The 57,170-nt window shown below is 51.5% G+C and carries 63 protein-coding genes (1 of these 63 running past the window's edge); 61 read left to right on the top strand and 2 right to left on the bottom strand.

What is annotated here, in order from left to right:
* The 24 genes from mobH to traN all read left to right on the top strand — a co-directional run.
* On the top strand, positions 1-2,846 hold the 3' portion of the coding sequence (mobH, locus tag R8O10_RS16365) for a MobH family relaxase (protein ID WP_001326173.1). 127 nt of this gene lie to the left of the window's left edge; only the last 2,846 of its 2,973 coding nucleotides appear in the window; the start codon falls outside the window, past its left edge; it ends in the stop codon at positions 2,844-2,846.
* A complete protein-coding gene (gene traD, locus R8O10_RS16360) occupies positions 2,843-4,708 on the top strand; it encodes a conjugative transfer system coupling protein TraD (RefSeq protein ID WP_000178857.1) in 1,866 nt (621 codons plus the stop codon). The genes mobH and traD overlap by 4 nt, the downstream gene beginning before the upstream one ends.
* A 49-nt stretch (positions 4,709-4,757) precedes the next feature.
* Entirely contained in the window at positions 4,758-5,303 is a 546-nt protein-coding gene (locus R8O10_RS16355) for a hypothetical protein (protein WP_000228720.1), read from the top strand.
* Positions 5,260-5,889 (top strand): DUF4400 domain-containing protein, encoded by a 630-nt coding sequence (locus R8O10_RS16350; RefSeq protein WP_000743449.1) that lies wholly within the window; start codon positions 5,260-5,262, stop codon positions 5,887-5,889. The genes R8O10_RS16355 and R8O10_RS16350 overlap by 44 nt, the downstream gene beginning before the upstream one ends.
* Positions 5,890-5,936: 47 nt before the next feature.
* A complete protein-coding gene (locus R8O10_RS16345; RefSeq protein ID WP_169342285.1) occupies positions 5,937-6,113 on the top strand; it encodes a hypothetical protein in 177 nt (58 codons plus the stop codon).
* Between the two features lie 241 nt (positions 6,114-6,354).
* On the top strand, positions 6,355-6,732 hold the full coding sequence (locus tag R8O10_RS16340) for a hypothetical protein (protein WP_000869297.1): 378 nt from the start codon (positions 6,355-6,357) through the stop codon (positions 6,730-6,732).
* Complete coding sequence (locus R8O10_RS16335; RefSeq protein ID WP_001231464.1) at positions 6,732-7,394, top strand: hypothetical protein; 663 nt, start codon at positions 6,732-6,734, stop codon at positions 7,392-7,394. The genes R8O10_RS16340 and R8O10_RS16335 overlap by 1 nt, the downstream gene beginning before the upstream one ends.
* A gap of 180 nt (positions 7,395-7,574) precedes the next feature.
* Positions 7,575-7,718: a hypothetical protein gene (locus tag R8O10_RS16330; protein WP_001275801.1), complete on the top strand. Its 144-nt coding sequence runs from the start codon at positions 7,575-7,577 to the stop codon at positions 7,716-7,718.
* An 11-nt stretch (positions 7,719-7,729) separates the two neighbouring features.
* Positions 7,730-8,095, top strand: coding sequence for a hypothetical protein (locus R8O10_RS16325; RefSeq protein ID WP_001052530.1), 366 nt, complete (start codon positions 7,730-7,732; stop codon positions 8,093-8,095).
* Between the two features lie 144 nt (positions 8,096-8,239).
* A complete protein-coding gene (traL, locus tag R8O10_RS16320) occupies positions 8,240-8,521 on the top strand; it encodes a type IV conjugative transfer system protein TraL (RefSeq protein ID WP_000805625.1) in 282 nt (93 codons plus the stop codon).
* Complete coding sequence (locus tag R8O10_RS16315; protein WP_001049717.1) at positions 8,518-9,144, top strand: TraE/TraK family type IV conjugative transfer system protein; 627 nt, start codon at positions 8,518-8,520, stop codon at positions 9,142-9,144. The genes traL and R8O10_RS16315 overlap by 4 nt, the downstream gene beginning before the upstream one ends.
* On the top strand, positions 9,128-10,045 hold the full coding sequence (locus R8O10_RS16310; protein WP_000794249.1) for a type-F conjugative transfer system secretin TraK: 918 nt from the start codon (positions 9,128-9,130) through the stop codon (positions 10,043-10,045). Before R8O10_RS16315 ends, R8O10_RS16310 begins: the two co-directional genes overlap by 17 nt.
* Complete coding sequence (locus R8O10_RS16305; RefSeq protein WP_024131605.1) at positions 10,045-11,358, top strand: TraB/VirB10 family protein; 1,314 nt, start codon at positions 10,045-10,047, stop codon at positions 11,356-11,358. Before R8O10_RS16310 ends, R8O10_RS16305 begins: the two co-directional genes overlap by 1 nt.
* Positions 11,355-11,933, top strand: a complete 579-nt coding sequence (gene traV / locus R8O10_RS16300) for a type IV conjugative transfer system lipoprotein TraV (protein ID WP_000793435.1) — start codon at positions 11,355-11,357, stop codon at positions 11,931-11,933. Before R8O10_RS16305 ends, traV begins: the two co-directional genes overlap by 4 nt.
* 78 nt (positions 11,934-12,011) lie before the next feature.
* Positions 12,012-12,329, top strand: a complete 318-nt coding sequence (gene traA, locus R8O10_RS16295) for a TraA family conjugative transfer protein (RefSeq protein ID WP_064754699.1) — start codon at positions 12,012-12,014, stop codon at positions 12,327-12,329.
* Between the two features lie 200 nt (positions 12,330-12,529).
* Positions 12,530-18,016, top strand: a complete 5,487-nt coding sequence (locus R8O10_RS16290; protein ID WP_000606835.1) for an Ig-like domain-containing protein — start codon at positions 12,530-12,532, stop codon at positions 18,014-18,016.
* Between the two features lie 148 nt (positions 18,017-18,164).
* Positions 18,165-18,872, top strand: a complete 708-nt coding sequence (locus R8O10_RS16285; RefSeq protein WP_001259346.1) for a DsbC family protein — start codon at positions 18,165-18,167, stop codon at positions 18,870-18,872.
* A complete protein-coding gene (gene traC, locus R8O10_RS16280) occupies positions 18,869-21,316 on the top strand; it encodes a type IV secretion system protein TraC (protein WP_000637384.1) in 2,448 nt (815 codons plus the stop codon). The genes R8O10_RS16285 and traC overlap by 4 nt, the downstream gene beginning before the upstream one ends.
* Before the next feature lie 14 nt (positions 21,317-21,330).
* Positions 21,331-21,648, top strand: coding sequence for a hypothetical protein (locus R8O10_RS16275; protein WP_000351984.1), 318 nt, complete (start codon positions 21,331-21,333; stop codon positions 21,646-21,648).
* The gene (locus R8O10_RS16270) at positions 21,645-22,175 is read left to right on the top strand and encodes a S26 family signal peptidase (RefSeq protein ID WP_001010740.1); all 531 of its coding nucleotides are present in this window, start codon (positions 21,645-21,647) and stop codon (positions 22,173-22,175) included. The genes R8O10_RS16275 and R8O10_RS16270 overlap by 4 nt, the downstream gene beginning before the upstream one ends.
* Complete coding sequence (locus R8O10_RS16265; RefSeq protein WP_001447719.1) at positions 22,138-23,403, top strand: TrbC family F-type conjugative pilus assembly protein; 1,266 nt, start codon at positions 22,138-22,140, stop codon at positions 23,401-23,403. Before R8O10_RS16270 ends, R8O10_RS16265 begins: the two co-directional genes overlap by 38 nt.
* Positions 23,400-24,071: an EAL domain-containing protein gene (locus R8O10_RS16260; protein WP_000575345.1), complete on the top strand. Its 672-nt coding sequence runs from the start codon at positions 23,400-23,402 to the stop codon at positions 24,069-24,071. Before R8O10_RS16265 ends, R8O10_RS16260 begins: the two co-directional genes overlap by 4 nt.
* Positions 24,068-25,075 (top strand): TraU family protein, encoded by a 1,008-nt coding sequence (locus tag R8O10_RS16255; RefSeq protein ID WP_000983282.1) that lies wholly within the window; start codon positions 24,068-24,070, stop codon positions 25,073-25,075. The genes R8O10_RS16260 and R8O10_RS16255 overlap by 4 nt, the downstream gene beginning before the upstream one ends.
* A gap of 115 nt (positions 25,076-25,190) precedes the next feature.
* Positions 25,191-27,986 (top strand): conjugal transfer mating pair stabilization protein TraN, encoded by a 2,796-nt coding sequence (traN, locus tag R8O10_RS16250; protein ID WP_001256484.1) that lies wholly within the window; start codon positions 25,191-25,193, stop codon positions 27,984-27,986.
* A 38-nt stretch (positions 27,987-28,024) separates the two neighbouring features.
* Here traN and R8O10_RS16245 read toward each other — a convergent pair whose 3' ends face one another.
* Positions 28,025-28,885 carry a hypothetical protein gene (locus R8O10_RS16245; protein ID WP_000709517.1) on the bottom strand — a complete coding sequence of 287 codons (861 nt, stop codon included), beginning with the start codon at positions 28,883-28,885 and terminating at the stop codon, positions 28,025-28,027.
* A gap of 121 nt (positions 28,886-29,006) precedes the next feature.
* Complete coding sequence (locus R8O10_RS16240) at positions 29,007-29,648, bottom strand: hypothetical protein (protein WP_000796664.1); 642 nt, start codon at positions 29,646-29,648, stop codon at positions 29,007-29,009.
* Positions 29,649-29,942: 294 nt separating this feature from the next.
* Here R8O10_RS16240 and R8O10_RS16235 point away from each other — a divergent pair, with 294 nt between their 5' ends.
* The 37 genes from R8O10_RS16235 to R8O10_RS16055 all read left to right on the top strand — a co-directional run.
* A complete protein-coding gene (locus tag R8O10_RS16235; protein ID WP_000547566.1) occupies positions 29,943-30,263 on the top strand; it encodes a hypothetical protein in 321 nt (106 codons plus the stop codon).
* A gap of 303 nt (positions 30,264-30,566) precedes the next feature.
* A complete protein-coding gene (locus R8O10_RS16230) occupies positions 30,567-30,752 on the top strand; it encodes a hypothetical protein (protein ID WP_001186917.1) in 186 nt (61 codons plus the stop codon).
* 219 nt (positions 30,753-30,971) lie between these two features.
* Positions 30,972-31,940 carry an AAA family ATPase gene (locus R8O10_RS16225; protein ID WP_000085160.1) on the top strand — a complete coding sequence of 323 codons (969 nt, stop codon included), beginning with the start codon at positions 30,972-30,974 and terminating at the stop codon, positions 31,938-31,940.
* 10 nt (positions 31,941-31,950) lie between these two features.
* Complete coding sequence (locus R8O10_RS16220; RefSeq protein ID WP_000739139.1) at positions 31,951-32,859, top strand: hypothetical protein; 909 nt, start codon at positions 31,951-31,953, stop codon at positions 32,857-32,859.
* A 60-nt stretch (positions 32,860-32,919) separates the two neighbouring features.
* The gene (gene ssb, locus R8O10_RS16215; protein WP_000987165.1) at positions 32,920-33,450 is read left to right on the top strand and encodes a single-stranded DNA-binding protein; all 531 of its coding nucleotides are present in this window, start codon (positions 32,920-32,922) and stop codon (positions 33,448-33,450) included.
* Positions 33,451-33,544: 94 nt separating this feature from the next.
* Positions 33,545-34,534 carry a phage recombination protein Bet gene (gene bet, locus R8O10_RS16210; RefSeq protein WP_001282585.1) on the top strand — a complete coding sequence of 330 codons (990 nt, stop codon included), beginning with the start codon at positions 33,545-33,547 and terminating at the stop codon, positions 34,532-34,534.
* A 62-nt stretch (positions 34,535-34,596) separates the two neighbouring features.
* Entirely contained in the window at positions 34,597-35,607 is a 1,011-nt protein-coding gene (locus R8O10_RS16205) for a YqaJ viral recombinase family protein (protein ID WP_000706865.1), read from the top strand.
* 199 nt (positions 35,608-35,806) lie between these two features.
* A complete protein-coding gene (locus tag R8O10_RS16200) occupies positions 35,807-37,084 on the top strand; it encodes a DUF3150 domain-containing protein (RefSeq protein ID WP_000170087.1) in 1,278 nt (425 codons plus the stop codon).
* An 84-nt stretch (positions 37,085-37,168) separates the two neighbouring features.
* A complete protein-coding gene (locus R8O10_RS16195; RefSeq protein WP_015063568.1) occupies positions 37,169-38,965 on the top strand; it encodes a VWA domain-containing protein in 1,797 nt (598 codons plus the stop codon).
* 61 nt (positions 38,966-39,026) lie between these two features.
* Entirely contained in the window at positions 39,027-39,362 is a 336-nt protein-coding gene (locus tag R8O10_RS16190) for a hypothetical protein (protein WP_001447572.1), read from the top strand.
* A gap of 264 nt (positions 39,363-39,626) precedes the next feature.
* Positions 39,627-40,166 carry a hypothetical protein gene (locus R8O10_RS16185; RefSeq protein WP_000018872.1) on the top strand — a complete coding sequence of 180 codons (540 nt, stop codon included), beginning with the start codon at positions 39,627-39,629 and terminating at the stop codon, positions 40,164-40,166.
* A 90-nt stretch (positions 40,167-40,256) separates the two neighbouring features.
* Entirely contained in the window at positions 40,257-40,757 is a 501-nt protein-coding gene (locus R8O10_RS16180) for a hypothetical protein (protein WP_000793769.1), read from the top strand.
* Positions 40,758-40,830: 73 nt separating this feature from the next.
* Positions 40,831-41,715, top strand: a complete 885-nt coding sequence (locus tag R8O10_RS16175) for a hypothetical protein (protein WP_000477209.1) — start codon at positions 40,831-40,833, stop codon at positions 41,713-41,715.
* Between the two features lie 65 nt (positions 41,716-41,780).
* Positions 41,781-42,005: a class I ribonucleotide reductase maintenance protein YfaE gene (yfaE, locus tag R8O10_RS16170; RefSeq protein ID WP_001102700.1), complete on the top strand. Its 225-nt coding sequence runs from the start codon at positions 41,781-41,783 to the stop codon at positions 42,003-42,005.
* Between the two features lie 61 nt (positions 42,006-42,066).
* Positions 42,067-42,456 carry a hypothetical protein gene (locus tag R8O10_RS16165; RefSeq protein ID WP_000026577.1) on the top strand — a complete coding sequence of 130 codons (390 nt, stop codon included), beginning with the start codon at positions 42,067-42,069 and terminating at the stop codon, positions 42,454-42,456.
* On the top strand, positions 42,446-42,898 hold the full coding sequence (locus R8O10_RS16160) for a hypothetical protein (protein ID WP_001176699.1): 453 nt from the start codon (positions 42,446-42,448) through the stop codon (positions 42,896-42,898). The genes R8O10_RS16165 and R8O10_RS16160 overlap by 11 nt, the downstream gene beginning before the upstream one ends.
* Positions 42,899-42,902: 4 nt before the next feature.
* Positions 42,903-43,178: a hypothetical protein gene (locus R8O10_RS16155; RefSeq protein ID WP_000340223.1), complete on the top strand. Its 276-nt coding sequence runs from the start codon at positions 42,903-42,905 to the stop codon at positions 43,176-43,178.
* A gap of 57 nt (positions 43,179-43,235) precedes the next feature.
* Positions 43,236-43,427, top strand: coding sequence for a hypothetical protein (locus R8O10_RS16150; RefSeq protein ID WP_000651508.1), 192 nt, complete (start codon positions 43,236-43,238; stop codon positions 43,425-43,427).
* Between the two features lie 68 nt (positions 43,428-43,495).
* Positions 43,496-43,849 carry a hypothetical protein gene (locus R8O10_RS16145; protein WP_000994741.1) on the top strand — a complete coding sequence of 118 codons (354 nt, stop codon included), beginning with the start codon at positions 43,496-43,498 and terminating at the stop codon, positions 43,847-43,849.
* Between the two features lie 191 nt (positions 43,850-44,040).
* Entirely contained in the window at positions 44,041-44,385 is a 345-nt protein-coding gene (locus R8O10_RS16140) for a hypothetical protein (protein ID WP_000209093.1), read from the top strand.
* A gap of 77 nt (positions 44,386-44,462) precedes the next feature.
* Complete coding sequence (locus R8O10_RS16135) at positions 44,463-44,765, top strand: hypothetical protein (protein ID WP_000410925.1); 303 nt, start codon at positions 44,463-44,465, stop codon at positions 44,763-44,765.
* A gap of 77 nt (positions 44,766-44,842) precedes the next feature.
* Positions 44,843-46,468: a DNA cytosine methyltransferase gene (locus R8O10_RS16130; RefSeq protein WP_000201432.1), complete on the top strand. Its 1,626-nt coding sequence runs from the start codon at positions 44,843-44,845 to the stop codon at positions 46,466-46,468.
* Between the two features lie 60 nt (positions 46,469-46,528).
* Positions 46,529-46,960: a hypothetical protein gene (locus R8O10_RS16125; RefSeq protein WP_000687894.1), complete on the top strand. Its 432-nt coding sequence runs from the start codon at positions 46,529-46,531 to the stop codon at positions 46,958-46,960.
* A 73-nt stretch (positions 46,961-47,033) separates the two neighbouring features.
* Positions 47,034-47,588 (top strand): hypothetical protein, encoded by a 555-nt coding sequence (locus R8O10_RS16120; RefSeq protein WP_001093867.1) that lies wholly within the window; start codon positions 47,034-47,036, stop codon positions 47,586-47,588.
* A gap of 232 nt (positions 47,589-47,820) precedes the next feature.
* On the top strand, positions 47,821-48,207 hold the full coding sequence (locus tag R8O10_RS16115) for a hypothetical protein (RefSeq protein ID WP_000042274.1): 387 nt from the start codon (positions 47,821-47,823) through the stop codon (positions 48,205-48,207).
* Between the two features lie 87 nt (positions 48,208-48,294).
* On the top strand, positions 48,295-50,748 hold the full coding sequence (locus tag R8O10_RS16110) for a phosphoadenosine phosphosulfate reductase (protein ID WP_001187969.1): 2,454 nt from the start codon (positions 48,295-48,297) through the stop codon (positions 50,746-50,748).
* A gap of 201 nt (positions 50,749-50,949) precedes the next feature.
* Positions 50,950-51,153, top strand: a complete 204-nt coding sequence (locus R8O10_RS16105; RefSeq protein ID WP_000050847.1) for a hypothetical protein — start codon at positions 50,950-50,952, stop codon at positions 51,151-51,153.
* A 71-nt stretch (positions 51,154-51,224) separates the two neighbouring features.
* Entirely contained in the window at positions 51,225-51,830 is a 606-nt protein-coding gene (gene yfbR, locus R8O10_RS16100) for a 5'-deoxynucleotidase (protein WP_000071870.1), read from the top strand.
* The gene (locus R8O10_RS16095; protein ID WP_000184110.1) at positions 51,823-52,092 is read left to right on the top strand and encodes a hypothetical protein; all 270 of its coding nucleotides are present in this window, start codon (positions 51,823-51,825) and stop codon (positions 52,090-52,092) included. Before yfbR ends, R8O10_RS16095 begins: the two co-directional genes overlap by 8 nt.
* Positions 52,073-52,324 (top strand): hypothetical protein, encoded by a 252-nt coding sequence (locus R8O10_RS16090; protein ID WP_012728221.1) that lies wholly within the window; start codon positions 52,073-52,075, stop codon positions 52,322-52,324. The genes R8O10_RS16095 and R8O10_RS16090 overlap by 20 nt, the downstream gene beginning before the upstream one ends.
* A 73-nt stretch (positions 52,325-52,397) precedes the next feature.
* Complete coding sequence (locus R8O10_RS16085) at positions 52,398-52,955, top strand: hypothetical protein (RefSeq protein ID WP_000064432.1); 558 nt, start codon at positions 52,398-52,400, stop codon at positions 52,953-52,955.
* A gap of 74 nt (positions 52,956-53,029) precedes the next feature.
* On the top strand, positions 53,030-53,881 hold the full coding sequence (locus tag R8O10_RS16080) for a hypothetical protein (protein ID WP_000595210.1): 852 nt from the start codon (positions 53,030-53,032) through the stop codon (positions 53,879-53,881).
* Between the two features lie 205 nt (positions 53,882-54,086).
* Positions 54,087-54,233 (top strand): hypothetical protein, encoded by a 147-nt coding sequence (locus R8O10_RS16075; protein WP_001032043.1) that lies wholly within the window; start codon positions 54,087-54,089, stop codon positions 54,231-54,233.
* Between the two features lie 106 nt (positions 54,234-54,339).
* Positions 54,340-54,726, top strand: coding sequence for a hypothetical protein (locus R8O10_RS16070; protein ID WP_001077336.1), 387 nt, complete (start codon positions 54,340-54,342; stop codon positions 54,724-54,726).
* Positions 54,727-54,903: 177 nt separating this feature from the next.
* On the top strand, positions 54,904-56,631 hold the full coding sequence (locus R8O10_RS16065; RefSeq protein ID WP_000122922.1) for a toprim domain-containing protein: 1,728 nt from the start codon (positions 54,904-54,906) through the stop codon (positions 56,629-56,631).
* Positions 56,573-56,896, top strand: a complete 324-nt coding sequence (locus R8O10_RS16060) for a hypothetical protein (RefSeq protein ID WP_015058952.1) — start codon at positions 56,573-56,575, stop codon at positions 56,894-56,896. The genes R8O10_RS16065 and R8O10_RS16060 overlap by 59 nt, the downstream gene beginning before the upstream one ends.
* 72 nt (positions 56,897-56,968) lie before the next feature.
* On the top strand, positions 56,969-57,170 hold a 202-nt coding region (locus R8O10_RS16055; protein WP_042632561.1), incomplete at its 3' end, for a hypothetical protein.

Genomic DNA, 57,170 nt, shown 5'->3' with positions numbered 1-57,170 from the left:
AGGGCCTGCCAGTGGCCCCACTAGACAAGATACTGGCAACCCAAGCTGAACTGATTGAGAAAGTGCGGAACTCTCTCGGTTTCACTGTGGACGACTTCAACCGGCTTGTTTTGCCGGTGATCCAGCGGTATGCCGCGTTTGTTCACCTGTTGCCAGCTTCCGAATCACACCACCACCGTGGCGCTGGTGGTCTGTTCCGACATGGGCTTGAAGTGGCCTTCTGGGCAGCTCAGGCATCTGAGTCAGTTATCTTTTCCATCGAGGGGACGCCTCGTGAACGCCGTGACAATGAGCCGCGTTGGAGACTGGCGAGCTGTTTCTCCGGGCTGCTGCATGATGTGGGTAAACCGCTCTCGGATGTGTCCATTACGGACAAAGACGGGTCAATCACATGGAACCCGTATTCGGAGTCACTTCATGACTGGGCACACCGTCACGAAATCGACCGTTACTTTATCCGGTGGCGCGACAAGCGACACAAAAGACATGAGCAATTCTCGCTGCTGGCGGTGGATCGAATTATTCCGGCTGAGACTCGGGAGTTTCTGTCCAAGTCTGGCCCGTCCATCATGGAAGCGATGCTGGAAGCTATCTCAGGAACCAGCGTCAATCAGCCTGTGACCAAGCTGATGCTTCGCGCTGACCAAGAGAGCGTCTCACGGGACCTTCGCCAGAGTCGTCTCGATGTGGACGAGTTCTCCTATGGTGTGCCTGTCGAGCGGTACGTGTTCGATGCCATCCGCCGCCTGGTTAAAACCGGAAAATGGAAGGTCAATGAGCCAGGCGCGAAAGTCTGGCACCTCAACCAAGGTGTATTCATTGCCTGGAAACAGCTTGGGGACCTTTATGACTTGATCAGCCACGACAAGATCCCCGGTATTCCACGAGACCCTGACACACTGGCCGACATTCTCATCGAACGTGGTTTTGCTGTACCAAACACGGTGCAGGAGAAGGGTGAACGTGCGTACTACCGCTACTGGGAAGTTTTGCCTGAGATGCTCCAGGAGGCGGCGGGATCGGTGAAGATCTTGATGCTCCGACTCGAATCAAACGACCTGGTGTTTACGACTGAGCCTCCTGCGGCTGTTGCTGCGGAAGTTGTTGGTGATGTTGAGGACGCTGAGATTGAGTTCGTTGATCCTGAGGAAGTCGATGACGACCAAGAGGAAGATGTGTCAGCTCTGAACGATGACATGTTGGCCGCAGAGCAGGAAGCAGAGAAAGCTCTAGCTGGTCTTGGCTTTGGTGATGCGATGGAGATGCTGAAAAGCACCTCAGATGCTGTCGAGGAGAAACCAGAGCAAAAAGATGCTGGATCAACGGAATCATCTAAGCCTGACGCTGGCAAGAAGGGTAAGCCGCAGAGCAAACCGGGCAAAGCAAAACCGAAGAGTGATACAGAGAAACAACCCCACAAACCAGAGGCAAAAGAGGATTTGTCCCCTCAGGACATTGCCAAAAACGCACCACCTTTGGCAAACGACAATCCGTTACAAGCACTCAAGGATGTTGGGGGTGGACTGGGGGACATCGACTTTCCGTTTGACGCATTCAGCGCATCGGCAGAGACAGCCAGCACTGACGCAACAAACTCAGAAATCCCAGATGTGGCAATGCCCGGAAAGCAAGAGAAGCAGCCAAAACAGGACTTCGTTCCACAAGAACAAAACTCCCTGCAGGGCGATGACTTTCCAATGTTCGGTAGTTCTGATGAACCGCCATCATGGGCGATTGAGCCGCTCCCTATGCTGACTGACGCACCAGAACAAACAACACCAGCGCCAGCAATGCCACCTACGGACAAACCTAATCTGCATGAGAAAGACGCAAAGACCTTACTCGTTGAGATGTTAGCCGGGTACGGAGAAGCATCGGCGTTGCTTGAACAAGCGATCATGCCTGTTTTGGAAGGTAAAACGACGCTGGGCGAAGTCCTATGCCTGATGAAGGGTCAAGCCGTCATTTTGTACCCGGATGGCGCTCGGTCGCTGGGTGCGCCGTCAGAGGTTCTCTCGAAGCTGTCCCACGCCAACGCGATTGTTCCAGACCCGATTATGCCAGGTCGCAAAGTTCGTGATTTCAGCGGAGTGAAGGCAATTGTACTGGCGGAGCAGCTTTCAGATGCAGTCGTAGCGGCCATTAAGGATGCCGAGGCGTCAATGGGGGGATACCAGGATGCCTTTGAGCTCGTCTCTCCCCCTGGCTTGGATGCAAGCAAGAATAAGTCTGCACCGAAACAACAAAGCCGAAAAAAGGCGCAGCAGCAGAAGCCTGAGGTTAACGCCGGTAAACCCTCGCCTGAACAAAAGGCGAAAGGTAAGGACTCCCAGCCACAGCAGAAGGAGAAGAAGGTCGATGTTACTTCTCCGGTTGAAGAGCCGCAGCGCCAGCCGGTCCAAGAAAAACAGAACGTGGCTCGCCTTCCTAAGCGGGAGGTTCAACCAGTGGCTCCTGAGCCCAAAGTTGAGCGTGAGAAGGAATTGGGACACGTCGAGGTGCGAGAAAGGGAAGAGCCAGAGGTTAGGGAGTTTGAGCCGCCTAAGGCGAAAACAAACCCGAAAGACATCAACGCGGAAGATTTCTTGCCGTCTGGTGTTACGCCTCAGAAAGCACTCCAGATGCTCAAGGACATGATCCAAAAACGCTCGGGCAGATGGCTCGTGACACCTGTCCTGGAAGAGGATGGCTGCTTAGTAACCAGTGACAAAGCCTTCGACATGATTGCCGGTGAAAACATCGGCATCAGCAAACACATCCTCTGCGGGATGCTGAGCCGGGCACAGAGACGGCCTTTGCTCAAGAAACGTCAGGGAAAACTGTATTTAGAGGTAAATGAAACATGACAATGAGTTATGACCCGCTCGCCTACGAGATGCCGTGGCGGCCCAACTATGAAAAAAATGCTGTAGCAGGCTGGCTTGCCGCCTCCGGCGCGGCTTTGGCCGTAGAGCAAGTCAGCACGATGCCTCCGGAGCCCTTCTATTGGATGACGGGGATCTGTGGCGTGATGGCGATGGCTCGTTTGCCAAAGGCTATCAAACTTCACCTGCTCCAAAAGCATTTGAAGGGGCGTGATCTGGAGTTTATTTCTATTGCGGAGCTCCAAAAGTACATCAAGGACACGCCGGACGATATGTGGCTTGGTAGTGGGTTCCTGTGGGAAAACCGCCATGCCCAGCGCGTGTTTGAGATCCTGAAACGCGACTGGACTTCCATCGTAGGGAGAGAGTCCACGGTCAAAAAGGTTGTCCGGAAGATACAGGGTAAGAAAAAGGAGCTGCCAATCGGCCAGCCCTGGATTCACGGGGTAGAACCCAAAGAAGAGAAGCTGATGCAGCCACTCAAGCACACTGAGGGGCATTCGCTGATCGTTGGGACCACCGGCTCGGGCAAGACCCGTATGTTCGACATCCTGATTTCACAGGCCATTCTGCGTGGGGAAGCCGTGATCATCATAGACCCGAAAGGGGATAAGGAGATGCGGGACAATGCACGACGTGCCTGTGAAGCTATGGGGCAGCCGGAAAGATTCGTCTCATTTCATCCAGCATTCCCGGAAGAGTCGGTGCGTATCGACCCTCTGCGTAACTTCACCCGCGTGACTGAAATTGCAAGTCGTTTGGCAGCGTTGATCCCGTCCGAAGCAGGGGCCGACCCGTTCAAATCATTTGGATGGCAGGCACTGAACAACATCGCTCAGGGCTTGGTCATCACTCATGATCGTCCCAACCTGACAAAGCTCCGCCGATTCCTTGAAGGTGGCGCTGCTGGCTTGGTCATCAAGGCCGTTCAGGCTTACTCAGAGCGAGTTATGCCCGACTGGGAGGCAGAAGCAGCGGCTTATTTGGAGAAAGTCAAAAACGGTTCGCGTGAGAAGATCGCTTTCGCGTTGATGAAGTTCTACTACGACATCATCCAACCTGAGCACCCAAACTCTGATCTGGAAGGCTTGCTGTCGATGTTCCAGCACGACCAAACCCACTTCTCCAAGATGGTGGCGAACCTCCTGCCGATCATGAATATGCTGACGTCCGGGGAGCTAGGCCCTCTGCTGTCTCCAGACTCATCTGATCTGAGCGACGAACGCCAGATCACTGATTCCGCAAAAATCATCAACAACGCTCAAGTTGCTTATCTGGGGCTCGACTCCCTGACCGACAACATGGTTGGTAGTGCTATGGGGTCCATCTTCCTGTCAGACCTGACAGCGGTTGCCGGTGACAGATACAACTACGGCGTCAACAACAGACCCGTAAATATCTTTGTTGATGAGGCTGCTGAGGTGATCAACGACCCGTTCATCCAGCTCCTGAACAAAGGTCGCGGTGCGAAACTTCGTCTTTTCGTTGCAACTCAGACTTTTGCTGACTTCGCAGCTCGACTGGGTAGCAAAGACAAAGCGCTCCAAGTGTTGGGGAACATCAACAACACGTTTGCTCTGCGTATCGTCGATGGTGAAACACAGGAGTATATCGCAGATAACTTGCCGAAGACCCGGCTCAAGTACGTCATGCGGACTCAAGGCCAGAACTCGGATGGCAAGGAGCCCATTATGCACGGAGGCAACCAAGGCGAGCGTTTGATGGAGGAGGAAGCTGATCTGTTCCCAGCCCAGTTATTGGGAATGCTTCCGAACCTGGAATACATAGCCAAAATTTCAGGCGGAACAATCGTAAAAGGCCGTCTGCCCATATTGACCCAGTAAGAGCAGAGCTATGTGTGACAAGAAGTATAGAAATTACGAGGTAGCCATCATGGTCGATGTGAACCCTTTCGACAGGGTTATGAATGAATTGAAAAGTCGTGGCCGCAAGAACGCTCACATCCTGAGCATCCTCCAATTCGACTGGCCTGCATCGGAGGCCATCATCGAGAAGCTGAGCTGCTACATCACAGACGGGATTAAGGCTAATCAGGAGCCTGTGATTTACCCGATCATTGAAGAAGCTCTGCATCGCTACAGCCAGCTCGTGTTTCATGAGCAGAGAGAGAAATATGAAGACCCGGCCAGAATTGGGGCATTTCTGGAAACCCTGATCACCGAAACCTGCCGGGCGTTGGAAGTGCAAATTGTCGATAGTGGCGGTGATTCATGGTCTGTCGATTCAGGAGAGTCGTTCTCACTGTGGCTTTCTTCCCATCCAGGAGAACTATCCATTAACCCGCAGCCCCATGAGGATGAGACCTCTTTGCGTGGCTTGCTGTATGAGCTCATCACCTGTGAGAGCGTGAAAACTGTTTTAAGGAGAACCGACTATGAAGAAGCCGTGGTTGCTGGTCGCATGGCTGCTGGTTATTGAGTTGCTGGCAATATTGCTGCTGATCCCTGGCGACTGGACAGACAGAGCCATCAAAAGGGAATCCGAGCTGGTGGAACAGAGTCTTGGTGTCGAAGCAAGAGACTGGATACAGAACAAAGCATCTACCTGGTTCAGGTCGAGCGTTATTGATTCAGGATTCTATGAGGGGATGTACCAAACGCTGATCCCATCAGAAGAGGAGCGCCAGAAGTCCAAGGGGATGCAGGACATGGGCAAGGGCTGGTTTGTGTGGGTCAAAGGCCGCATGGAAGCCTTTGTCAACGTCATTTACCAGTTCTACACAAGGTTGGCACTGTTAGCCGCGTGGGCTCCCTATATGCTGATCCTGTTCGTACCTGCGGTATATGACGGGATGATGACATGGCGAATTAAGCGGACCAACTTCGATTATGCGAGTCCGGTTCTCCATCGTTACAGCGTTCGCGGAACGATGTACCTGATGGCCGGATTGTTCATCGCGTTCTTCATCCCCATAGCGCTCGATCCGGTTGTCATCCCGATGACAATGATGACGTGCTGTGTCCTGGTTGGCCTGACGTTCGGCAACCTCCAGAAACGGGTATAGGGAGGGAGGATGAGCTACTCCGTTATAAATCAAGATGGGGTGCATCTGTGCGACATCCCATTGAACGTCTACCAGGTGATACGTCGCCAATCCTTGTCTGCGTTGTGGCTTTACTGGGCGCAGAGCTTGAATTTGGTGAAGGTGCTCATTGCTTGCGTCGGAAAGATGATCTTTGTGATGCCGGTAATGTGGTTCTGGGTGCTGGTGGTGTGCCGCTTGGTTGAACCAGAACGTATCTCAGACGTGTCAGGACTTATCTCTCCGGACGTGATCGGGTGGGCCGCTGGTGCGGCCATCACCCTCATTATCTTTTCCGTATTTACACGCCCAGCGTTGTACGGATACCACAACTTTTTCAAGCAGCATATTTGCTCAAGAGTAAAGCAAGTAACGCCGGAACTCAGAACAGTCACTGGGCCACTGTTCTTTTACCGAAACGAAATTGGAACGATATAGAGAGGAACCATGAAAGTAACTAATAGACTCCAACTGCTGGCACTGGGGCTGTGTATAGCCGGTACTGCCATCGCGGCTCCTGATGTGCTCAATGACGACGCAAAGCTCAAGAACCTTGAGAAGGTGTGTCCCGACTGTCAGATGGTGGCAAAAGATGTACTCAATCTGCGGGTTGAAAACTGCCAGCTCAAAGACACTTCCAGTGCAATGATGATTGGCACCATGCAAAATGACCCTATGTTTTCGTTTATGCTGGCTGTACACACAGCGGCAGGCTCGGAGGCATACAAAACGGTAGTTGGTGCCGCTGGCAACCATGTTGACTGTGAAAACCCGTTGAACTGGATCAAGCTGACCCAGCAAGCGATTAAAGGTGGCAAAGTCTAATGCGTAAGAGAGATTTCTTTTTTGGAGAGGTGTATGAGGGGAGTGGAGGAGCCACTCTACGACTGAGTGATATGGAACCATTGGCAAGAAAAGTGTCGGCAGAGTTCTTCACTGCACAACTGAACCGTATACTGAAAGAGCATGACGGTCAGTTGACGCTCAGCGATGGAACGTCGTACCCCAGCTTTTGGAGCTTCATCGACAAGGTTGATCCAGAGCAGGTTGGTTTCGTGGAGATCTACGCTCGGCAGGATGTTAACGATAATGTTGAAGCGACACTGGCGTGTGACATCGTTTTGGTAAATGGTGTGATCACCGTTAAACCTCACTGGTGTGCTTACAAAGACATCAGGGCTGACGAAGTGATTTCCACCTTACTGGTGCCTTTGCATTTGAAGGCTCTCCAGGGTAAGGCTTACATTCGCTGGGATGATGGTGAAACCGAACCTCTGTTACAAAACGACGACTATCAGGCTGAACTTGAAAATGTGTTTAGTGTTTCCAAGTACCCATCAGCCATGAGCTGGGGCGATACAGCAGACCAGAAGGTTAAGCAGTACAAGATGGACCTTGAGTGCGCCACAGATGTTGGTCGTCGAGGTGTCTCATCAGAGCAAGCATGGGATGCTTATCGAGAACTCCGTTACAATAGAACAGTGTGAAACAAGCGGCCATCGGCCGCTTTGAACTTTCACATGTGAAAGTTTTTCGCCTCCCGCTCTTATCATCTCCTCGAATAAACCTCCATAAAGTGCCCAAAATGGGCCGTAACAGCACTGTTCCTAGATTGATCAATTAAGAGACGATTACTCCGTGATGACGACAAGTTATTTGGAGGGTCTATGTCCGCACAAGCTCACGTCAGAGAAAGCGAAAGCTCATCTGGTTCATTCATCTCCTGGCAGTTCCTTGTCTGGCAGGTGATGTTCGTTATAGGTGTTGTTGCAGGGATGAACCTGGAACACGCATTCAATTTTCTAGGTTAATGGGAGGAAGTGTGAACCTTAATAAACAATTTTTCTGGTTTTTGATGAACGCGGTGCTGATGTGCATCTTCATCGTTCCAGTGGCCGTCGCGTTTTGGCTGTCTGCTTTTGCGGCAGGTTTTGACTGGAGTCAGTGGGTTAAGTTGGCTGCTGATACGGCCAACAGAGCTGCAAGTGACCCGGCCAAGGCTCTGGGCACGGTTCAGACCTACTGGGGCATTCTCAGCTTCTTCCTGCTGGCGGCGTACAGTCTGATGTTCAAGTTTAAAGCCAATGCTAACAAGGAAGTGAAAACTCTGGAGGTGGCCCGACCAGCCAATGAAGTTAGCGTTGCGGCTTCGGAAAAACATTCGGAAGCGGTTCCTCAAAATCAATAACCGATCCAGTAAACGCAAAAAAGGCGGCTTAGGCCGCCTTTTTTTATTTGTCGCTGGAAGTGCCCGAAAAGGGCGCGAAGCCGTGGCAGAAAATCAGTGACCCTGAATGAGAATACAGGCCACTAGGAAAAGAAGAGGGTTGCTATGAAGCCTGTAAAGATACCGCGCCGGGTCGATGAGCCCCCGCATCTGCTGTTGTGGAGCGCAGATGAGTTGGCCCCGATGCTTTTGGGGCTAACGATAGGGGTCATCATCGGTAAGGCTCTGATCTGCTTTCTGGGGGGGTTACTTGTAACCAACCTTTATCGCCGATTCAGGGATAACCATCCGGATGGATACCTGCTCCACATGATCTACTGGGCCGGGTTCATCATGACCAAGGCCAAATCTCTCAAGAACCCGTTTGTCCGGAGGTATTTGCCTTGAACCTGAAAAAGTATCTCAAGACCTGGGAAGGGACCCAAACAGAAAATAAGTGGGGGCGAATCTTCCAGGGTGGTCTTATTGCTATCGTTTTCCTGCTGGTGGTCCAAGTATTCAGCAAGGAAACCATCGTCACTATCCAGCCTTTCACGCTCACGGAAGAAGCCTGGGTGACGAAAAGTAACGCCTCTCAGTCCTATAAAGAGGCTTGGGGTTTCGCTTTTGCTCAGCTCCTTGGCAATGTGACGCCAGGAACCGTTGACTTTGTGAAAGAACGGATCACCCCGCTTCTCTCCCCGAGCATCTATCAGGACGTGATTGATGCCATCGAAATTCAAGCTCAACAGATCAAGAACGACCGCGTAACCATGCGGTTTGAGCCGCGTTTTGTTGAGTACGAGCCCAAGAGCGACAAGGTGTTTGTCTACGGATATTCCTACGTCAAAGGGGCTTCTTCTAACGAAGAGCGTAGCGAACGCTCCTACGAGTTCGCCATCAAGATTTCAAACTACGCGCCCGTGCTGGACTACATCGACACCTATGTAGGAAAGCCACGCACCAAAACTGTTTTGGAGCAACTCCAGCGCAAAGAAGAAAACCGGAGAAAGCATGAAGAACAACGCTAAACTTTCGCTCCTGGCGCTGTCCTTGGCGCTTGGAACTTCAATGGCCTATGCCTCGGATGACATTCCTGTTGTCCCGGCCAGTGTTATGAAAAAGGATGTTCCTGCCCCTGTGACGTCAGGACAAAGCTCCCATGAGGTTGTGGGCAGCATGAATGAAAACCCCTTACTGACGATGAAGCCGGGGGTTAACCAGATCATCCCGATAGCCGTTGGTCATCCGAACCGAATCGTCACGCCTTTCAGCAATCCTGAGATCGTTTCAACATCTCTGACCGGGGCGACGGATAACGGCCAGTGTGGTGAGGTCTGCATCAAAGAGAATGTGGTCTATGTCGCCACGGATAAGCAGTATCCGGTGACTATGTTCATTACTGAAAAAGGCTCGGAAGCCCAAGCTCTCAGCCTGACGATGGTTCCCCGTCGTATTCCGCCCAGAGAAGTCTTTCTCAAGCTCGATGGTGGTGTAGGTATCACTGGTGCTTTTGCCAATACCAAGGCTGAGACCTGGGAACAGAGCCAGCCTTATGTCGAAACCATCCGGTCGGTATTCCGCAAGATTGCTCTTGGTGAAGTCCCTCAAGGTTACACGTTGAACCGCATCCCTGCTGGTGCTGCGGTGCCGAGCTGCGCTCATCCTGGGGTAAAGGTGGATTTCAGCAAGGGGCAATACATGATGGGCCACCACCTTAACGTGTTCATCGGTGTCGCCCTGAACGTCTCTGATCAGCCTATTGAGTTCAAAGAGGCGTTGTGTGGGAGCTGGGATGTGGCTGCGGTGACTACGTGGCCGCTTAACGTGCTTGAGCCCGGCCAGAAGACGGAGATCTATGTGGCGAAGAAGCAGAAGCGTGGTCTCGCACCAACGTCTAAGCGTCCATCGCTGCTGGGAGGTGCCCAATGATTAAGCGATTTTGGACACAGTTAGACCCCAACAAGAAGCGTTGGGTGTCTATCGCTGGCGGCGTCTTCGTTCTTTTTGCGGTCGTGACAATGTTCTCTGGTGAACCCAAGAAAGAAGAGAAGCGCGGTCGCCAAGAAACCATCAAGCACGTTCTCACAGACAAAAACACCCGTGAGATCGGGATAGATTCGTTGTCTGCCGATGTGAAGATGGTGTCTCGTGAAAACTCCGACCTGAAAAAGGAGCTGGAACGAGTCAAGAAAGAGCTGGAGGAAACCAAAACCACTGCCGGGAAATCCAGTGATGTTGGCCGTGAGATGACCCGCCTTCGTCAAGATTTGGACCGCCTGACCCAGAAGAACATGGAATTGGCTAAGAAAGTCGAAACCGGCGCTGCTGGTGGAAAAACATCCTCTTCATCAGAGGATGCCAGAGCCGATGTTAATGGTGCATCTGGTGGTGATGGTCAGTTCATGGAGAAAAAGCTCGACTACAAAGATCCTGCATCCTTTTTTCGGGACGCACCGCTTCCTGACTCGAAGGGTGGGGCTCCTGCAACTGGCAAGGGAGACGGTCGTGATGCAACTAAACCAGGCATCCAAATAGTGAGCTACTCGCAGAAAGCGCCAGAAGTTGAAGAGAAGGACAACAAGGATGATGAGTCTATCTACCTACCTTCTGGCTCCATCCTGACAGGGGTGCTCATCAACGGTATGGACGCACCAACATCTCAAGGTGCTCGTCGAGATCCGTTCCCTTCGACCCTCAGGATTCAGAAAGAGGCTATTTTGCCTAACCGCTTCCGTGCGGATGTTCGTGAGTGCTTCCTGATTGTTTCAGGCTATGGAGATCTCAGTTCAGAGCGAGCGTACCTGCGTGGCGAGACCTTCTCGTGCGTTCGGGATGATGGGGGTGTCATAGAAGCGAAGCTGGATTCCTATGCAGTGGGTGAAGACGGTAAGGCCGGTGTCCGTGGTCGCGTCGTATCGAAGCAGGGGCAAATCATCGCCAAGAGCTTGATGGCAGGCTTCCTTGGTGGCGTTTCCGAAGCCTTTGACGTCAATCCTGTGCCGGTCGTTAGCACTAACCCTGGCTCAAATACCCAGTACCAGTCTGTGTTCTCCGACCAGATGTTGCAGGGAGCAGCAGTGAAGGGGGCCAGTAAGGCGCTAGATCGCATCGCTCAGTTCTATATCGACATGGCCGAAGGCATCTTCCCTGTTATCGAGGTCGATGCTGGCCGTCAGGTAGACATCATCGTGACCAAAGGAACCAAGCTACAAATTCGTTCCACCGGGGGAACCAAGAAATGAAAAATTTGAACATTTTGACCAGAAAGGGCAGTTCCAGAGGCGAGGCTCAAAAGGAACAGGCAGTAAGATCCGCAAAGATGTTGGGGGTGGGTGCAGCGCTACTTATTTTGTCGGGCTGTTCGACGTTCAACATCGGCAAGGATGAGTATAGCTGTCCGGGAATGCCGAATGGTGTTCAGTGTATGTCAGCGCGAGACGTTTACGCCGCAACCAATGACGGAAATGTCCCGCGTCCAATGAAACCAGAGGAAGTCGAGGCCAAAGCGGAAGCGGATGGCGAAGGTTCCTCAAACGTTTCAGCGAACTCATCTAGCTCCGGAGACCCGGTGATTGACAACTATGTCGCACCGCGTCTTCCGGATCGCCCGATTCCAATTCGTACACCAGCACAGGTTATGCGGATTTGGGTAGCTCCCTGGGAGGACACCAATGGTGATCTCATCGTGACAGGGTATGTCTATACCGAAATCGAACCGCGCAGGTGGGTGATTGGGGATGGCACACCGCAAAGTGAGCCAGTTTTGAGACCGCTGCAAACGGTACAACACGAACCGAAGTCTGAAACAACCAAATAGGAGATGTTCTTGATGAACGCAAATCAGTTGGCGAATGCCTCAAGTAAAAACAACGCACTCTTCCTCTTCCTGGGGTTGATGGTGGTAGCCTTCCTGCTCGTGCCGGATCAGGCCCACGCTGGTACTGGTGGTACAGCGTTTGACGACGTATGGGTAACTCTCAAGGATTGGACCCAAGGTACTTTGGGTCGAATCGTTGCGGGTGCGATGATCCTGGTCGGTGTTGTTGGTGGTATCGCTCGCCAGAGCCTCATGGCTTTCGCTATGGGTATCGGTGGCGGTATGGGCCTGTACAACTCCCCGACCGTAGTGGAATCCATCATGTCTGCTACTCTGGAACATGCAGAGAAGGTCATCCCGGCTGTTGTGCAACTCAGCAATGGCCTGGGGGTGTAAAAGACACCTTGCCGTTAATCAACGGGTGATAGGGGCAGCCTAAAAGCTGCCCTTATTTTTTGGCAAAAAGTCCAGTCATAACAAATTCCAACTATTTCCTTATTTGCTCAAAAAGGGCACTTCCACAGCCCATGTTTATGCACTCCCTCCCGTAACCTCCAGCATTGGGTTCTTGTAACTCAAAACGAATGGAGAATGCGATGATCAATTTCAAGCCTAAAATTCCGGCGATGCTTGGGGCTCTGGCGGTTCTTACCGCTGGTGCTGCTCATGCAGAGCTGCTGGAATACACCTTTAAGGCTCCAGATGGTACGCAACGGTCTCTGACTCCGAATGCCAACTATGCCAACCCAACGGGCAATATCTCGTTTGCCTTGAGTGCCGGTATCGACCGAAAGGTAAAGATTTCGGTGCTTCGGTCGGATGGAACAGTGGTTTCGACAGCGACCAGCCACCTTCTTGGGGCTACTGATCGCATCACAGTGGGTGGAAAATCCTACTATGGTGCGGAACTTCAACTACCAGCTCCAGTTGGTGGGGCATACACTATCAGGGCGGAAATTCTTGCCTCTGATGGTTCTACAGTACAGACGGATGAATACCCTCTTACTGTCGATGTGACGCCGCCAACCTACTCTTCGCTTGCCCCGGTTTATAGTAACTATGGGCAGGTTACTAGCGGTGATGTTTGGAAACTGGGTCTAGGTGGCTCTGAGGATAATGCCTTTTTGCTGTCAGGAATCTCTGATGAGTCACCCATCAAAGGCGTCAAAGCAAAGCTGTATCGTCAAGACGGTTCACTCTACAAAGATGTATCCGTGAACTACGATGACGCTAACGGACAAGCTAGACAGTCTTTCCAATCTGGCTTTTTCCCAGCCTCTGACTTGGATGAAGTGTTTACACTTCAGTTTGAGATAAGCGATAGCGCTGGAAATAGCTATCTTTCACCTCGTCAAAAAGTGATGTTTGATAGCATAACCAATGCTCCGTCTGCACCTTTTGGTGTTTATGACCCTTCAAGTACAAACAACTTAGGCCCTGGATTAACCGGATTTGTTGCTTACACTGAGGGCATGACAGTTAAAACTAACCCAATCAAGTTAGCTTGGCGTGTTCCGCGTGATAACTGGCATGAGTATAGAGAAGGTGGGATAAATATGACCAATGCCTTGGGAGAGATGTCCAAGGTAGGAGAAGATGCCAGCTATGTTTATCTCGTCACAACCGCACCTTATGGCAATACCGACGGCAATTATTGGCGTTGGGTGAACTTCGGCCAGTGGGGGGGAGGCGGTATTGCTTATAACCTCACACTCTCTCCATCAGCGCCTAAAAGTCCCAGACTTTTGGGTGTGGACTACAATTACAGTGATATAGGATGGTCTAGTTTTTACCGCTACTGGGTGAACAATTCTGTTCTTCCTGTCACTGTTAGTAGTATCCGTGTCAAAGTTGAACCAAGGCCTTACGTTCAAACTGCCGTTCACAGGGGAAGCTGTGAAATTCCTGTTGGTCAAGATAGCTGCGTGATTGCAAATAGCTTCACAATGGCTAAAGGCACAACAGGGTACGTCCACGATAATGCGACAGTTTTCAATCCGGATAAATCTCTTCGCTCGAATCCTCTTTGGGCAGAGGTTAACTGGAACGATCAGCACTACCCTCAGCTAAGTCAGCAGTTCGATCAAAATAGCAAGGTATTTACCTTATTCGTTAACCAGCCAGGACGAGGCGCTTACTTTGATAGGCTGCGTCTGCGAAGTGCATGGATTGAAGATAGCAAAGGCAACAAGCTGTCTCCAACTGGTGGGTTAATAGCCAACAACTGGGAGAACTACACTTACCAGTGGGATCTTAAAACTCTCCCTGAGGGGCAATACAGTCTTGTTGCCGCAGCAGAGGAGATGCACGGGCCTTTAACGCGACAACCAATGTTCCAGATAACGTCTGATAGAACGCCACCAACCATGACACTCAGTGTGGCAGATGGAGCAGCTATCCAGACTCTAGATGATGTTGTTATTACCTTGGCTGATGCTATCGACCCTTCACCTAAATTGACCTCTATTGCCCTTGTAGGGGGGCCTGCCAATGACAAGGTGCAGTTGTCTTGGCGTGAGGAGTCGAAAGGTCGATTCCGCCTTGAGTACCCGGTAATGTTCCCTTCTTTGAAGGAAGGGGAATCTTACACGCTGACTGTTTCCGGTGAGGATGCACAAGGCAATGCGGTTCAAAAGGCTGTTGGCTTCGAGTACAAACCTCGTCAGGTAATGCTGGCGGATGGGATGGATGGCAAGGTCATGGTCCCCGCTGTCACTCATGAATTTGTTCATGCAGATGGCAAACGGATCATCGAAACCAAGCCGCTGACGCTCAGTGATGGTGCTGTCGTGACAGGTTCATACGACGTGTTTGCGACCCTACGTTCTGATGCGAAAGTACCGCTGGTGGTTAATGGGGTGCGTATCGAGCCAGGCCAGACAATGGGGATCATGAGCCAACATGATTTCGGTGCGTCAGGTGGTCGTTTGAGCATTCCGGTTAAACCTGCTGTTCCTGATGTGGTCGGCTCTTCCAGCCTTCTTGTCATGACCTCCGCGCCGAACTCACCCATCTTGGTTGTGGACATCAATACCTGGAAAGGGACGGCTAAGCTCTCTGCTGAATCATGGACAATTCGCCAGGTCATTGACCCAGTGAAAATCTATGCCCTGCCAGAGTCGGGTGTGCCTTGCCGGTTCACCACGAAAGAGGATGTGGCTATGGCCGCAGACCCAATTCGTGACCCGGTGTGTTTGCTCCAGTGGGACAGAACTCCAGATGAGGCTGAACAAACTACGCAGGACAACAACGGGATGAAAGTTGCTGGGCTGGTGGGGCAGGCTGTGAGCATTGGTGAACAACCTGTCGAATACAGCCTGTACCTGTTCAGTGGTGACGGTTCCAAGGTAAAAGTTGGGTCTGGCTCTCAGAACCTGACGGTAACTACTGCCTATGGCTCTGTTGGCTACACCCCGATTGATGACATTGCTCAGGTGAATCGCGTCATTGAAGATTTTGATGTGAACTTCAAGCAGAGCAAGGGGCCAGACTGTTCTATAACCCTCAGCGCAGACCGTGCGAAAAAAGAGGCCGCGAACAAGGCTGTTGGTAGTGCAAGCCGTGCCTGTCTGTTCGAGTGGCAGCAGATCCCCGATGGATTGGTCCAAGACCCGTTATCGGAATCACCTTCGCTCTCTGGTTCATTGGCCTCCAACGGCGTTCATCCACTGGGGTGGCGGGTAAGTATTTTCACCCGTAACGGCACTAGGGTGACGTTGAACGACGAGACTTTCAATGTCGAAGCGGTTGACCCACCAGCTCCGACCGTTGAACTAGCCTCCGACTACAACTTCAAAGACAACATCTACTTGGTGCCGATGACAGGTAACTACCTGGGTGATGCCATTATCAACTCTGAACGAGCTGATCTGGATATTGCCATATCGCGCAACTCGGATGTTCTTGAGTCTGAGACCTTCACTCCGGGATGGGGTGCCACCAATAAGGTGTATCGCCGCATCAATACCGATGAGCGAGCGTTGTGGGAGGAGACCACCTACAAGGTGAACGCGGCCTACAACAAGGTGCCTGATGTGAAGACTGAGGTTGTCTACCGGGCTATCTCTGCACCTTCTGACAGTATCCGTCCTATCGTTGAAGTTAAAGGTGATACCGCGATTGACACCCAGGCATTGCCGGTTAGGGTTCTCATCCGTGATCAGTACAAACCTGATGGTGACTATGACGCTAACACGATGGGGGTGTGGAAAGTACGCCTGATCCAGCAAAAGGCCTACAACGAGACGGTTGCGCTCACTGATTATGCGGAAGCATCGAACGGTGAAGCTCAGTTCTCAGTAGACCTGTCTGGTGTGGATACTTCCTCCGTCCGTATCGCTGCTGAGGCTGTTCTGGAAAGCCCTGTTGAGGGTTACAACCGCACAGAGTTGTCTATCAGACCTGCCTTCTTGACAGTGCTTCGCGGTGGTGCCATCGGTGCTGGCGTGGAGGCTCGCAAGTTGTCTGGTGAAGCTCCGTTCACTGCTGTGTTCAAGCTATCTTTGGACGACCGTCAGGATCTCCGGGCTACCGGCCAGGTTGTGTGGGAAACCAGTAAGGACGACGGTAAAACCTGGGAGCAGTTCATCCCAGAAGATCGATACAAGTATCAGCTTGTGAAGACCTTCGACAAGGGGGAGTACCAGGTTCGGGCCAAGGTGGTGAACGTCAACTCAGGTGCGGAAAAGTACACCGAAGCGGTCAGTGTTGTCGCTTACGACAAACCTGATATTGCTGTTATCGGCCCGACCACGTTGTTTGTCGGAAGTGAAGGCAAGTACACAGCGAACCTGACGTTGAACGATGAGCCAATCTCCGGTGGCAATGCCATTGTTGAGTGGTCTACTGACGGTGGCAAAACCTACGCGCAGACAGGGGATAGCATCACGCTTTCGAGCGATGAAGAAACCCGATACCGCCTGTGGGCTCGTGTGCGCTCTGCCACGGCACCGGCTGATGACGGCTATGCCTATGAAGTTGCGAAAACGGCGGTTGACTTCCGAGCAGTGAAGGCACCTCGTCCTTACGTGACAGGGCCGCGAGTTATTGAGACCGGTAAGAAGTATGTGTTCAAAGCCGAAACCAGCCTGCCTTACCGTGGGATGGACGTGAAGCTGAACGGGTTCTTCACGCTGCCTGATGGCTCGATTGTGCAGGGTGATACTGCTGAGTACGAACCCTCTGACACTGACCTCAATCAGGCTACTGTAGAAACGAAGTACACCACCTGGATCGAAGGATACCGAGATCAGGGTGCAGAGGCTTCGCATAGCCTACGCTCCCGCGTTTGGCAGTATGTATGGCCGAGCTTCGGAATGCAGGTTAGGAAGAACGCAGACGTGGCTCCTGCGACGATCACCGCGTCAGTGCGGCCAATTGCCTTCAACGGCAAGCTGGAAGAGCCGACCTACGAGTGGGAGTTGCCGGAAGGCGCTGTGATTCAGGATCAGCGGCAGGATATTGTCCGGTCCTTTGTGATCAATGAGCCGGGTGATTACAACATCAAGGTCACTGTCCGTGATGCTCGCGGCCATGAGACCGTGATCGAGCAACCGCTCAAGATCGGCCAGGCAGCGCCCTATGCCATTGACCTGCAATACTCTGGCTCGAACAAATACGAGCGTGAGCCTCTGGATGTGCTGTTGCGACCGTACATTTCTGGCGGCCACCCACGCGACCGTATTTCGACTCGTGTTTATTCGGTAGATGGTACACCGTTGGAAAGCAGTGGTTACTACGGCAGAGCAACTCTGGGCGCTGGTGAGCACAGCATCAAGCTGAAAATAACCTCAGAAATGGGGCATGAAGCTGAGGGCGAGGTGAACATCAATGTTGCAGAGAACAAGTTGCCTGCATGTAGCCTGAGCTCACGAGAGACCGTTGGGTCGTGGATCGTCTATGCGAACTGCGAAGATACCGATGGCCGCATGAAGTCCTACGAATGGACCATTGCCGGTGAGTTGCAGAGCATCAGCTCTGATCGAGTGACTATCAGCAAGGGCACCTATGAAACGATGCCGACCATCTCTCTGGTTGGGGTCGATGACTCTGGGGGCAAATCCGAAGCTGTTACCATGAACTAAGGTTCATTCCTCTCAAAGCCCGGTTCAGACCGGGCTTTTTTTTGTATCGCGCTGGAATTGTCCAAATTGGGCTATTACAGAGGCGAGTCTATTTCCATCCCCCGGATACACTGCCCAGCATCCAGTAATCCAATCTTAGGGGATAGACATGCGGACAAAATTACTTGGGGCGCTGATGGTGTTCGGGATTATTACCGGCACGGCTCATGCGTCATCGAAATTGGAAATCACCGATCCCAGAGCGGCGAAGATAGAGGACATTGTAGAGCTACCCATCAAAGGGGTTCGAGCCGTCCAAAGTGATGGGCAGATCATGTTCCTCTCTGAAAACGGACGATTTGTTATTTCAGGACAAATCTACGACCTGTGGAGCAAGAAGCCCCTCAACACGATGTCCCAAATGAGGGATGTAGCGGAGCGTATCCACTTCAAGAGCATGGGCATGGATGTGGACACGCTGAACACTGTGTCGATGGGGCGTGGTGACAAAGAGGTGGTGGTCTTTGTTGATCCTAGGTGCGCGGTTTGCCATCAGCTCATGGGTGATGCCAAATCGCTGGTGGATGATTACACCTTTAAATTTATCGTGATTCCAGCTCTGGGTGCTGAGTCCAACCGCCTGGCAAAAAACTTGTACTGCGCGAAAGACAAAACCCACGCGCTTGATGCGCTGATGAACAACACCCTGGGTTCCCTTCCTTCAAAAGAAACCTGCGACCCCGGCCAATACGACCAAACGCTGCTGACAGCTCATTTCATTGGGATTGAGGGCGTTCCGTTCGTTGTTGCTCCGGATGGTCGTGTCAGCAAAGGACGTCCGAAGAACCTGAAATCATGGTTGGAGAGTGCTGAATGATCGTAACCATCAAAAAGAAACTCGAAGAAACGTTGATCCCGGAGCACTTGCGAGCTGCCGGGATTATTCCTGTCCTGGCCTATGACGAAGACGATCATGTCTTCCTTATGGATGATCACAGTGCAGGCTTTGGTTTCATGTGTGAGCCCCTGTGTGGTGCCGATGAAAAAGTTCAGGAGCGAATGAACGGTTTCCTGAATCAGGAGTTCCCGTCGAAGACTACGCTCCAGTTTGTCCTGTTCCGCTCCCCGGACATCAATCAGGAGATGTACCGGATGATGGGTTTGCGTGATGGCTTCCGTCACGAGCTGCTGACATCTGTTATCAAGGAACGGATTAACTTCCTCCAGCACCACACGACAGATCGCATATTTGCCAAGACCAACAAAGGTATCTACGACAATGGCTTGATCCAAGACCTCAAGCTGTTCGTTACGTGCAAAGTCCCCATCAAGAACAATAACCCGACTGAAAGCGAACTCCAGCAGCTCGCACAGCTTCGCACGAAGGTCGAATCATCGCTTCAAACCGTTGGTCTGCGTCCTCGCACAATGACGGCGGTGAACTACATCCGGATCATGAGCACCATCCTGAATTGGGGGCCAGATGCTTCATGGCGACATGACTCTGTGGATTGGGAGATGGATAAGCCCATCTGCGAGCAAATCTTCGATTACGGCACCGACGTGGAAGTCAGCAAGAATGGCATCAGGCTGGGTGACTACCACGCGAAAGTCATGTCAGCGAAAAAGCTGCCTGACGTTTTCTACTTTGGTGATGCGTTGACCTATGCCGGGGATCTCAGCGGCGGCAATTCCAGCATCAAAGAAAACTACATGGTCGTGACCAATGTTTTTTTCCCTGAGGCAGAAAGCACGAAAAACACTCTGGAGCGCAAACGCCAGTTCACTGTAAACCAAGCCTACGGGCCGATGCTCAAATTCGTGCCGGTGCTGGCGGACAAGAAGGAGAGCTTCGACACTCTCTATGAGTCCATGAAAGAGGGGGCTAAGCCAGTCAAGATCACCTACTCGGTGGTTTTATTTGCTCCAACCAAAGAACGTGTTGAAGCGGCGGCGATGGCCGCACGAAACATCTGGCGTGAATCTCGGTTCGAGCTGATGGAGGACAAGTTCGTTGCTCTGCCGATGTTCCTCAACTGCCTGCCATTCTGTACCGACCGGGATGCAGTGCGAGACCTATTCCGCTACAAGACCATGACAACCGAGCAGGCTGCTGTGGTCCTGCCGGTGTTTGGGGAATGGAAGGGGACCGGGACCTATCATGCAGCGCTGATTTCCCGCAACGGCCAGCTCATGAGTCTGTCTCTTCACGACAGTAATACCAACAAGAACCTGGTGATCGCAGCCGAATCCGGCTCGGGTAAATCGTTCCTTACCAACGAACTGATTTTTTCCTACTTGTCCGAGGGGGCTCAGGTCTGGGTTATTGATGCCGGTAAGTCCTACCAGAAGTTGTCGGAAATGCTCAATGGCGACTTCGTTCACTTTGAAGAAGGAACGCACGTCTGCCTCAACCCGTTTGAGCTCATACAGAACTACGAGGACGAAGAAGACGCGATAGTCAGCCTCGTTTGTGCGATGGCTTCGGCTAAGGGCTTGCTGGATGAATGGCAAATCTCTGCGTTGAAACAGGTCCTTTCTCGCCTGTGGGAAGAGAAAGGTAAAGAGATGAAGGTTGACGACATCGCTGAGCGCTGCCTGGAAGAAGAAAATGACCAGCGCCTCAAGGATATTGGTCAGCAGCTCTACGCCTTTACGTCGCAGGGCAGCTACGGGAAATACTTCTCTCGCAAGAACAACGTCAGCTTCCAGAACCAGTTCACTGTACTGGAGCTCGATGAACTGCAAGGGCGTAAGCACTTGCGTCAGGTTGTACTACTCCAGCTTATTTACCAGATCCAGCAAGAAGTATTCCTGGGTGAACGTAACCGCAAGAAAGTCGTCATCGTGGATGAGGCCTGGGACCTGCTCAAAGAGGGCGAGGTCTCGGTCTTCATGGAACATGCCTACCGCAAATTCCGTAAGTACGGTGGCTCCGTTGTCATTGCAACGCAGTCCATCAACGACCTCTATGAGAACGCAGTGGGCCGCGCCATCGCGGAGAACTCGGCCAGCATGTACTTGCTCGGCCAAACCGAAGAAACCGTGGAATCTGTTAAACGTAGCGGTCGTCTGACCCTTTCAGAGGGCGGGTTCCACACCCTCAAAACGGTACACACCATCCAAGGCGTGTACTCAGAAATCTTTATCAAATCGAAGAGCGGTATGGGCGTCGGTCGCTTGATAGTGGGCGACTTCCAGAAGCTACTTTATTCGACCGATCCGGTGGACGTTAACGCCATCGACCAGTTTGTGAAACAAGGCATGAGCATACCTGAGGCAATCAAGGCCGTAATGCGAAGCCGTCGGCAGGCTGCATAACCAGGGAGACAGTAATGGACATTAAATCAATCGCAATCGCCGCCATTCTCGGTGCCGCTGGTGGCTTCGGCGGTAGCTACTACGTGATGAGCGAACAAACGGCAAGCATCCATCAGCGTTTGAATCAAACCCCGCCAGTGGTCGTGGTTGACTTCGCTAAAGTGGCGTCGGCGTATCCCGCTGGTGCCTCTCAGGAGGAAGTTGAAAGGCTGATGGTCAAGACCAATGACGCAATTTTGAAGTTGAAAGACGCAGGTTATTTGGTCCTTGACGCAAGTGCTGTCGTCGGGGCTCCAAGTGACGTGTACCTCCCTGATGAGGTGCTGAAATGAATTTTCCACTCAAGAAGTATTTCGTCAAAAAGGAATCCTGGAAGCGCTTCGGGGTTAAGGCAGGTGTGACACTAGTGGTTCTTTGGGCTGCTGGTGCGGCCTTTGCCAGCCGCTACCGTATTGGCATTGATCCACAACAGGAGAAGTGCCTGCCGGGTTACACCTTCTTCCTCATTGATCTGAACGACCAAACTCTGGAGAGGGGAGCGGTTTACGCCTTCCAAGCCAAGAACATGCAGCCTTTCTACAAGGACGGGACTCGCATGGTCAAAATCCTCACCGGTATGCCGGGGGATAAAGTCGAGATCAACGATAAGTGGAAGATCACCGTCAATGGTGATGTCGTCGGAGAGGGGCTCCAGCTCGCAGGGAAACTACATCTGCCAGAGAGCCACTTTTACGGCAAGACCACGCTGAAAGAGAACAACTACTGGTTTATGGGCAAAAGCCCATTCAGCTTCGACTCACGTTACTGGGGGACTGTGAAAAATGATCAGATCATTGGCCGCGCATATCCCCTGTTCTAAGAGCGTTCTGGTGGCGTTGATGTTCTCTGTGGCTGGCGGGGCATACGCTCAAGAGTCTCCGCTCACAGAGCAGGATAAGGCGCTTATTGAGCAAGGAAAGCAAATTGCCCAAAAGGCCCAGAAGATGGAAATGCCATCTCTGTTGCAAAACCAACACATGGACGAGGCTCAGGCCGAAGCCAAGGCATTTTTCAAGCAGCTCCAAACTACTAACCCAACGCTCAAGGAGATGCACCGGAAACAGGCTGAAAAGGGTATCTACTCTGACCATCGGATACTGGTTTTCGCCTCGTTGTCTCTTGGCGAACAGGGGTTAGATGACGTCCTAACGGCGGTGTCAGGCCAGCCTGATTCTGTAATTGTGTTCCGTGGCATCCCGGAAGGAATGAACTTGGGGCAGGGAGTTAAAGCTATTCAGGCGCTCGCGGCCAAAAAAGACCCAGTGCCGAACATCATCATCAACCCTACGTTGTTCAAAACGTACAACATCACAGCCGTTCCCACGATTGTGATGCTGGAGGATGAGCCGCTGCCTGGCGAACAACCAAACGTCGTCGCCCAGGTCTCCGGGTTGTCCGACCCGGTATGGTTGGCTCGGGAAGTGGATAACGGAGAAAAAGGCGATCTCGGCGTTAAGGGGCCGGTGGAGAAAATCAGTGAGCCAGACCTTATTGATGTTGCCAAGAAACGCCTTGCCAATATCGACTGGGAAGAGAAGAAGAAACAGGCTATAGAGCGCTTCTGGACCAAGCAGAATTTCAATGAGCTGCCAAGAGCGCCAAAATCTCGAACACGAGAAATTGACCCTAGCGTCATGATCACCAGTGACATCAGCACTCCGGATGGCACTGTGTTCGCTCACGCGGGTGACGTGATCAACCCATTGTGCGATCCGAAGGAAGTTTGCAAGCCTGGAACGCGGCCATTTACCCAAGCGGTCGTAGTTTTCGACCCGCTGGACAAAAAGCAAATGGAACTACTCGCCAAGAAGCTGCCTGAAATCAAGCTGGAGCCTGGCGTACAACGGATCACCTATATCGCCACAGAGTTCGACAAAGACAAAGGCTGGGATTCCTACAAGAGTGTCACCGACAACTTTGACGCGCCGGTATATCTGCTGACGCCAGATCTGATTACCCGGTTCGAGCTGGAGCACACACCGAGCGTCATTACTGCCAGAGGCAAGAAGTTTGTTGTCCGCGAACTTGCTGAGGAGGGCGGTGAATGATTTTTGCCCCGGCTTTCCAACCAATTAAAGACGTCGGCACAGGTTCGTTTGTCGCTGCTGAGGTACTGGCTCGTTGGTACGACGAAGGCCGGGTTCTTACACCATCCTCTCTGTCATCTCCTCCTTATTGGGGACTGGTGGATATGGAGATGGCACGGTTCATTCAGGACAACCTTCATTATTGCTTGGATCTGTACCCGGCTCTCTTTCTGAATGTCTCCGAACAAACTTTGCAATCAGACGTCATCTTCAAGGCGTGGTGTAGGGTTGTCCGCGACATTGCTAAAAATCACTCATCACGGCTTGTCATCGAGATTACAGAGGGCATTCAGGACGCCTCTCTCGCATCGAGATGGGAGGCTCTGACCGAAATAGGGGTTGAGCTGGCGCTGGATGACTATGGAGACAAAAACTCTTCTCTGGATCGCCTGAGCCGTTATGACTGGCACTATTGCAAGTTTGACGCGAGAAGACTGCGGTCGCTTGAAGACTACCCGGCCATCCTCCACTGCCGCCGAAAAGGCATACAGCTCATTGCTGAGCAGGTGGAGAGCTTCCCATTGGGGGAGAGCGCCAAATTACTTGGACTGTCATGGCAACAAGGTTTCTATCACGGGAAGCCTGCTGTCATGGAGAAAAATTTGAATTACGTAAAGGCCTTACCATGATGCAAAAAATTCTACGGATCATGGCCGTTAGCGCGGTCTTTTGGGTTGGTTCGGTATCGGCTGACCCTGGGTGCCAGAATGCGGAAGTGATCGGCGGAAAACTGATTACTGACATCTGCTGGAGCTGTATTTTCCCTATCAAAGTAGCAGGGGTTCCTATAAGTGGTGGAGGCGGATCATTCCCGAGTGAAGCCGTAAGCAACCCTCTGTGTATGTGCGAGGATAATCTAGGGGTCCCTCGGCCTGGAGTCACCACTTCTATGTGGGAGCCAGCACGGCTCGTTGAATTTCAGAGAGTGCCTGGCTGCTCATCAGTCTTGAATGGTGTCAGGTTCCCGTTTGATAGGACTAACCAAGGGCATCATGGCATGGGAGACATGGATGGTGGTGATGGTTCTTTTATGCACTATCACTACTATGCGTTTCCTCTGTTGGTGATGCTCGATTTATTTATTAAGCAGACCTGTAATGCTGATGGGTATATGGATCTCGACATCATGTACATGTCGGAGCTCGACCCGACCTGGAACAATGATGAGCTCGCTTTTTTTACCAATCCAGAGGCGGCGGCAGTAGCAAACCCAATTGCGGCGGCTGCGTGTACTGCTGATGCTGTCTCATCAACCGCTGGAAAACCTTTAAAACAGCTTTTCTGGTGTGCTGGTTCATGGGGCACCCTGTATCCATTTAGTGGCAACCAGAATGGTGGAAAAGGTGTTATCCGCGATAGCAGTCTTCTTAGCACAAGGGTTCTGGCTGCTTTGCATCGCCGGGGGTTAGCGTGGAAGACAATGGGTTCTGAGGCTATGTGTAGAGGCGTTATTAGCCCAACACTACCCAAAACGCAGTACAAATTCACGCTATTGCATCCGGTTCCAGAGACAAACTCATCTCACGTAATTGGCGAATCCACTCTTACGTGGGGTCTGGCGCGAACTATACCGGCAATTGGGCAAGACCCTATTTACACCATCTGGCGATGGAATGATTGCTGTAACAATTGAGCAGACCCTAACGAATTTGCACGGGCATTTTAGATTATGCCCCAAAAGGGCCACTACACGTACAGGTGGCCCTTGTCTTCTCAGATAGCATGGGAAGGTTGAAATGGAGAACACAATGCGAAGTCATAATTACTTTATGAAAGCTGTGGCCTCGCTGTTGACAGTAACCATGTCTGCGCTGCCGATACATTCCTACGCTAACGGTAGCCAAGACCAGGACATCACAGCGGTGGGTAAAGAGGCCCAGGCTTTCGGACAAAACCTCTCAAACTCATTCAAGTCGAGCTCGGGGACTGTGCAAGATGGCACAATCTCTATGCCGACGTTGAAAGACGGTCAATTCCAAATGAACGGGGGGAGTCAGATTAATGTCAATGATCTATTCCCCGGAACGAGCGGGACCAACAATAAACCTGATAGTTATTACTTCCCTGATGCCAATAAACCTGATGTGGGCGGTCTGCAAGGCATTTACGACTCTGGCGATGACATGGACAGCGTGGGGAATAATGCAAAAGGGTCGCTGTGGAGTGATGCCAATAGTGCTAATCCATCAATCTCTGGTGCGGCATACAAGGTTCTTCTCGATGCCTCTAATCGATCACGCCCTGATTTCAGTAATGACCCGGTACTAAATCTAAGCAAAAAGACCTATGAGGATATGGACCTCATCGCAGGTGGCTTTGGGGATTGTTCTGCCGAAACAACCATCAATCAGAATACTATCAACGCCCACATTCCAGAGTATGAACGGTGTCAGCGTGTTGTAGATCAAAGCGCGGACTGTGAGGTTGTCCATGACTACGACGCCTCTGTGGTGAAGCACTATGATGGTCCATATAACCTCAAATCTTGTGGAGAAGGCTGTACTGAGTTGTGGATTGGTCGAGTGGGGGACAACTACTGGAGTGGTAACTGCAAGATTTATGAGGAGTACACGCGGGTCCAAGTCAGCAATCCAGATGCCATAGTGTCTGCAACGCTTGAATACGCCAAGTGGGATGACTACATGCAAGTGTGGGTCGGTAAGTCCGGCCAAGAGACTAAAGTGTGGTCTGGCCCAGATGGCAACTTCCCTCCAGAAACAGCCGGTAGATGTGAGCTCTCCACGAGTTGGGAGCGAAACCCTAATGTTGATGTCACTCCCTATTTTAAGAACGTGAAAGATGGTGATGTTGTTACGTTTAAGATCCGCGTTTCAGTAAGTGGCGAAGGTGAGGGTTTTGGCCGCATAAAACTCCGCTATGACCCATCGAAAGCCATTACCAAGGATGAGTGGGCTCCACAGAGCTGCATGGATTCAGCCAAAGGGGTGGTAGATGGTTTTGCGGAAGGCGAGATCACATGTATAGATGACCCGACTGATGCTACTGGCTGCACAGTCATCAATGGGATCAAAGTTTGCGAATCTCAACTCAAGCCGTCACCTTTGCCTGGTATTCCAAAACTATGCAAAAAGGTTCGAGTTAAAGCTGACTATGACTTCTATAAGGGGCAAATGGACTGCTGGACAGACCCTCAAGGTGAAACGCACTGTCCGGTAAACACGGGCGGGAATCTCGATAGCTGTCAGAAATATGAAGAAAACCCTCAGTGCGGCTTCATCAGTTCCAAATGTGTTGATGGTGCTCAGGGAAGTTCTGGTACGTGCTACGTCCACGAGGATACTTATGACTGTGGTACAGATGTTTCTGTTCCGACCTTGGAAAAGGAAACTGAGTACCAGTGCGGTGGGCCTATACGCTGCATGGGAGATGACTGCCTTGATTTGACCAAAACACAAAGCACTGATTTTGCTCGCGCTACTGCGTTGCTCAATGCAGCCCAATTCATGACGCAGGATATGAGCTGCACAGGCCAAGATGGGGATGACAATCCTACCGGGGATGAAAACGTTATTTGCTCTGCTTTTGCAGGGGAAGCTGGCGAATGCAAGATAGCTGTTGGGGGAGTTTCTGATTGCTGTGAAAAGCCAACCAATATATCTCTTGCCGATTATCTGAACCTAATAATGGCCGTTCCAAAGCTCGATGGCGCAGTGATGGGGCTGACTGATGGTAATGCGCTTAAAGGTGCTTATCAGGTACTTAGGGAACCTGCCCTTCAAGGGTGGACAGAAGTCACAAAACCGTTCACAAGTTATATAGAGAACGTTTCAGGTGCTGTTGATTCGTTCTTCCAGCCTGTAGAGCAGTTTGTTGATCAACTCATTGACCAGCTCAAAGAGCAAGTCAAAGAAGTGATGATGGATGTCATGAAATCAGCAGGCCAAGATGCAGCAACAGAGCAGGCGGCTGCCGCAGCATCTGAACAAGCTGCCGAAGCAATGATGGAGACTGCGACAACATGGCTTAGCACTGCCATGACGATATATACCGTCTATGTCGTTGCGATGGTGATGATCCAGATGATTTATAAGTGCGAGGAAGAAGAGTTCACTATGAACGCAAAAAGAGCGCTCAAGAATTGCACCTATGTAGGCTCTTATTGTAAATCTAAGGTGTTGGGCGCTTGTATTGAAAAAAGAGAAGCGTATTGCTGCTTCAATTCTCCGCTCTCTCGTATTATACAAGAACAGGTTCGCCCTCAATTGGGGCAGAACTTTGGAGACCCCAAAAATCCTCAGTGTGAAGGGATTCCACTAGATAAAATTGCCGAAATTGATTGGAGCAAAATTAATTTGGATGAGTGGCTTGGGATATTACAGCAGAACGGTAAATTCCCTGATCCGGCCTCAATAAATCTCGACTCGCTGACTGGAGCAGGGAATGACTTCAATATTGACGGGACGCGGAAGAATGCTCAGGAAAGGGCGTTGGAGCGGTTGGAAGGGATTGATATTGACGCGAAGCGAAAAGAGGCGACAAACAGCATAGACCCTCAAACAGGCGCGCCAACTGGTGGTGGATAAAAAAAGGGGCCTTTCGGCCCCTTTCTCATGTAGATTGATTACGCTTCTGGGTAAACAAATAACTCTGCTTTTCCCTGATCAAGAAGGTAAGGGAAAGCAACTTTTTCGCCATTATCCAGCTCAACCGATTTTGGAGCAAGGTAGAGGTAGGCCCAAGCTGGTAGCTGTTTGCTAATAGCTGCGTAGATCGCTTGCTGAGGAGCATGGCTTGCTGCCCCATTACCGACATTCACAAAGTTGTATGCGGTCTCATGGCCTGATGTGAAGGCATACGCTGTACCTTGAACGCCAGAGACAAAATTAGGAGCTGACCCTAGGCGAGGCTCCACGATTTTCACCTTAACGGAACACATGTCAGCTACCTTACTTTGTCCGTTCACCCACGTCGGGCAACCCCATTCATTCTTGTAGAACTGATAGGTTAGGCGACCGTCTTTGTCATACAGAAGCGTGAAATTGGCACCCAAATCAGTCAGCGCTGACTCAATGGAAACTTTCACATGTGAAAGAAATTTGGCCTGAGCGTCTGCCGGTGAAACTGCTTCGTTAGCAGGCATCCAAGCGATCAAGCTATTGCGAGCGCCATGCTGTTTGGGGCCGATAGCCCAGTTCGCAAGGTTGACCAAGCCACCTTGCCAGTCGGTCATTCCGAGCTGAGGGGACATGTAGCCAGACAGCACGTAGGCTGCCCCAAACGTTTTGGTGTCGGTCAGACGCTCCAGCTTGTCACGCGGAACAGAAGCGTCTTGGATGCCTGTTACCAGGCCACCGGCCTCCGCGATGTTGTAAGCGCGACTGTGATTGGTTTTGTACGCTGTGGGTTCGTAACTGCTGGTGGATGCACAGCCAGATAGAGCTGCTACAGCCAGAGCCACGGTGGTGATTAAAGCCTTTTTCATGTTGTTCTCCGTTCTTACCTGAGTTGAATCTGATTTACTTCGATAATATCACAGCATCAAAAAATGCAACCATAAAAGACAAAAAAAGCCCCTCGGGCGAGGGGCAAAGGTTTGGGCTGGGTTATGCTGCTTTTGTTTTCTCGGCTTCGTCTGCGATTTCCTTGTCGCCGGTTGCAGATTCCGGAGCGGCTTCGGCCACTTCACCTTCTTTGCCTTTGCTGTGGGCGGAAATGCGAGCCCGTTTCTCGATGCCGATGATTCGACCGGCCAGCTTGATGAGGCGTTGCTGCCATTGGTAAGTGGCGTCGGTGCGCTGCTTGCTGGTCAGTACGGTGTTCAGCCAGAGAGTGTCAACGATCCCCATCAGGGTATCCAGTTTGCGGATCAGGTGTGCAAACTGAGCAACCTGAGGAGAGTTGATCTCGATGGTGTATTCATTCGGGTTGGTGTAGCCGGGCATCATGTCGATGCCGTTGTCTTCCATCAGCTTGTTGAGCTGGGCGGTAGCTTTGTCCAGGTCTTCGGAGACCTTGGAAATGTGTTCCAGGATGACGGTTTCAACCTGGTCGATTTCGTCCTGCTCACCGATGATGCGAAGGATCACGTCGATGGAGAACAGGGAGTTGGAAACTCGCTCAAAGCTGCGTTCCATGACGCGCTGAGCTTGGAGGCTGTTTACTTTCAGAACTTGCTTGAAAACAGGGCGAGAGTAGTGGTTGCTGCGGTCGTTGTTTGTGTCCAGTGCTACTTGTGCTTCTGCCATTAGAGATACTCCTAAATTTGAGGTACAGATAAACGCACTGGAAAGGATAAATGCGGTCAATCTGTAACCTGACCTCTCGAAGTGCCCAAAATGGACAGTTACAGCGTTTTCTGTTTAGCAAAGGTGAGCTATATTTGAATCATCTTAGTCGCTCTGCGGCTATAGGTGAGATAGCTGGTCTCCGAAAACAAACAGCATCTAGTCTTATGCCGTATGGCATTACTTAACCCCAAGCCGGGGGCTTCTCCCGGTTTTCGGGTGTTGCCCCTGTTTTTTTTACATAGGAGCAACACCATGCACATCATCACTTTCATTGTAGTTCTGCTTGCATCTCTGGGCGCACTGTACGTAGGCGCGAAGGCATTTGCTTTTTCCTTCATCGTTCTCGCTAAAGTGTTCCAGCGTATCGGTTTGTTCCTTTGGAACAAATTCGCAGTTCCTGCAATGCGGTCTGTACAGGCCGTCATCAAAGAACGTGCTGCCAAGGCTGAACAAGCCAAAGCAGTCGTTGAACCTGAGGTAACTCAAGTTCAAGAAGTCGCTAAACAAGAACCTGACTGGGATTATCTCGAAATCCCGACTTACCTTCGTAAGGGCAAGGAACTTGTTTGGTAATAACTGTCGCTGAGTAATCTTCGACACTTTCAAACCCATCGGGGCAACCATACCCCGACGGGGATGTTGCCCCTTTTTGCTTAGGAGCAACATCATGGAAATCGCTATCATCGCTTTGTGTATCCCTGCTGGTTGGGCAATCTCTCGTCCTTTCGTGAGAATCGCTGAATCGTTCGGTTACTGCTGATAGTCAACGCAAAGGGAGGGGGCAACCCCTCTCTTTCTGGTCAAGCCTCTGTGGCTTGTCCTCAAAGTCTTCTGGTGTCAGTTGGCTTTGACGACAAGCTACAGGGGGAATGTCGAATGCAACAGAATCTTCATGTTTACGACGATCACGCAGGCATCATCTATCTGGCTGATGGACGCGAGGTGAAATTTGATCCGAAACTGTATTCCAGCTCCTACCAGGCGCACAGTGAAGCAGTGAAGTGGGCCAAAGAAACCGGGGTCATTGGTCAAAACGACGATGTGGTGATGTTCGTCCATTGAGGGAGTAGCCTCCAGGAGAGGCTACTCTCCTCGCTCCTTAAAAGTCTTCTTACTCATGGTGAATACCATCAGTAAGCAGATTTTGTTCTCTTCGGAGAGCGAAAAGTGCGATAGCTGGTCGCCAAAAACAAACAGCAAATTAACGTTAATTTACTAGCCCAACCGGGCGCATCCGCCCGGTTCGGGACGTGGTGCGCCTGTCACAATAGGAGCGCACCTATGTCTCAATACTCTCAATTCTCAGTAAGCAAGGTTTTCGGTATGCCCAGCATTCCGGAGAAGGTAACGGCCATCGGCTACGCTGACGGTTCAAACCCTTTCATCCCTGCCACTGATACCAACTACGTTTTCCGCAAAGAGTTTCTGCGAGAGGTCTTGGCCTATCTCAAAGAGCCTGGCGGTGACGCATTGTTCGTAACCGGCCCTACCGGGTCTGGCAAAACCTCAGGTATCACCGAGATCGCTGGTCGTCTCAACTGGCCTGTTCAGCAAATCACTGCCCACGGGCGGATGGAGCTGACAGATCTGATTGGACATCACGCTCTGGTCGCGGAAAAGCCTGGTCAACCACCTGTCATGAAGTTCATGTATGGACCTCTGGCAGTCGCTATGCGTGAAGGTCATCTGCTCCTCATCAACGAGGTGGATTTGGCCGACCCTGCCGAGCTGGCTGGTCTCAACGATGTCCTTGAAGGGCGTCCCCTTGTGATCGCTCAGAATGGCGGGGAAATCATCAAGCCGCACCCGATGTTTCGTGTGGTCGTTACTGGTAACTCTACGGGGTCCGGTGATGCTTCTGGTTTGTACCAGGGGGTGATGATGCAGAACCTCGCAGCTATGGATCGCTATCGTTTCACCAAAGTAGGGTATGCGGATGAGGAAGCTGAACTCAGCATTCTTGGCCGTGCTACTCCGAAACTTCCGGAAAATGTGCGGAAGGGAATGGTTCGGATTGCTAATCAGGTCCGCAAACTGTTTCTTGGCGAAAACGGTGAAGATGGTCAGATCAGCGTCACCATGTCCACTCGGACGTTGGTGCGTTGGGCGAAACTGTCTCTAGCGTTCCGTGGTGCCCCAAATGCTCTTGAATACGCCTTGGATCAAGCTCTGCTTATCCGTGCGGCCAAAGAGGAGCGTGAAGCCATCCTGCGTGTTGCGAAGGATGTGTTCGGGGACCAATGGCGCTAAGAGGTGACGCATGAAGAAAAATGACTGTTTGTGCCGTCGTTACACTGCTAAAGAGTGGGGCAATGACGAAACCACAATAGAAGTCTTCATTGGCTACAAGTTGCTCCGGGAGCCCAGCTCCTCGGAGCCAGGCCAATTCACGATGGTCGAGCTACGCCGAACCGTCACTGATGGGAAAGCTGAAAATTGGTCTGAGACAAAGCTCGAAGGACCTTTTGAAGCTAACGGCCCAGACACGATCCCAATGTCCTACAAGGACAAAGAAAGCCAGTATGTGTCACAGTTTCTCAGCCAGGGGTACACCTTTCTGGATGAGGTGCTGGTAAACGCAGAGACACAGACGGTGCTGGAAGGGGGGAATGTTTCAGCCGGACAAACAGCCAGCTTGGGATCTCTCAACTGGCTGTTATCTCCGCCCTCTGAGTTACCTCCAGGTGACATAAACCTCTTCAAAGGTTTTGTTGCTGGGGTTTTTGCCAAAGGAGCCGGTTTAATCGGCTTTGAGGTTGCTCGGAGCGAAGGCTCAAATGACTTGCTACCCAGTGTGCTGATGCGTACTGACAGCGGTTATGAGCTTGGGGTTAGCACTGGACTAGGCGAAAACACTATCCATCCAGCTACGCTGGAAGGCGCTGGTGAACTCCGCCCGGAACATGGTCACAAACCCCTGCTGATGTTGGTTTACCTGCAACAGCGTTTCGCGGATGACTTTTCAAACGTAGAGAAGCCGCTGGTGGCATTCTGTGATGAACAGGGTGATACCTTCGACTACGAGCGTTTTGATTCACTAAAACCCCTCATTGAACGGTTTGGTTTCAGCTACGACGAAGTAAGAGCAGATGCAGAAAGGCTTGGCCTTGTATCTGAGCTGATTCGCCTGGCAGAGATCGACGCCGAACAAGAGGATCACTTTTTTTAACCCTTACGGGGGCTTGCTCCCCGAAAGGGGCGTTGGCCCTCTCCAAATAACTTGGAGGTCATGATGTCTAAAGGCGTCAACAAAGTAATTCTGGTCGGTAATCTCGGTTCTGACCCGGAAATTCGCTACATGCCAAGCGGCACTGCCGTTGCCAACTTCAACGTTGCAACAACGGATACGTGGCGCGATAAGCAGTCTGGCGAGCAAAGAGAGCATACTGAGTGGCACCGTATTGTGCTTAAAGGTCGTTTGGCGGAAGTCGCTGGTGAGTACCTGAAAAAGGGCTCCCAAGTCTATCTCGAAGGGAGCAACCGCACCCGGAAGTGGACTGACAGCCAACAAATCGAGCGCTACACCACCGAAGTACACTGCGTTGAAATGCAGATGCTTGGTGGTCGTGGAAATGCACCTCAGGACAACTCTCAACGTGCAGCGCCCCAAAAAGGGCAACGTACAGGAGCCGGTACGCAATCTGCTCCTGTGCAGCAATCAGCACCGCAAGGTGGTATGGGCGGAGGCTATGGTCCCGCTCCTGATGGCTGGGATGATGACATCCCGTTCATGCGGCTGCACCACTTGGCTGGCGGGTAACACCGCCAACTCTTACTAAACCCCACGGGGGCACTCATGCCCCGAGGGGGTCATGGTGTCCTCAAACCGTTCATTCGTGAATTGGAGAAACACCATGTCTGATAACAAATCTCTTGTAACCCGTATCGCAAGCCGGTTTGGCGTGGACACCCGAAAGTTCTATGAAACTTTGAAGGCGACCGCATTCAAGCAGCGAGATGGAAGTGCCCCGACCGATGAGCAGATGATGACGCTCCTGATCGTGGCTGAACAGTACGGTTTGAACCCTTTCACTCGGGAAATCTATGCGTTTCCTGACAAGCAAAATGGGATCATTCCGGTAGTAGGTGTTGATGGTTGGAGCCGCATCATCAACGAGCATCCCCAGTATGATGGCGTCGAGTTCGTGTATTCGGACAAGATGGTCAGAATGCAGGGGGCGAAAGTTGACTGCCCTGAGTGGATTGAATGCGTGATTTACCGTAAGGACAGATCTCGCCCTATCCGCATCAAGGAGTTCATTGATGAGGTGTACCGTGAACCGTTTCAGGGTCAAGGTCGCAATGGTGCTTACACTGTTGATGGCCCCTGGCAAACGCACACCAAGCGTCAACTCCGGCACAAGTCGCTGATCCAGTGTTCTCGTGTCGCATTTGGTTTCTCTGGTATTTATGACCAGGATGAAGCTGAACGCATCCGTGAAATGGAGCAGGCATCGGCCATTAACCCGGCTATTGCCAATCTCCCTTCACCATCTCAAGTTCAAAGCCAAGAGCCTTTGGCTATTGAGCACAAAGAGCTTGACCCGATCCTAACCAAACTCGCAAATCGCGCCATTGCTGAAAACGCATGGTCTGCGGCGCATGAGTATGTGAAGGGACGGTATGAAGGTTCGGAACTGCAATATGCGACTCAATTCCTTCGTGACAAGGAGATGGATCAAATGGAGCCTCCGAAACCTGACTACCAGGAAGCGCACGAGCAAGAGTCCGCCGCTGGTGGTTCTGCAAATGCTGAACCTGGTGCCGAAGAAATGCCGCCTTTGAGTGACGAGGACATGATCCCTGTTACAGAAGAGGAGGGCGCGGAAGGCAGTTACTACTAACCCCAACGGGGGGGACTCCCCCGCTGGGGGAGATCTCCCTCCTAACCATTGGAGAGAGGTCCATGAAAATAGTCAACCTATCGCAACGCGAGGAAGATTGGCTTGATTGGCGGCGTCAAGGTGTAACAGCCACTGACGCCGCTATCCTGCTCAATCGGTCTCCGTACAAAACACGATGGAGACTGTGGGCCGAGAAGACTGGGTATGCGCGTGAAGTCGATCTGAGTCTTAATCCGCTGGTTCGCCGGGGGATAGAAAACGAAGATGCTGCAAGACGCGCTTTCGAGGAGAAGTATGATGACATGCTGCTCCCCGCCTGTGTCGAATCGGTTCAATACCCGCTCATGAGGGCCTCCCTGGATGGCCTGAGAGATAACGGGGAGCCCGTCGAGCTGAAAAGCCCGAGTGCGACTGTCTGGGAAGATGTTTGTGCTGAGAAAGCAAACAGCAAGGCATACCAGCTTTATTACCCGCAGGTGCAACACCAGCTCCTGGTAACGGGGGCCAAGCAAGGCTGGTTAGTCTTCTACTTTGAAGGTCAGATTCAGGAGTTTCCAATACTCCGAGACGAAGCCATGATTCAAGAAATCTTGGCCGAGGCTAAAAAGTTCTGGCAACAGGTAGTAGACAAGAAGGAGCCCGACAAAGATCCAGAGAGAGACCTGTACATACCGCAAGGTGAAGAGGTCAACCGTTGGATTGCTGCTGCTGAGGAATACCGCCTCTATGATGCAGAGATTCAGGAGCTGAAACAGCGACTGTCTGAGCTTCAAGAAAGGCAAAAGCCTCATCTCGACACCATGAAGTCCCTCATGGGGGAATACTTCCATGCCGACTACTGCGGTGTGATGGTAACGAGATACAAAGCGGCTGGCCGGGTAGACTACAAAAAGCTGTTGGCTGATAAGGCGTCAGGCGTGAAGCCTGAGGATGTTGACCAGTACAGAGAGAAGTCATCAGAGCGGTGCCGTGTAACGGTTACTGGCTCTGTGAAGCCACGGTACATTGTTGATGAGGACGTGCTTGCTCCTCTTGATGATTTGCCGGAAGAAGTAGAGACGTTCTACTGGTGAGTGGGGGATTTTCCCCCGCTTTCCCTTGGGGATTCTGGGAGTCTCCAACGGAAAGCAAGATTTTGTTCTCTTCGGAGAGCGAAAAGTGCGATAGCTGGTCGCCAAAAACAAACAGCAAATTAACGTTAATTTACTAGCCCAACCGGGCGCATCCGCCCGGTTCGGGACGTGGTGCGCCCCCAACTTTTTGGAGTGCATCATGACTAAAGTGAACCATCTACAAAGCCTCTGTGTTATCCACGTAGACTTTGACATCTGGAGTGGACAAACCCGTTTGTCTGCATCTGATCTCAAGCTGGGCGAGGGTGGTGAAATTCCACCTGAGAAAGTAGCTCAACTGGGAAGTAAGAAGATCTGTGATCCGGCTAAGCTGAAAGGCTTTCATCGCCTGAAAACAGAAACTCGTCGCCTCCTGCTGAAATTCGGTATGCCGTTCATGAACGGATTTGCCGTACCCGTCAGCAAGACCGATGAAATCTGTAACAAGCTGAATGACATCAACTTTCAGTTTAACCAACTGAAACAGGATTTCATCAAAGGTTACAACAAAGCCGTGGATGAATGGTGTCAGGAGAACCCTGAGTATGAACGAGCTATCCGTGCCGGAGCCCTTCCAAAGGAAACGGTCGAGGAGCGGATTGGCTTTGAGTACCAGGTGTTCATGATCCAGCCTGTGAACGAAGATGAGGCCAACGCCAAACGCCTTAACCGCAAGGTTGAGCGCCTGGGTGACGATCTCATCTCCGAAGTGGTTCAGGAAGCGAATAAGTTCTATATGGAACGTTTGGCCGGTCGAGACCAATGTGCGGTCACTACTCGGCAGACACTCCGTAACATCCGCGACAAGGTGGATGGGCTTAGCTTCCTGAACAGCGCTTTTAACCCTCTGGTCAAGCTGCTCGACCAAACCCTCCGGGGATACGAGCAACATGCCGATGGCCGAAACATCGTTGCGCCTTTCTTTTATCAGGTCGTGGCCGCAGTGCTGATCATGAGCGAGAGGGACCGCATCGAGCAGTATGCCAATGGCTCGATTACTGTAGAGGGCATGGCTAATGACATTGGCGGTTCGGGAGCCCAGATGGGGGACCGTTCTAAAGATGAAAAGGCCGAACAGAAAAGCGATAAAGCCGGTGAGCTTATCCCTGCAACAGAGGGTGGCGAAACCAAGCAGCAACAGGTAGGTGGTACTGAATCTGTTCAATCAGAACAGACTAACAGCGGTGGTAACTCTGTTGACCTGGATGAAGACATCGACAACTTCTTCAAGAGTTTTGCAGAACGAGGCGAGGGTGAATCGGAAGATGAATCCAATGCCGGTGATGTGGTTCGAGAAGAGCGTGTTGATGTTGAGGATGAGCTGGTTTTGCCTGAGGAAACTCCGGTAGAGCAAGAGCCTGTCCAAGAGGAGACGACAGAGGAGCCTCTCAACCAGGAGCTGCCTAAAACTGACGACGATGGCGACTATTTCTTCTAATAGTCACTTCAACTAAACCGACCCGGAGGGGATAGCCATTCCCTCCAGGGGTGGACTATCTCCTTCCCTACCAGGAGAAAAGATATGTCCAAAAAACGCACCATTTACAGCGCTCTACCAATCGTGGCCGCAGCCTATGGTGAAAAACTCGGTGTCAAAGTCGCCATCGGTAACGATGACGCATACACCGATGGTAAGACCATCGTGGTTCCGAATATCCCCGACGACTATCCTCACATGGATGCTGTCTGGGGGTATTTGGCCCATGAAGCAGCCCATGTCCGGTTTACGGACTTTGGTGTTGAGCGCCGCAGAGGTCTTCATGCTGAGTTGTCCAACGTTTTGGAGGACTGCCGCATAGAACGGGCCATGATGGAACTCTTCCCCGGTACGTCGCAGACCCTGAATGAGGTTGCTCGCTATATGGCTCAAGCTGGTCATTACGAGCACGTCACAGACAAAGAGGCCCCTGCCTCCATTCTGACAGGGTTTTGTTTGTACTGGTTGCAAACCAAGGCTGTAGGGCAATCCGTCCTTCAACCCTATCTCGATTCGGCTACCCCCGTATTCGAGCGCGTGTTCCCTCAGGGTGTTGTTGTTCGGCTGAACGCTTTACTGCGTAAGGCTGTGAACACTAAGTCAACCGCAGAGGTGACATCCTTGGCCGACCAAATCATCAAGATGATCGAGGAGGAAAAGGAGAAAGAAGAGCAAAAGCCCCAGAATGGTCAGGATGGTAACAACCAGCAGAATGCTGGTGGCAACCAACCTCAGAACAGTCAGGGCGGAAGTGGTAACGATCAAAACCAAGGGCCTGATGCCAATGGTGGTGATCAGCAAGGTAAAGACCAGAAGCAAGACGATGCTAACGGGAAATCTGATCCGAAAGGACAGGGCGACCAAGGCAAGTCGGATACTGATGGTGGCAGCAAGGCAGGACAAAGCCAGGCTGGTGGCAATTCTGACGCGGCGAAACAAGACGCGGCCAAAATGCTCCAGCAGGTTCTGAATGCCGGTGCCGGTGATTTGCGTGGTGACGCGCATGATGCACTTAAAGCCGAGCTCAACCGGGTGGCTCAAGATAAGGGGGACAGTAGCTATATGACTGTTCGCTCTGCTGTGAACACCCAGGACAACCCTGCTGTTGGCAAAAGCCTGGTAGGGGATGTGAAGAGCACCACTTCAAAGATAAGAACGCAGCTCTACGGATTGGTCCAGGCCAGCCAGCGAGTTGCTCACCGTAACCAACGATCAGGGAAGCGTGTGGATGCTCGGAAACTACATCGTGTAGTGACGGGTGATACCCGCGTATTCCTCAAGCCAGAAGCCAAGAAACGCCCTAATACGGCGGTTCACATCCTGGTTGATATGAGCTCCTCGATGGCCTACAAGGCCGCCAATGGAAAGGAGCGTCAAGACATTGCGCGGGAAGCGTCCTTGGCTATTTCGATGGCTCTGGAAGCAATACCCGGCGTAAACCCGGCAGTCACCTTTTTTGGTGGCAACCGGAACCAGCCAGTGTTCAGTGTCGTGAAGCATGGAGATACGGTTCAGAATCGGGCCGGTCGGTTTGGGTTCAAAGCAACTGGCGGTACGCCTATGGCGGAAGCTATGTGGTATGCAGCTTTTGAACTCACCAAGACCCGTGAAGAGCGAAAAATGTTGATCGTAGTGACTGACGGGCAGCCTCAAAGAGCCCCGGCATGTCGCTCAGTGATTGACCTCTGTGAACGAAGCGATGTTGAGGTGATCGGCATAGGGGTAGAGACTACCGCAGTGTCAGGACTGTTCCAAAAGAACATTGTCATTGATGATGCGGCAGCTCTGCAACGCACACTGTTTAAGTTGATGGAGCGGTCATTGACTGCTTTTGCAGCTTAACAGGAAGTGAAACGACAAACGGCTATCCCTTCGGGGGTGGCCGTTTTTATTTGGAGAGTCTATGAACCAATTCCATTCATCTTTGGATTTGTATCATCGGAACAAAGGTAGAAGGGCTACAGTGCCGGAGACGCCTTTTTTACTGCTTGCTAAGCGCATTCCTCCGATGTACTGGAGACTGTTCCAGGGTGTTACTTTGGATAGTCGTATGGGATACACAGGCAGGCGGCAGTTCCACCGTCTTGGGCAAGCAATCGACTGGGCAAAGTCATCAGTTGGCGATTCCTGGTCAAATAAGCGCTTTCACAAGCCGGTAGGCCTCGATGTATTGCTGGCCTGTACTGCGAGTAAGGTGCCTGAACATCTGGTCGAAGAACTGAAAAGACGGGGCAGTTGATGCGTCTTTGAGCTTTGCACCCGAAAAGGGCAGTTTGAGCGTTCCTGTTCACACAGCTCTCGTGGAACAATCAAAGTGAGGAGGGAATACCCTCCCACTTTCTCAGAGGCCTTCATTGAGGGTTGCTGAGAAAGTGAATTTTGTCCTCTCTGAGGGCGAAACGTGCGATAGCTGGTCGCCAAAAACAAACAGCATTCAACCTCAGCCTAAGGGCGCACTGCGCCTGACAGGCTCTGTGTGCCCAAGTTACTTTAAGGAGCACACATGTCTCATCTGAACAATCTCAAATCCGTAATGATCTCTCTCGCCGCCGAACATAAGCTGCCTGAAATCTACCAGGATGACATCACTACCGATGTGGAGTCTCTGGATCGATTCGATGGTTTACGTCTGGTCTGGCTGTTGCGGTCTTGCGGCAGCGTATTGGTGCCAGCGGAAGTTGGCGTTAATCCGATCTATATCACCCATTGGTTGTGGTCTAACCACGGTCAACAGGTGGTTCCATTCTCTGTGGATACCCGCACGGGGTTGATTGAAAAAATCGACTTCGAGCAAGCTGAAAAGCTGATCATGCAGATGCCTTGCAACCTCTCTTCATTGCAGAACAAGGAATACTTGGTTGACCAGGTAAACCGAGTATTGCAACGAGGTTGTGAAATGCGTATCTGGGGTATCTTCGAGTCTCCAAGCTCGGTGGAATCCGTTGGTGGTTGGAAAGAGTGGCAGAGCTATTTCAGCTCTACTGGGAATCGACTGATGGCCGATTTCGTTGGTAAAGCCATTCGATTCACCAACCCTCGATAAATCGCCGTTCAACCATTAACCCTAATTAACCCTATGGGGCTCCGATAGCCCTGAGGGGACGGGGCTCCGCAATCGCAATAAGGAGTCCCTATGAAAAACCTATCAGCTTTGGAAGCAGTTCTTGACTACGACAAACCTTCTCGACGTTTTCTTGATGAGCTCAACGAAAACCAGATGAAGGATTTGTCCGGGGAAATCTTCGCCAAGCTCTACTGGAGCAAGCGTAATCCCCAGTGGTACGAGAAAGACACCAATCGGCTGTTTGCACGACTTCGTTGGGTTCAGCGCATCATCAAGAAGCGCTTGAAAACCGGCAAGGTTAAACCTGAACTGACAGAAAATGGTTCAGTGATGGAGCGCTTCAACTTCCCTTATGGTGACACTCTCGATTTCTTCCATCGGTACTTGCGACATCCCAAATGGGAGGTTGTGTATCAAGAATCGGGGTGCAGTGCCTTTTGGAAAAATGAAGCAACGCTTGAGCTATGCACCTACTGCGAAGGTGATGTGGTCATGATGAAGGCTCCTGATGAAGCAACCTTCTTTCGTGATTGCAATCGCCTTAGCTGGTGGTATGCAGATAACGCTTGATCTTAATCCCTAACCAGGGGCGAACCGGCCCCTGATGGGAGCATGGTGCGCCCCATCTATGATGGAGGACGCCATGTTCAAATCATCAGTATGCTCCTACGAAAACAGGGGGCCTTACGGAAACAACAAGTACCGAGGCAACTGCTCGGGCTTTATCGTTAAAGACTTCATTGAGTCTTACATGAGAAAGCCGAACGGGCTGGTGGCAGACCCAAGTGTTGGGGGTGGCTCTAGCATCGACGTTGCCAATGAACTTGGTGTCCGTTTCAAAGGGACAGACTTGCATCAGGGGTTCAACCTGTTGCGGGATGACTTCCTTTCGTTCCTCGGAGAGCCTGCACACCTGATCTGGTGGCACCCTCCTTACTGGGACATGATCCAGTATTCAGGTAAGCAGTGGGGCGAGCCCAACAAATGGGATATGAGCCGCATGAATTTGCCTGAGTTCGTTGAAGCCCTTGAGCTGGCCGTTATGAATATTCATGACGCCTGTGAGCGAGGAGGGCATTACGGAATCCTCATGGGAAACCTGAGGCGCGATGGGGATTATTTCAACCTGTCCAGCCTTGTGGAACGTATCGCACCTGGGAAGCTGGTGGATGAGATCATCAAAACACAGCACAACTGTGTGAGTGACCGAACTCAGTATTCCGGGAAGCTGGTGCGTATCGCCCATGAAAAGCTGTTGGTGTTTCGTCGTAACGACGTTGCCTCATCGCTCTGTCTTCTTGCTGCCGTACACCGTCGAGCAACCAATATGGTTTCGACTACGTGGAAAGCTGCAATACGCCGAACCCTACAGGGGAAAACGTTGAAGCTGGAGCAGATTTACAAAGAGATTGAACCCTACGCAAAGCATCGAGAGAACAACCACTGGCAAGCAAAGGTCAGGCAAGTTCTTCAAGATGCCAGGTTCTTTATTCGCATCGAGGTAGGTGTCTATGCACTTGCTGAGTAGCCCAACCGGGGCGTGACATCCCGGAGGGGATTGGTCGCGCTCATCAACAACAAAGGAGCGTGACCATGAACGTACAACTTCAAGCCAGCAACAATGTGCTGTTGGCGCAAATCGAAAGCAAAGGCCTCACTGTTGAAACGCATTGTCGCAGTGGCTTTTGTGGCATGTGCCGGGTTCGTCTACTCGAAGGTCAAGTGGCTTATGACGAGACGCCCATCGCATTTGTCAAAGAAGGGGAAGTGTTGGTTTGCTGCGCTAAAGCAAAAACCGATGTGACCTTGGAAATTTAACCCATCCGGAGGAGCCTTTCCTGCGGGTGGGGCTCCTCTATCCATTACGAGGAGAAACACTATGTCTATCAATACCAAAGTTGAACAAATCGCATACGGTCATGCTACCGCTCTAGTGCTCAGTGAACTGGGCCAACAAGAGAATTGGTGCAAGGCTTATGAGTATTTGTCTGAGTGTGTAGAACGGGGAGACGAACCTGAGGATCTGGTCGTTTGGCAACCGTTTGAGCACTGGGAATGGAAAGACATTCTGGAGCAGATCGAGAGCGAAGCCGAGTCTCTGCTTTCGACTATTAAGTCGGTTTTAGGCTTGGCCCACAAAGGCATCATTCAGTCAGCAATTGACTGCTCTCTGGATTCGGACATGACCCAGCTTGACCTGATTGGAATGGTCGAGCTCGGAAGTGAAATCGAAGATGGGGAGTGTGCTGGAGGTGGCTATGCAGCTTAACCGATACACGGCCAGGGAGTCTGACAAAAGTCGGATACTTCGGACCATAGGCTGGTGCAAGCGCAACCACCTTACACTTGCCGGTCTTCCATACGAGGACAATCTTGCAGGAAGTGATGGGATCAGCATAGAGATCATCACTCCTCCTGGTATGTCGCGGGAAATGTTGGAGCAAGCCGTCAGAGAGGGGTATTCAGAGCGAGATGTCGTAAGGCATCGCATTCTGGAGTGCCCTGTCGGTTGGTTCATGGAAGCTGATGGCAAGGCATTTGATCATGAAGTGTTCCACGATTACGTGGTGGCTCATGGTTATGGCGAACCTTCCAGCGAAGCCTATGAGCTGGCGGAGCGGTGGTTCTGGCAGGGCAACGATTATGCGTTGATAGCTGCGGAAATAGTTGCTCGTGATCTTTGTGTTCGTGATGACGAAGATGAGGACTGATCCTATGGATGCTGTAGCGCATATAGCAGCAGATAACCTTGTACCGGCATGTGGAGGTGCAGAGAAGCCGTTTACCGTTAGTGGTAGACAGTGGCTTTACTGCTATCACCCAGCCAGTGGGAGGCACTGCTACTTAGACCTCGATAATGACCGTCCAGTCTGGCATCGAGGATTTCATCCTGCTTTTCATCCTGAGCTTGAGTTCGCTGATGAAGCTGAGTTGCTTCGACCAGTTGAGCGAAAGCCTGACCATGAAGAGCTGGAGGATTTTTACTTTTAACCCACGGGGCCGCTCTTCCTGATGGGAGACGGTCCTCCATTCTCAAAGGAGAAGACCATGAAAGATCACAGTCAAACGATTGTGTTCCCTGGGAACAATGTTGAATCACTTGCTGAGGCTAACGCCATGTTGAGCGCTGTGTCGGAAGATGCACGTAAAGCCAGCAATACGGAAGACAAACGTGACCTTGAATCGCTTCAAGGCTGGCTGGAAGAGAACATCAATTCTCAACTGGCAGGCGTGAAGTAACTATGACTGTAACCCCACTGGGGGCTTCATGCCCCTGTGGGGGCATGGTGCCCGTAAAAGGAGTCACCATGAATGCAGTGAAGATGATCCAGAAGGAAAACCAGCTTGAGCTGCCGCTTTTCTTCCTGGATGAAGAGCCGAAGACCGCAGAAGTCATTCCATTTGAGCCAAAGCCTGAATGGACTGATGATGAGGTAAGGCAGTTACGTGATGGGCTTTTATGGCATAGCCTTAGAGTCCTTGCTGATGGTCGAGCTGGAAGTGAAATCAAGCAGGAAACGATGGCTTGGGTGATGTCCGATGAGGTACATCCATTCTCATTTGTGGTCTGCTGCGATGAAGCAGGTTACGATCCATCTGGAGTAAGGGAAGGCGTGAAGTCTATCCTAAACCGCTTAGCGCGGGTTAAAGCGGGGGGTTAACCCCCTGCTTTCCCAGTGGCATCGACTTTCACATGTGAAAGTTTGTGCCCCTCGGAAAGCAAGATTTTGCTCTCTGTCGAGAGTGAATAGTGAGGTAGCTGGCCTCCCCAAACAAACAGCATTCTACATAACCCTTGGGGGATCACTGCCCCTCGGGCTGGTGGTTCCCTGACAAACATGGAGCCACAACTATGACTACTCTTGCCAGCTTTGCGAATCCGATTTCTGTTATTCAACGCTCACCAACCAGTGGGGTGTTTGGCACAAATCAGTTCGTAGGAGACAAAGAGGGATTTGTACAAAAGGTGCTCGGAAAGTGGTACTGCAATCCAGGGAATACCATTCCCGTTGAGAGCATGTCCCACCTTGAGCAGGCGGAGAAACTGTATGACTTCTATGTCAAGTATCTCCAAGTGAAAGAAAAGATCTCTGTGAACCTTGGCCGGGTGCTGCATAAGCTGTACAGCACTGGTTCTATCAAGGAAGCAGAGATCGTGCTTGAAGCAATAAAGGCTCAGGCTGGCGTAACAGCTTGAGCAATCTACTAACCCTAAACCGGGTGCATCCGCCCGGTTCGGGACGTGGTGCGCCCCCAAACTATTTGGAGTGCATCATGGAAAAACATAACCTCAAATCCGGATTCAGCATCTATTTCGCTGACGTCCATTTCGAGAAACAAGTCTACGCATTCGGCTCAGGACTTGGCTTCACCTCTGTGATTTACGCCTACTCGCTGGGCCGAGATCCGGAAGAAGCTGAGAAGCTGGCGCTTGAAAAGTACGACTCTGACGAAACGAAGGTGAAGAAGGTGCATGTCAATCTGGCTCGCAGCCAGGACATCAACCGCTACACCTTCCCTGAACAAATGGCTGGCTTTGCTAATGCCATTCAGTCTCACGGCATCGCTGTGAACTGAGAACCACTTTAAACCCATCGGGGCCATTACTTCCCGATTGGGACGGTAGTGGCCTCTCAACCGAAAGGAGAGAGCTCATGGCTACTATCGTAAACACCAAGTTAGGAGAACATCGAGGCAAGAAGCGCGTCTGGCTGGAAGGCCAAAAGCTACTGCGTGAAGGTTACTATCCTGGCATGAAGTATGATCTGGAGCTGAAAGATTCCCAGGTTGTGCTTCGCGTCAAAGAGGAGGGTAAGTTCACCATCAGTAAGCGTGAGCGCAATGGCCGGGTGTCTCCAATCATCGATCTGACCGTGCAGGAGCTTGCTACCGTTTTTGACGGTGTAGAGATGCTCCGCGTGTTCATCCGTAACGGCGCAATTGTGATCTCTGCTCACCATCAACAAGAGCGAGTGATCGAGCGCGTCAACCGGCTTATCAGTAAGCTGGAGAATGGAGAATCGCTTTCGGTATGCAGCCTCTTTCATGGGGGTGGTGTGCTTGATAAAGCGATTCACGCCGGTTTTCACAAGGCGGGAATTGCCAGTGCCATATCTGTGGCCGTGGAGATGGAAGGGAAATATCTCGATTCGTCTTTGGCAAATAACCCGGAGCTTTGGAACGAAGATTCTATTGTTATCGAATCGCCAATCCAGGCTGTGAATCTCAGCAAACGCCCACCACAGGTGGATGTTTTGATGGGGGGCATACCGTGTACCGGCGCGTCAAAGTCAGGTCGCAGTAAGAACAAGTTGGAGTTTGCCGAATCGCATGAGGCGGCAGGTGCCATGTTCTTCAACTTCCTGCAATTCGTAGAAGCGCTAAACCCAGCCGTTGTGCTGATTGAGAACGTGCCTGAGTACCAGAACACCGCTTCGATGGAAGTGATTCGTTCGGTGCTCTCTTCGTTGGGTTACTCCCTACAAGAGCGCATTCTCGACGGCAATGAGTTTGGGGTTATTGAGCGCCGCAAGCGTCTTTGTGTTGTTGCGCTTTCCCACGGGATCGACGGGTTTGAACTTGAGAAGGTTCAGCCTGTTCGCACCAAGGAAAGTCGCATACAGGACATCCTGGAGCCAGTTCCGCTCGATTCTGAACGTTGGAAGTCATTTGACTATCTGGCTGAGAAGGAGTTGAGAGACAAAGCTGCTGGCAAGGGGTTCTCTCGCCAGCTTCTGACTGGCGACGATGAGTTTTGCGGCACCATAGGTAAGGACTATGCAAAATGCAGAAGTACCGAACCTTTCATTGTTCATCCAGAACAGCCGGAGTTGTCTCGCATCTTTACACCGACAGAACATTGTCGAGTGAAAGGGATACCAGAGGAACTCATCCAAGGTCTGTCGGACACTATTGCCCACCAGATTCTCGGGCAATCGGTAGTCTTTCCCGCGTTCGAGGCTTTAGCCCTCGCATTAGGGAACAGCCTGTGGAGCTGGGTTGGAATGATGCCAATCATGGTCGAAGTCGTGGATGAATCACAGCCGGTGATCGGTGGTGAAGACTTCCATTGGGCAACGGCATTGGTTGACGCAAAGGGCACTCTCAAGCTGTCACCGGCAGCGAAAAAACAGGGGATGCCCTTCAACATTATGGATGGTCAATTGGCTGTCTATTCACCTAACGGAACTAAAAAGAGCTGCGGCCATGAGCCTTGCGAATATCTCCCGGTAATGATGTCCGGAGACGCAATCATGGTCACTTCATCTTTGGTTCATTAGTAACTCACCGGGGCAATGCCGAAAGGCCTTTGCTCCGGCCTATCCGAAAGGAGAGTAATCATGAAAATCGAAACTGTTGTGCCTTTACCTCCCGAGGATTCAGGCCTTCAACACTGCATTGCCAGGTTCCATAACCGCAACATGGATTCCAAGCGAAAAGACAAGACCCGTTTTTTCAGGAGGGAGCCGGTTATGATCGTAAACCCAGAGACCAAAGCAAAGGTTCTCCGGTATGCGATGGGCAACCCTGGGAATTTATCCATCACAAAGCTGGCGGTCGCGCTGGATTACGATGCGGTAGATGCTCTGGGTGTTCGTTTTAAAGACACTGTAAATCTTGAGGTTCGCAGAGCCAGGCGCTGGGAAGTCTGGCAGTGGTTCTGGAACCATCCGGATCAAAGTGTCCAACTGTCAATCAAATTGGGCGTGGTTGGCGCTGTGTTGGGAGTCATGGGCTTCCTGACTGGCGTAGCTCCGTACCTCTTGGGATAAACCAATAAAGCCGTTAACGGGCAATGTAAGTCCGGAGACGGCTTGCATTGCTCTCTCGAAAGTGGAGAGTCAAATGAACACATTAGAACAACTTGTAAATCAGAGAGTGCTTGAGGAAGGTCTGAAAAAGGCGAAGCCATTGGCCGCGCAAATGGGGCTTGAATCTGTACCTGATGAGATGCTTGAAATGATCTGCCCAAACTTGAACTACTCTGGGCAGTTTACGCCAGCTCTGTACGCGAGATTTCAAAGCGTAAAGCGATTACTGAAAGAGTTGTCGGAACAAACCTCACCTAAGCACGGGCATATTGTGAAGTTTACCAACCAATATGGGAGCTACGATGAGTCAGCTTTGCTGTTCAAAGAAGGCGACGTCAGAAACCAGAACTTGGTTGCTTGTGTGGGCGGGAAGACGATAAATCTCGGAGAGCTAGAGCTTCGAGATTATGGGCTCAATATGCACATCGGTTGCGGTGGACCATTTGAGCCGATCTCAGAAGCGCAGATTCAGTCCTTGTCTGAGTTTGACTTCTATGAGACGACCTACAGATTCTGGGGCCAGAATCCATGTGGAAACGGGATGATAGACATCACCGTCCCTATGAAACGTTGGTTCTTGACTGTGTAGCTTCAACCTGAGTGCGCCGAGAAATCGGCGTACCGGCCCCTTAAAAAGGGTAATCAGCGCAGGGGGAAACCCCGCGCTTTCCCAAGCATCTCGGTTTCCCAGGGTGCTTCGGAAAGTGCCTTAGGCGCTCAAGTGCGGTAGCTGGCTGCCAAAAACAAACAGCAAATTATCAACCCTGACGGGAGCACCTCCTGTTAGGGGGGCTCCGTCATAAACTGAACGGAGATATAGCATGTCTAAAAACGTCAACGATGTTTTTTCAAACCGAACTTCTTTGGAATGTACTGTGAATGCAGCGCTGGATCGTCGTATCGGTCTGCGTGTCGGGTTCCCTCATTACAGAGAAGGAGCAAACGGTGTGGTTTGTGAGATCGAAGCAGAGTACCCATTGCTCAACACTCATTCGAGTGTTGCATGGCCCCTGCTCGATGAACTCAACAGTTACACCATCCAAAAAAACCAATCGCTCATTGATCACATTGATAATGCGGTCGCTGAACTGTTGAAACACAAGGCTCGTCTACAGCTTGATATTCAAAAGCTGCAAGACGGTGACATTGATCTGGTGAAACAGGCCAAGCAGCAATACGAAGACAACCAGATGTCGAGTAGCAGCTAGTTCAGGTCTGATAGCCAGGATTCAATTTTAACCCTACCGGGGTGCTTTCCCGGAAGGGATGGGCACCCTGCTAATCCAGGAGGCCCTATGCAACAAACATTAAACTTTGATCTATCAGAACAACCCATCCCAGTGCTTTTGCGTGGGGATAAGTGGGATTCTGTTTGGTCAGAACTGACTGATAACGAGGATTTGAACTTCGTTGATGCCAGTAGAGGAACCAGTCTGTCATCGTTGATCACGTCATCGGTTGAGTCCATTCACACGGCCTTAATTGATGGGTGGACCATGATGATCGGCTATTCCAGTGGTAAAGATTCTGAAACGGTCTTGCACCTGTTCCTGATGGCCCTGATCCGGGCTGTAAGGAGTGGGGCGACCATCAGCCAGCACCACTTCATCTTGCACACTGACACACTGATCGAAAGCCCAGAGGTAAGGTGGCTGGCGGATCAGAAACTGGCCGAGCTGGAGCGTTTCATTGCGAAGGAAAACCTTCCTCTGACCATCGTTCTAGCAAAGCCTGGGATCTCGCAGAGTTGGACGGGCCGAATCCTTACTGGGAGGGGGTTGCCTACGTTTTCCAACTCCACGGCCCGCCAGTGTAGCCAGGATTTAAAAATCACCTCTGCCAAAAGAGCGAAGGCAGCTTATATGCGAGAGCTTCCCAAAGAGGTTCGACAGAAAGTCTGCCTTTTGCTGGGCAGTCGTGATGCTGAAAGCACTATTCGTGCGGCCAACATTGCAAAACAGCGAGGAAGCTCAGATCGCGTCATTAAGACGAAAGATGGGGGTGAGCTGTATGTGGTGAAAAACTGGTTGGCGAGTGATGTCTGGGAGTTCTTACTATCCGCTGGCATGGGCTCAGCATATCCTCTGCCAAGTTACTTGGAGAGCAATGTCACTACGGCAGAGCTTTACAAGGCGGCAACAGGGGAGTGCGTGTGGTCGGCAACAGAGAAGAAGGCCAGTGACGCCTGTGGCGCTCGCTTCGGTTGCTGGGCTTGCCAGGCTGTTGGGTTGGATAAGTCAATGGAGACGTTGCTTGCCACGGACCCTGAAAGGCATGGCTATATGTCGGGGCTGAACCGCATCCAGCGCTACTTGGCAAAACGCCGGTACGCATGGGAAGACCGCCATCCCGTAGGTCGAACGATTTACGAGGGCGGATACATCAAAATACAGCCGGACGTTTACAGTCCTGTTTTCCTAGAACGATTGCTTCATGTCTGTTGCAGCATGGACTACATGGAGCAAAAGAGAGCTGATGAGCTGGCATACAAGCTGGCTACTGGTCAAGCAGAGGATAACGACTGGAACCGTCGAATGGCAGAGCCACAATTCCGGATCATATCGGAAGAGGCTTTAGTCCATATCGACTTCATGTGGGCCTTCCATCATTTCAATGATAAGCCTTTCCATGCCCTGGAGATTTACCACAGGGTTTGGTCGATGGGTGATCTGGACTTGCTGGAAGACGAGCCGCAGTGTGAAACCGTTCCTCAGTCACCAATTCCGAAGCCATTGTGGTTGAAGGTTGGTCGCTGGGGCGATGGTTCGCTTTCTGATGGCTTGGCCGATCCGTTAGCGGAAATGGCTTACTTTGACGGCGGGGATGACCCGTTGGCAGCGCAAGTGATCAATACCGCAGACGGAAAGAGAAGGGTGGTTTGCTTCGCAGAAGATGATGAAGTGAAAGTCGATCCCGACTCCGCTGCGTTCATCATCTGGAACGAATACCCGCGACTAAGGGAGTCTGTACTAAAGGGACATTATACGCCCGGTAGTGCAGCGCAGTTCTACCTTCGGTTCGGAGCAATCCAGCTTGCGAAAGGAAAAGGCGCTTTGTATCACCGTATGATGCAAAGAGGTCAAACCTACCACCAGATGGGCCTTACAGGGCTACAGACGATGGAAGGAATCCAACAGCGCAAGGATGTCAAAGTGCTTAGCGATGCTAAGTACAAAGATCTGGTGAAGCGAAAAATCAAGGGAAGACTGGCAACGGTACGCTGGTGGGTCAACTTGCACTTAACGTTCAAGTACCATCTGCACCACCGTACTCCGACGGGGTTGTTCATCGAGAAGCAACTTGACCAGGAAGCAATGGAAGAACAGAAACGGCATCAGGAGCGATGGTTTAACTACGTGACTGACGCGATGCTTTGTTACTCCAGCGCATTCTGTATGAGCGTCATGGAAGGGCGAGAGGGGAGCGGAAACGCCAACATTCGTCGTTACATGGCCGCGACCAGAAGGAAGGCTTATACGGCCCTCTGCGAGCTCTTGGACAATACTGACGCCCAGTGGATGAATGATGTGGTCCAGAGTGCCGTAGGGCAGTATGAGGCGATACAGGCAGCCCTAACCGAAGGTTCCGCGCTTGCTATCTATCTCGACTGGATCAACCTACTGTCAAAACGCCATCCAGCCTCTTTGGAGCGACATGTCAGAACGATGATCAAGGCGGTTCAACGCTTACATCGCCGCGACGACACAGAGTTGCAAAGAGGACAGCAAGGCTTGTCCTTGGCCGCATAAAAAGCCCTCCTTCGGGAGGGCTTTTTCTTTTGCACCCCAAAAGGGCAATTACAGCGTTTTACCCTTTTAGGTGGCTGTCATACTCTTTGTTCATTGTCAGCGCTTGCTGGCTATAACGGTAGCTGGCCCAAAACAGCAATAACCTAACCCCTCGGGAGGAAACCCCTCCTGGGTTCTCTCCCACAAACAAAGGAGAGAAGCATGAGCCTAGACAAGTTAAGTCGGCTGGTGGACCAACAACGAAAGATCCAGGATGAAATCGACAATGAAATCATTCTGGCCGTCAAAGAGGTGTTGGCTACAAACTCAGTCGGTTTAGCCCGTGAGCTTGTTGGGGGTGTCCCGCAAGATCATCCATTCCATCCGTTTTTACTCGCTATAGCTAAGCAGCTTGACCCGAGATAACTAAGTAACCCAACCGGGTACACCAAGGCCCGGTCGGCTTTGGTGTACCTCCAACCAATTTTGGAGGCACTATGTCTAATTCAAATTTCGGCTTTCTAGCTCTGGCCTTGCGCCAACGCCTGATCAAACGCTGGTCACTGATGCACTCTGTTCAACCGGAGTCTGTGTTGGAACACAGCGCTGTTGTTACCCTGCTTTCCTACCTGGCTGGCAATATTGCCATTCAGCAAGGGAAGTCGGTGGATCTGGCAGTCATGCTTGCTCATGCTTCGTTGCATGATGCAGCCGAGGTTCTCTGTTCGGATGTTGTAACACCGGTCAAGAAAGCAAACGCTGTTTTGCAGCGTGAGTTTGAACGACTGGAAAAGGCCGCAGAGGACAAACTCATCCAGACTCTTCCCGAAGAACTCCAGGATGCAGTCGCCATAGCCTTCGCTCCCGGTGGCTATGAACAATCACTGGTTAAGGCCTGTGATACCTACTCCGCTTACATCAAGTGCAAACTTGAGGTGGCCGCAGGTAATGGCCTTGAGTTCCAGGATGCTCTCAGCAAAATGGAACGTGTTGTTGCTCAGGTGAAATCGGACTTCCCGGAAATCGACGCTCTGGACAAATGGTTTGGTAACGGACTCGGCCATTCAGTAGATAAACTGCTGGCAGGGGGTAACGATGACTAATCCAATCCCTGGCGACATCAAGATTAAGGACTTTGGCCGCGACCGGAAATTCCGTTCGGTTGATGAGCTTCAAAGCACTTTGTCAGAACAGTACAAAGGTCAGCATGTCAGCATCGTTTACCCTGCAAAGCCCAGCGGTTTACTCCGCACGGTTTTTGTCAGTGTCGATGATGCTGGTGGCGTGAATCGAACCTATGGGGACCAGTCTCCTGTCGATTTTTCTGCCATCAAAGATGACCTGTATGTACCAAGTGACCTGTAGGAGAGCACTAGCTATGGTGGTGATCATCGTAAACACAGGACACTATGAGTTTATCGGCCTTGGTGAGACCCACGGACAAGCCACAGAAGGGCTTTTGAAACGCTGGGACGAACACTGCGAACGTAATCCGGATGCTGAGTCTGGTTACATGCAGGAGCTGATAGAAGAAGGAAGCGCACAAGTTGTCGAGATGGAGCCCGGCTCCGCCGTAATTTACGGACTTGACGGCTAAGCCTTCTCAACTAACCCACTCGGGCGCATCATCCCGAGAGGGTGTGGTGCGTCCTAACCAAAAGGAATGCACTATGTCTAACTTTGAACAAGCTCTGGAGCGTACTGACGGTAAAACACTGATTCTCAGCAATGGGAGTAAGTGGGCAGGCCAAGACCCGGACAGTATTCAGACTTTACTGGATGTCCTGGGTGACAACGTTCTTGACCCGATGTTTGAGCAGTATCACTGTTATCGCCCATACCCGTTTGAACCAATGGTGAGGACGGGGCGAAATGGCGAAATGTTCCAGCCTTGGCTTGGGGCAGCCTGCTTCTTTGGGAACTTCCTGACTGTCTCTCATGTTTTCAACATCATCACGAAAGATGACGGTGTTGTTGAGGCCTTAACAGAGGCGATCCGGAAGAATATGGCGACTGAACAGTACCAGCAGAATGCCTATGAGCGTTATGCCGGTTGGTTCTACGCTGAAACCAGCGAAGGGTTAAGGCTAGTCTCTCCAAGTGAGGCTGCCGACATCCGAGCTGGCGCAGTTTCAAAGCTGCGTTACCCAAGAAACTTCGAGGTTATGAAAACTGCGGTTCTCAAAGGTCCTCGATTTGATACTGAATTAAGCCGCAAGGCTTCTTAACCCAAACATTAACCCCACGGGGGACATCGGTCCCTGAGGGGATGGTGTCTCCCTCTGAAATTAAGGAGATACCAATGATTAAACAGCATTTTCAAAACGAACTGGTTAAGTGTGGATACCCGGATGATCTGACGATTGAGTACAGTCTCGGATACTGCCAGGGGGATGGCGTAGCCTTCTACGGGGATTTGAGCGTTGATGACGTCAAAGCTCTCATGAATCGCCTATTCAGCACTGAGCCCGGCCAAGTGGATGCTGTCAGCCGCGTGAAGAACCTGATGGCACAGAAAGACATTGAGAATATGCTTTCTGTCCTCCGCGAATATGGTTCCTGTGACCTGTCCATTACTCGGAATAGTCACGGGCATCACTACAGCCATTGGAACTGCATGAACATCGACGACAACGTGGACTTCACAGGGATCTTCCCTGATGATGATTCCATGATTGGCACCGGCATTGAAGGGATTAACCAGGATATGGTCGAGCGCTGGCAAGACCTCTGGGAACGCTTTGTGCTGGAGCTGGCGGATGATGTAAAAAGTCTTTCCAAGAAGCTCGAAGCGGACGGGTACTCGCTGATCGAGGCCTCTCCATGCGAAGATGAAGTGGTTTGGGAACGGGCCACTGAAAACTACCTGGTGCGTGTTACTGAACTCCCTGAGCGGGATTTCGATATGGGCCACTGGGATGACGAAGTAAGAGACCAAACAATTTGTTCTATCCTGGAAGGGAAAGAGCGAGTGCTTGGCCTACGTGTTGAGGTACTCTCTCGTGAAAACGAGATTGTCCTGGGTGAAGAGAGTCTGCACGGCTTGACCGTTGCCAGTGATGACAAGAGCTACGCTGGCTACAGACGAGAACTTCTCCGGGGAGCTATCCAGCAAACCAGGGACTTTTTCTCTCGCCACCTCAAAGCGGCATAACAAGGCAGGGGGAAACCCCTGCTTTACTTCCCAAGTCTTCTTACTCATGGTGAATACCATCAGTAAGCAGATTTTGTTCTCTTCGGAGAGCGAAAAGTGCGATAGCTGGTCGCCAAAAACAAACAGCAAATTAACGTTAATTTATTAATCCCTGCGGGAGTCTATCTCCTGCTGGAGATACCTCCCGTTATTTCTGGAGGTATCCATGAACAAATTCCAAGACTTTAAGTTGGTTTATCGTCAAGGTGGTCGTCGCTTAGAGCGTGTCTTTACGGACACTCTTTACGCGAATGTGAAGCGTGTCGCTGACTCGTTTCCTCCGACCGTTCTTTGGCGCATTCAGCCAGCGTAAAACTCGGAACCTTAAAGCTCGGCTTTGGCCGTGACCTTTCAATAACCCATGCGGGTACACTTCCCCGCACGGGGTAGGTGTACCCATTAACTTTGGAGTACACCTTATGAACCAAGTAGCTAAATTGGACCTCGCCCAAATCCGTCAACAAGCCATCAATGATGGTCTGCTGGTGGACCAATCTTCCATCGGTAAACAAGCTGGTTTCCTGACCAATGTGGCAGTGACCCCGGCAATTGTCGATGGAGTATTTGGTGCAGATGGTAAGCACTCGGTAGAAGACTTCCTTTTCATGTTTTTGCAGCTTTGTGTTGCTCAAACAAAGGTCGCTTTTACCGACAACAAGAATTGGGGAAAGATTCGTCTTTATTACCCCATGCCCACTGTAGATGGCTTTTTCAAACCCACTGAGGTTGTGATTAAGTCAGATCCTGTAACCGCAGATGTCACAATCATGATGGCCTCGGAAGAGGGCGCTCATTTGTGCTTGTGATATTCACAAAATTCGCCTCCGTTTCGGGGGCGACCTTTTTAAACCCCTCGCCGGGGAGAACTCCCCGGCTGGGGAGCCTCCTTGGCACATTCTCCCGGTGTCGGGGTTTCCTTAAAACCCTGGCGACGGGGGTTTAAGGAAGCCTCGATGCTGGGGTTCACGCTAAGGAGAAAACCTATGTCTTACTACAAAGCTGACACCGTTCGTGAAGCTGCAAACGGAAACTGGCTATTCATCCTGGCGGCCCTAGCGCCCCATCTTGAACCAGCTCTCCGTAAACCTGGTCGTCATGTTTCTTGTCCTATCCACGGCGGGAAAGATGGCTTCCGACTGTTCAAGGATGCCCACCTGACTGGTGGCGGCGTATGCAATACATGCGGTGCCAATCATGATGGTTTTGAGCTGCTGATGTGGCTCAATAACTGGGACTTTAAACAGTGCCTGAGCGAGGTTGGTGATTATCTGGGCGTTGAGAAAGAGCAACCCCAGTATCAACAAGCCGCTGCACCGACACGAGCTCCTGTCCAGGCCAAAGCGCCTGTTCAGCAAGAGCCTATGAAGGTGAATAACAAGGTTCTCGATTCCAAGAATCGTAAAAAATCCATTGCCGGTACTCTGATTGCCCACGGTAAAGCTCCTTATGAGCATAACGAAGACAACGAGCTCAGCTACTTTGCCTTCATCCGTGACAAGAGCGGTTTGGAACGCACCATCTGGGGCGTGGATCTTGAAAGAGCCATTGGTGAAAGTGAAGCCAAGTATGGGGATGAGATCGTCATGACAAACCTCGGGCGCGAGCCTGTAACTGTCGTCGTTGAAGTTAAGGACGAGCAGGGGAATGTTGTGAGAGAACAACCTATGCAAACGCATCGCAACACCTGGCTGGTGGAACGTCGCGGCGCTACGGTAACGCAGTTCCGCGCTCGCTCGAACGGTGGTGTTGAGCCGGTGAGTCACCATGTTGAGTCGGCCCCTGTGGTCAACCGCAAGGTAGAAACTCCGGCACCGCAAGTACAACCTGCGGCCACACAACCGGAAGAGCAAAGCAGCGAAAATAAGCCGAAAGTTGTTCCGATGTTTCGTGAACAACCTAAGCCTTGGTTGCTTGAGCTCCAAGAAGAAATGGAGAAGAGAATGGAGCGCGAACGCGCTTACAGTGCTCGTCTCCGTGAGAAAATCGAGAAGGTATGGAACGAGTGTTTGCCGTTCTCCAGTCATGTGACTGAGCCAATGCGTCTGTACTTCAAAAACCGCGAGCTGCTGTTCAAAGTTGATGAAGTAGAAAAAACAGACTGTCTGCGGTTCAATCCGGCTATGGCCTACTACGACGAAGATGGCAATGAAGTTGGGAAATTCCCGGCTATCGTCTGCGCTATCCGAGATGTGGAAGGCAACCTGGTAACGCTCCACCGCACCTATCTCACCCAAAACGGTAAAAAAGCCAAGGTCGGCAACGCCAAAAAGATGATGCCCATTCCTGACGGTTTGGATGTCAATGGCGCGGCCATCCGCCTCGGTGAACCGACTGAGGGTATCCTGGGTGTTGCAGAAGGGCTGGAAACAGCTCTGTCAGCTTATCGAGTCACTCAAATCCCGGTTTGGTCAACGGTCAATGCCACCCTAATGGAGTCCTTCGAGGTTCCAGAAGGTGTTCACACCGTACTGATCTGGGCTGACAAAGATAAGTCTGTGACTGGGGAGAAGTCAGCGAACGTGCTGAAAGCCAAGCTGGAGAAGCGCGGCATTCGTGTGTACGTCCTGCTGCCTAAGCTCCCGATCCCGCCCAGAGCGAAAGGGATTGACTGGAACGATGTCCTGATGAGTCAGGGAAGCCTCGGTTTCCCGAATGCTCGCTACCTGCGCGATTTCATTGCGAGAAGGAGAGCTGAGTATGGCCGTCATTGATGTCTCGAAGGTTGATACAACGCCTGGTAACGACGCGGTGTGCCCCTTCTCTCCCCCTGAGGGGTGGGAGGGGGACTCTGCGGCCTACGTTGAGCTTATGCGGTCTCGGTATCGTCATCTGATGCACGGCCAGAGAATGATGGTGACAGCCTCCTTCGCAAGAAGGGAGCCTATCCAAGTTACTGGCCCGTTTGCTGATGAAGCGACGAAGATCATTAACTCAATGAAGATGAACAAGGCGAAGCCAACAGCTTTGTCTGCCTAAAACTTTAACCCTGAGGGGGTGTTCATGCCCTCTCAGGCATGATTCGCCTCCTCTTCAACTATGGAGGTAATCATGAAAAAGTTTTTGCGTATTAAGACGTGGTTTGTGCGTCTTTTCTCTCCTGACAAGAAGACTCTGGGAGCTATCGGTGAAGACCTGCGTAAGGTCGCCGTAACAGCCATCGGTGTCGGTATTGTAGGGGTCGTCTCAGAAAACGGAATCTATGGTCACTCCCGTTTTTGCAACACCGATTTTGACGACAAGTTGGCTTGCT

It is taken from the genome of Vibrio sp. 1727 (assembly GCF_033344415.1).
In the GTDB taxonomy this organism is placed as follows: domain Bacteria; phylum Pseudomonadota; class Gammaproteobacteria; order Enterobacterales; family Vibrionaceae; genus Vibrio; species Vibrio alginolyticus.
The sequence above is the reverse complement of the archived record's forward strand: the minus strand, read 5'-3'. Positions and strand labels throughout refer to the sequence as shown.

Bases quoted from the DNA above. Each gene is read 5' to 3' on its own strand.
- R8O10_RS16285 (WP_001259346.1), top strand. From the start codon at position 18,165: ATGCGGACAAAATTACTTGGGGCGCTGATGGTGTTCGGGATTATTACC.
- ssb (WP_000987165.1), top strand. From the start codon at position 32,920: ATGATGTCTAAAGGCGTCAACAAAGTAATTCTGGTCGGTAATCTCGGT.
- R8O10_RS16335 (WP_001231464.1), top strand. From the start codon at position 6,732: ATGCGTAAGAGAGATTTCTTTTTTGGAGAGGTGTATGAGGGGAGTGGA.
- R8O10_RS16110 (WP_001187969.1), top strand. From the start codon at position 48,295: ATGCAACAAACATTAAACTTTGATCTATCAGAACAACCCATCCCAGTG.
- R8O10_RS16245 (WP_000709517.1), bottom strand. From the start codon at position 28,885: ATGAAAAAGGCTTTAATCACCACCGTGGCTCTGGCTGTAGCAGCTCTA.
- R8O10_RS16065 (WP_000122922.1), top strand. From the start codon at position 54,904: ATGTCTTACTACAAAGCTGACACCGTTCGTGAAGCTGCAAACGGAAAC.
- R8O10_RS16355 (WP_000228720.1), top strand. From the start codon at position 4,758: ATGGTCGATGTGAACCCTTTCGACAGGGTTATGAATGAATTGAAAAGT.
- R8O10_RS16095 (WP_000184110.1), top strand. From the start codon at position 51,823: ATGACTAATCCAATCCCTGGCGACATCAAGATTAAGGACTTTGGCCGC.
- R8O10_RS16240 (WP_000796664.1), bottom strand. From the start codon at position 29,648: ATGGCAGAAGCACAAGTAGCACTGGACACAAACAACGACCGCAGCAAC.
- R8O10_RS16130 (WP_000201432.1), top strand. From the start codon at position 44,843: ATGGCTACTATCGTAAACACCAAGTTAGGAGAACATCGAGGCAAGAAG.
- R8O10_RS16105 (WP_000050847.1), top strand. From the start codon at position 50,950: ATGAGCCTAGACAAGTTAAGTCGGCTGGTGGACCAACAACGAAAGATC.
- R8O10_RS16230 (WP_001186917.1), top strand. From the start codon at position 30,567: ATGCAACAGAATCTTCATGTTTACGACGATCACGCAGGCATCATCTAT.
- yfbR (WP_000071870.1), top strand. From the start codon at position 51,225: ATGTCTAATTCAAATTTCGGCTTTCTAGCTCTGGCCTTGCGCCAACGC.
- R8O10_RS16310 (WP_000794249.1), top strand. From the start codon at position 9,128: ATGAAGAACAACGCTAAACTTTCGCTCCTGGCGCTGTCCTTGGCGCTT.
- R8O10_RS16080 (WP_000595210.1), top strand. From the start codon at position 53,030: ATGATTAAACAGCATTTTCAAAACGAACTGGTTAAGTGTGGATACCCG.
- R8O10_RS16330 (WP_001275801.1), top strand. From the start codon at position 7,575: ATGTCCGCACAAGCTCACGTCAGAGAAAGCGAAAGCTCATCTGGTTCA.
- bet (WP_001282585.1), top strand. From the start codon at position 33,545: ATGTCTGATAACAAATCTCTTGTAACCCGTATCGCAAGCCGGTTTGGC.
- traN (WP_001256484.1), top strand. From the start codon at position 25,191: ATGCGAAGTCATAATTACTTTATGAAAGCTGTGGCCTCGCTGTTGACA.
- R8O10_RS16150 (WP_000651508.1), top strand. From the start codon at position 43,236: ATGAAAGATCACAGTCAAACGATTGTGTTCCCTGGGAACAATGTTGAA.
- traC (WP_000637384.1), top strand. From the start codon at position 18,869: ATGATCGTAACCATCAAAAAGAAACTCGAAGAAACGTTGATCCCGGAG.
- R8O10_RS16255 (WP_000983282.1), top strand. From the start codon at position 24,068: ATGATGCAAAAAATTCTACGGATCATGGCCGTTAGCGCGGTCTTTTGG.
- traL (WP_000805625.1), top strand. From the start codon at position 8,240: ATGAAGCCTGTAAAGATACCGCGCCGGGTCGATGAGCCCCCGCATCTG.
- R8O10_RS16200 (WP_000170087.1), top strand. From the start codon at position 35,807: ATGACTAAAGTGAACCATCTACAAAGCCTCTGTGTTATCCACGTAGAC.
- R8O10_RS16135 (WP_000410925.1), top strand. From the start codon at position 44,463: ATGGAAAAACATAACCTCAAATCCGGATTCAGCATCTATTTCGCTGAC.
- R8O10_RS16165 (WP_000026577.1), top strand. From the start codon at position 42,067: ATGTCTATCAATACCAAAGTTGAACAAATCGCATACGGTCATGCTACC.
- R8O10_RS16350 (WP_000743449.1), top strand. From the start codon at position 5,260: ATGAAGAAGCCGTGGTTGCTGGTCGCATGGCTGCTGGTTATTGAGTTG.
- R8O10_RS16160 (WP_001176699.1), top strand. From the start codon at position 42,446: ATGCAGCTTAACCGATACACGGCCAGGGAGTCTGACAAAAGTCGGATA.
- R8O10_RS16290 (WP_000606835.1), top strand. From the start codon at position 12,530: ATGATCAATTTCAAGCCTAAAATTCCGGCGATGCTTGGGGCTCTGGCG.
- R8O10_RS16090 (WP_012728221.1), top strand. From the start codon at position 52,073: ATGTACCAAGTGACCTGTAGGAGAGCACTAGCTATGGTGGTGATCATC.
- R8O10_RS16235 (WP_000547566.1), top strand. From the start codon at position 29,943: ATGCACATCATCACTTTCATTGTAGTTCTGCTTGCATCTCTGGGCGCA.
- R8O10_RS16225 (WP_000085160.1), top strand. From the start codon at position 30,972: ATGTCTCAATACTCTCAATTCTCAGTAAGCAAGGTTTTCGGTATGCCC.
- R8O10_RS16075 (WP_001032043.1), top strand. From the start codon at position 54,087: ATGAACAAATTCCAAGACTTTAAGTTGGTTTATCGTCAAGGTGGTCGT.
- traD (WP_000178857.1), top strand. From the start codon at position 2,843: ATGACAATGAGTTATGACCCGCTCGCCTACGAGATGCCGTGGCGGCCC.
- R8O10_RS16190 (WP_001447572.1), top strand. From the start codon at position 39,027: ATGAACCAATTCCATTCATCTTTGGATTTGTATCATCGGAACAAAGGT.
- traV (WP_000793435.1), top strand. From the start codon at position 11,355: ATGAAAAATTTGAACATTTTGACCAGAAAGGGCAGTTCCAGAGGCGAG.
- R8O10_RS16205 (WP_000706865.1), top strand. From the start codon at position 34,597: ATGAAAATAGTCAACCTATCGCAACGCGAGGAAGATTGGCTTGATTGG.
- R8O10_RS16145 (WP_000994741.1), top strand. From the start codon at position 43,496: ATGAATGCAGTGAAGATGATCCAGAAGGAAAACCAGCTTGAGCTGCCG.
- R8O10_RS16120 (WP_001093867.1), top strand. From the start codon at position 47,034: ATGAACACATTAGAACAACTTGTAAATCAGAGAGTGCTTGAGGAAGGT.
- R8O10_RS16340 (WP_000869297.1), top strand. From the start codon at position 6,355: ATGAAAGTAACTAATAGACTCCAACTGCTGGCACTGGGGCTGTGTATA.
- R8O10_RS16115 (WP_000042274.1), top strand. From the start codon at position 47,821: ATGTCTAAAAACGTCAACGATGTTTTTTCAAACCGAACTTCTTTGGAA.
- yfaE (WP_001102700.1), top strand. From the start codon at position 41,781: ATGAACGTACAACTTCAAGCCAGCAACAATGTGCTGTTGGCGCAAATC.
- R8O10_RS16155 (WP_000340223.1), top strand. From the start codon at position 42,903: ATGGATGCTGTAGCGCATATAGCAGCAGATAACCTTGTACCGGCATGT.
- R8O10_RS16180 (WP_000793769.1), top strand. From the start codon at position 40,257: ATGAAAAACCTATCAGCTTTGGAAGCAGTTCTTGACTACGACAAACCT.
- R8O10_RS16270 (WP_001010740.1), top strand. From the start codon at position 21,645: ATGAATTTTCCACTCAAGAAGTATTTCGTCAAAAAGGAATCCTGGAAG.
- R8O10_RS16060 (WP_015058952.1), top strand. From the start codon at position 56,573: ATGCTCGCTACCTGCGCGATTTCATTGCGAGAAGGAGAGCTGAGTATG.
- R8O10_RS16070 (WP_001077336.1), top strand. From the start codon at position 54,340: ATGAACCAAGTAGCTAAATTGGACCTCGCCCAAATCCGTCAACAAGCC.
- R8O10_RS16185 (WP_000018872.1), top strand. From the start codon at position 39,627: ATGTCTCATCTGAACAATCTCAAATCCGTAATGATCTCTCTCGCCGCC.
- R8O10_RS16260 (WP_000575345.1), top strand. From the start codon at position 23,400: ATGATTTTTGCCCCGGCTTTCCAACCAATTAAAGACGTCGGCACAGGT.
- R8O10_RS16275 (WP_000351984.1), top strand. From the start codon at position 21,331: ATGGACATTAAATCAATCGCAATCGCCGCCATTCTCGGTGCCGCTGGT.
- R8O10_RS16125 (WP_000687894.1), top strand. From the start codon at position 46,529: ATGAAAATCGAAACTGTTGTGCCTTTACCTCCCGAGGATTCAGGCCTT.
- traA (WP_064754699.1), top strand. From the start codon at position 12,012: ATGGTGGTAGCCTTCCTGCTCGTGCCGGATCAGGCCCACGCTGGTACT.
- R8O10_RS16220 (WP_000739139.1), top strand. From the start codon at position 31,951: ATGAAGAAAAATGACTGTTTGTGCCGTCGTTACACTGCTAAAGAGTGG.
- R8O10_RS16140 (WP_000209093.1), top strand. From the start codon at position 44,041: ATGACTACTCTTGCCAGCTTTGCGAATCCGATTTCTGTTATTCAACGC.
- R8O10_RS16265 (WP_001447719.1), top strand. From the start codon at position 22,138: ATGATCAGATCATTGGCCGCGCATATCCCCTGTTCTAAGAGCGTTCTG.
- R8O10_RS16175 (WP_000477209.1), top strand. From the start codon at position 40,831: ATGTTCAAATCATCAGTATGCTCCTACGAAAACAGGGGGCCTTACGGA.
- R8O10_RS16195 (WP_015063568.1), top strand. From the start codon at position 37,169: ATGTCCAAAAAACGCACCATTTACAGCGCTCTACCAATCGTGGCCGCA.
- R8O10_RS16085 (WP_000064432.1), top strand. From the start codon at position 52,398: ATGTCTAACTTTGAACAAGCTCTGGAGCGTACTGACGGTAAAACACTG.